Source organism: Clostridium sp. 19966 (assembly GCF_032335695.1).
GTDB lineage: Bacteria > Bacillota > Clostridia > Clostridiales > Clostridiaceae > JACTOJ01.
In genome coordinates this window covers 115,344-173,014 of sequence record NZ_JACTOJ010000007.1, presented here as the reverse complement: position 1 = coordinate 173,014, position 57,671 = coordinate 115,344, and the positions used below count along the sequence as shown (strand labels likewise).

Sequence of the window (57,671 nt, the reverse complement as noted above, 5' to 3'; positions counted from 1 at the left end):
AAGCTACCAAAAGTGGTAACAGCAGCGTAATTATTAAAGATAATCGGCTGTAATATTTAACCTCTAAATCTATGGCGGATATTAGATTGGGAGGAAGCAGGCTAAGGTTAAATAATAAAATAGTGGATATAAAAATAAGAGGTTTATAATATTGAAGTTTAAAAGTTTTTTTGAATGTATAAAGAATAAAAAACATTATTATGCTTAGGTAGAGTAATGCAGAGGCCGCCCAAGCCAGCATAAAAACAGATTCTATTCTTTCGAAAAATCTTTCAAAATTTATCAATCTGGCTAATTGAAAGGTGGGAAGAAAGCTTTCAAGACTAGTGGGATAATGATACACTGAAGTATAAGTTACAACAGATACAAACAAGAGAAATGCACATATTGAAATACCTAAATAACCGATAATTTTAAAATTTTTGTTGGTTTTGATGAAAGGAGGAATTAAAAATAAATACAAAATTGGAGAAAAAATGGATGTGCTAAAAAAACCAGAACCTAATATTTTAGTAGGACCATTGCCAAGCCAAGGAGCAAAATTTGAGGAATCATAGTAAGGCATAACTGCTAATACAATAAATAAAAAGGTGGATACTATCAAAGGTACTGCTAAGGAATGAAATCTTACTAAGGGTTCTATACCTAAGAAAGCTCCAAAAGCCATACCTGCTAAAAAAAACCAAGATACAAAACCTATAGGAGAGTCAGCCAGTGCGATAGTTTTCATGTTTTCTGAGTATTCTCTTAGTATTATGCAGCCTATGGAAAAAAGAAGGAGGATTATTAATGTTCCAACAATAACTCTGCCAACATTACCCATGGCTTCTTCGCTTATATCAATGATATCTTTACCTTCAAATTTAGAAAATAGTTTTTGTATTAATGAAAATAAAATCAACATAATTGTAAAAATATATATCACTATCATCCAAGCAGCGCTGCCTGCAACTTCAATAATTTGGCGAGGAAAATTTAAAAATACTCTTGAACATACTGAATTTATAATAAGACAGGTTCCTCCCCATATGCCGAATGTAATATTTGAATCCATTTCATACACCTCCGTATACTAATTTTCATTTCGTCCATCCTCTGCTTTTGTTTGGCTGCTTTTTACTATCCTTTGTATTGAAGTAATCTGCTCTTTCTTCTTGAGCCCATATTGGAGCCTTGATGAATTCTGATCTATACCCTCCAGATGTCTTAGGAGCATAAGGAGCAAGGAAAGGTACACCAAAGGATTTAGCACTGCACAGATATAGTCCATGAATAAAAATTCCAGTGGCAATTCCTAAAAAACCAGACATAGCAGCTAAGATAATATAGCCAAATCTGAGAATCCTAAATTGAAGCCCTAAGTCAAAATTAGGCATTGCAAAGGAGCCTATGCCTGTTACAGCTACTATTATTATCAGAATTGGACTTACTATATTGGCAGCAACGGCAGCTTGCCCTAATATGATAGCGCCTATGATACCTAGAGTAGGTCCTATTGGACCAGGAATTCTAATGCCAGCTTCTCGGATAAGTTCAAAGGATAATTCCATCAACAATATTTCCAGTACGGATGGAAAAGGAACTTTTTCACGAGAAGCTTCTATAGCTAAGAGCAAGCTGGTAGGGATCATTTCATGGTGGAAATTTGTTATAGCTATATAAAAGCTGGGTAAAAGTAACGCTGAAAACACTCCGATTAGTCTAATAAAGCGGAGCAGATTACCAATAGGAAATCTTGTATAAATATCTTCTGGAGAATGCATTAAGTCATAAAAAGTTATAGGTGCCACTAAGCAATAGGGGCTTCCATTTACTATTATCCCAACTCTGCCCTCTAAGAGCATGGATGCTACTCTGTCTGGCCTTTCAGTGCCAAGCATCTGAGGAGCAGGAAAAAAAGTTTTGTCCTCTATAAATTGCTCTAATTCTCCAGAATCAATAATATAATCTGTGTCTATGCTTGATATCCTCTTTCTTATTTCGTTTATTAGAGAATCATTGACGATATCTTTTATATAGAGGACGGCACAAGGAGTTTTGCTTCTTGCGCCTACCTCTATATTTTCTACTATAAGATTTTCGTTTTTAATTCTTTTTCTAATTAGAGCTGTATTAACCCTTAAGGTTTCATTGAAGCCCTCTTGAGGACCTCTAATTACAAGCTCGTTGTTTGGCTTTTCCACAGATCTGTGCTCATAGCCTTTCACATCAGCACAAAAACATATATCAAGTCCATCTATAAATAATGCGCAGGAACCAGAGCTAACTTCATCCATCAATTTAATAAATTCAGCAGTTTCTTTTATTTGATTGTAAGGAAGCAGTTGATTCTTTACGCAGGCTGCTATATTATTTTCATCAATGTATTTGATATTTAAGCTAGATAGAAGCATCAGAGGTTCAAGCACATTGTCGTTTATTGATTTTTTATCTATCATTCCATCAAAAAATATTATAAAAGCATTAGTTTTTTTATCGCCTATGGTGATGCTGAATTCTCTGGTTATTACATCTGCATTTAGGGGAACTGAGTATCTGCCTTTTAGATAATTCAGATTATCAATTAGGGCAGCATTAACTTTTGGATTATCATTAGTATCAGCATTAGAATTATCTTCACTGCTTGCTTTTTCTTCTTCAGTTTCTCTAAGGATGAATTCTTCCTTTTTTTCTGGTTCGTTAAATAAGAATAAATTAGGAAGCTTTTCGCGTAATTTACCCAAAAATATCACCTCCTGTAAAGCTAGTATTATCAGTGCGCTGTATAATATACTAAGAAAAACATGGAAGGAAAATGTTGAATAATAAAATGATATGATATAATTATGGAAATACAAGTTTTAAAAGACTTTATTATAGATAAACTATAGTAATGGAATAAAGCCTATTTATGAAAGGAGAAAAGCTATGAATCAGGTTATAGAGCTTATTAAAAATCATAGATCCATTAGAAAATATAAGAGTAAAGCAATTGAGGAAGATAAGGTAAAAGCCATTATTGAAGCGGCCCAGAGTGCCTCTACCTCAAATTTAATACAGGCATATACTATAATAAGAATAGATGATGAAAACAGCAGAAAAAAGATTGCAAAATTAGCTGGAGAACAGAAGTATATAGAAGAATGCCCTTTGTTTCTAATGTTCTGCGCAGATGTATCCAGACATAAGCTTGCCTGCGATATGAATGGCAAGGAAATGGTGCAAGGGTATACAGAAAACTTTATAACTGCTACGGTGGACACTGCCTTAGCTGCTCAAAATGCCATGATTGCTGCAGAGTCCCTAGGACTTGGAGGAGTATACATAGGAGGCATAAGAAATAATCCTGAAGAAATAAGTCAAATGATTAATATACCAGAGAACCTGTATCCCCTATTTGGAATGTGTTTAGGATATCCTGATGATAATCCAGATAAAAAGCAGAGGCTTCCCATGGAAGTGATATTTAAAAGAGAGAAATATAATACAGAAGGAGATTTGGAAAGAATAAAAACATATGATGAAAGTATAAGAAAGTACTATTTGGAAAGAACTAATGGTGAAAGGGACGACACTTGGTCAGGAATGATGTCCAATATGATGAGCAGAGTCATAAGGCCTCACATGAAGAGTTTTCTAGAAAAACATGGTTTTTACATGAAATAGCTAAAATCTCCATATTACATATTTTGTATGTAATATGGAGATTTTGTTTTGCACAATTAAAAAAATAAAGTAAAAACAGCCTATATTATTTTTCATTTTACTAGATTAAATGCAGTGTCCGCTGCCTGTATATCCATTTGAAACTGCTTTGCAGGGTCATTAGGTACACAATACCCCTTTGCTATCATGTAGTTAGTTATCTTTTCGTGACAAGAAATAGCTTCATCTAAATGTTTTTTAAATATATTCCTTACTTCAGGTGTAGTAGATACAGAAAGAGCTACTGAATAGTTTTTAATACTAGTCTTTGCTGCAATTAAGAAATCTTCAGCAATAATTTGATCATTCAGCTTATCCATACCAGTTACGCTTTCCAATACTGAATTCATTGTTAACCCTTCTTTCTTCTCTTAAGATATAGCCTAATTACTTGCTTGCAGCGCAAGCAGCCGCTTTTTCTATTAAACCTTTTAATTCGGTAATTTGTCTCTTTTCTGTATTTATATTTTCCTCCAAAATAGCTTTTAAGCCTTGGTCAGAAATTAAAGGTGACATTGTAACAGATTTTGTTAAGCATACATTTTTAAAGCTTATAAGTTCATGCGTTCCAAAAGCTTCCTGGGGAGCGATTTCATTACTCATGCTATTACCTCCTTGTTTTATAAATTTCAAGAGTATTTTCTGCTTAGAGGAAATTAAATATTCCTAGAAATATTCATACTTAATTCAAGTTTTTATGCAAAATGACAATTATATTTCAAAATAAAATAGATATACTTTTTGATCTATCACCCTTATAATGGAAGCATGTTTAAAAGAAAGTGGTGAAATCTTTGAAGGATAAAGAATTTGAATTAAAAGAGAAATTATCGGAGATAAAAAACAATAAATATTTATTACCCAATGGAGAAGAGCATTTTTTATTAGCCTTGGAAATGATGGATAATATAGGTTCTTTAGATTCAGAACTTAGGGATGAACTCATATATGAGGTTTTATTTCATTGGATCATGGAAAAAAAATTAAATTCAGAGGAACTTAAAAAATTGTTGGCTATTAGCATGGACAATGAACATGTTTTTTATAAATTATATGAAGCTGACGAAGATGCGGTTTTTAAAAGAACTTTCTCTGTACTTATAGTAGCACTTATTTTGTACAAACATAGGGAAGAAGAATTTATAGAAAATGATACCTTGTATGATATAAAGAATAAGCTCATAGAATATATGCTTAAGGAAAAGGACTTGAGAGGATATGTTGAAGTAAAAGGCTGGGCTCATTCTGCAGCGCATACTGCAGATGCCTTGGATGAGCTTCTGCAATGCAGCTGCTTTGAAAAAAAGGATGTAATAGCTATATTGGATACAATAAAGTTTAAAGCGGCTATAGGCTATTATGGATATATTGATGAAGAATACGAAAGAATGGCAACACCTTTGGAGAGTGCTATAAATGCAAAGCTTTTGAATAATTCGGAAGTAATAGAATGGCTTAAGGATTTGATAATGGAAGAGGATAATTTAAGTTATATTCAAAAGTATCATTCGAAAGTTAATAAAAAACAATTCTTGAAAAGTCTATATTTCAGGCTTTTAGATAAGGAAGAATACGAAAATATAATTGCGGAAATAAAAAATATACTAGTTAATTTATAATAATTATTGTTTACTATTTAATTTTATAAAATAATATGTTACAATATGGGTGTATAAAAATCAATTTTGAGAATTTTAGGAGGATTTAATGATGAAGATAGAAGTATGGTCAGATTTTGTATGTCCATTTTGCTATATAGGAAAAAGAAGATTAGAAAATGCGTTAGATAAATTCGAACATAAGGATGAAGTTGAAGTGGTTTTTAAGAGCTTTGAACTGGATCCAGAAGCTAAGAAAAAATATGATGAGAGTATTCATGAGATTATAGCGAAAAAATATGGTATATCAGTTGCTGAAGCAAAGGCATCTAATGATCAACTAGTGGCTCAGGCTAAAGCTCTTGGGCTTGATTATAATTTTGAGGATATAAAACCAACAAATACTTTTGATGCTCATAGATTATACCATTATGCAAAGGCTCAGGGTAAACTTAAGGAGTTTTCTGAAAGAACTTTAAAGGCTTATTTTGTAGATTCCTTAAATATATCTGATTATAATGTTTTGGCGGATCTAGCCAGCGAAGTAGGGCTTGACAGAGAGAAGGCTTTAAAGGTGCTAGAGGATAATGAATATAGTGAAGATGTAAGAAAGGATGAGCAAAAGGCTGCTCAGCTAAAAATAAGCGGAGTTCCTTTCTTTGTATTCAATGATAAATATGCAGTTTCTGGTGCACAACCTTCAGATCTATTCTTAGAGGTGCTTGATAAGGTCAAAAAAGAAGAGCTTTCTTCACCTATGATAGAATTTTTATCTAGACAGCAGGAAAATGATGAAGCTTCCGAAGCTGGAAGCTGCGCTGACGGCAAATGCAGCATCTAATTAAATTAAAACTGATTTTTTAAGGGAAAACTATCTGGTTTTCCCTTTTATATAATCTTTTCCCCATTGGCACATGGAATTTAATATGGGTCTCATGGTTTCTCCTAGCTCAGTAAGCCCATATTCAACTCTTGGAGGCACTTCTGCGTACACTTTTCTGTAAATCACACCATCTGTTTCTAATTCTCTAAGCTGCATAGTAAGAGTTTTTTGAGTTATTCCTTCCAGTAATCTTTGAAGCTCATTAAAACGTATCACACCTTTTGAGAGATTCCAAAGTATAGCTAGTTTCCATTTGCCGCTTAATATATTTATGGTAACGTCCATAGGACATGCTACATCCATGTTTGTTGATTTTGACATTTTTTAATTCTCCTCAAAGCTTCATTATATCTTAATAGTATCATTTACTACACTTCATTTCAAATTTGTGCGTACTTCAAAAGCCTTTTTATTAATGTTAGTCTAGGGTTAAAGAATAGATAAGTAAAGAAAGGGTGTTTGAAATGATAATAGATAGTCATGCACATGTAATGCTGCCCACAGAAAAGCAGCTATTAATGATGGAGGAAGCTGGAGTTGACAAAACAATATTGTTCACCACCTCAATTCATCCAGAAAAGGCTGAAGATTTAAAAGCTTTAGAAAAAGAAATATCCATATTAAACAATGTACTAGCAGGAGCACTACCTGTGGAAGAAAGAATTAAGAGCCTGAAAAAAAGTACAAAAGAGCTTAAACAGGCAGTAGCTTCAAATCCATCAAAATTTATAGGTTTTGGTATGGTACCTTTAACCCTGAACTATGAAGATTCCGGTATTTGGATAGAAGAAAATATAGTAAAAAATGATTTTTTAGGCATGGGAGAATTTTCACCAGCCTCAGGACATGTGAAGGATTTGGAGGTTATATTTCAAGCTTCTAAAGAGTTTGGAAACTTACCTATTTGGATTCACACCTTTCATCCCTTAACTCTCCAGGATATAAAAGAGATTGTAGAACTAGCTAAAAAATATTATAAAGTTCCAGTGATATTGGGACATATGGGAGGAATCAATTGGATAGAAACCATAAAGCTAGCTAAGGAAAGCAGCAATATATATTTAGATTTATCGGCAGCTTATACAACCATGGCTCCCAGCATAGCCATAAAGGAAATTCCAAGCCGTGTGCTTTTCAGCTCAGATGCACCTTTTGGAAATCCAAAGCTTGGAATAGAAATGGTAAAAGCAGTCACTAAGGATAGAAGAAGCCTAAAGCGAGTATTAGGAGAAAATGTATTAGAGATATTAGAAAGATAAATGACTCTGTTTTAAATTTGATGGGTTCATTATCACTACTTCTCACTGTGTCGCGTTGACACACTGTTTGTTTTTTGTTAGTATTATATCACTAAAAAAGAAGATTAAATATCAAAATATGGTGCAAAGATATAATAATATCTCCAAGTAAGGATTCATATCACAGGTGAATATATGAAAAAGATTATGAATGAACAATTAATTTATGAAATACTTTCCATTGTGGAAGAAATCCCGGAAGGGAAAGTAGCTACGTATGGGCAAATTGCCAGCCTTATTGGTAGAGACAAAAATGCACGACTTGTGGGGAAGGTTCTTAGCCAAGCAGAATTTTATGGGAGATATCCATGTCATCGTGTGGTAAATCATGCTGGAAGGTTGACACCAGGGTGGCAGGAACAACGATTTCTGCTATTAGAAGAAGGTGTATCCTTTAAAGATGCGAATCATGTTGATATGAAGGAAAATAAGTGGGACTGTTAGGATGAAGATTAAAGATGAATGATGAATAGATTGCTGAAATTTTAGTGAAGTATGGAGTCTTTCACTGTTATAGAAGCACCCTATATATTTAATAGGCAGTAGATCTATATTTAAATCTGACTGCCTATTACTTTAATTAATTTATTCAATTATCACAGCTAGCCTTTTACTGAACCATCTACCATGCCAGCTATAATATTCTTTTGGAATATTAGATATATTATAAGCGCAGGTATTATAATTAGTATTGCACCAGACATTATATTGTTCCACTGCATCTTATATTGTCCCATAAATCCATAAGCAGCCAACTGAAGAGTATTATTAGTTTTGTTTGATCCGATTATAAGTAATGGAAGCAGGAAGTCATTCCATATCCACATTGCGTTAATTACAATTACGGTGGCAGTAGTTGGCTTTAGGAGAGGGAATATTATTTTTATAAAAGCTTGTATTTGAGTACATCCATCAAGACTTGCACATTCATCAAGCTCAGTGGAGATACCTTTCATAAATCCATGATATAAAAATATAGCAAGTGGGCAGCCAAGTCCCCAGTATATTACGGATAGTCCCCATATGCTGTTCATTAAATGAAGTGTTTTACTTACTTTAACTAAAGTAATCATATAAGATTGAAAAGGTATCATCATGGGGAAGATACAAAACATGAATAAAACATAGCTTGTTTTTGTTTTTGTACGAGATAGTTTATAACCTGCAAGCGAGCCAACTATAATGATTCCCAAAGTACCTAAAAACGTAACTATAGCTGTATTTACAAATGCTTTAGGATAATTCATATCTTTGAATACATTAATGAAGTTTTGGAAAGAAAGGCTTTTGGGCAGAGAAATAGCATTTGTCATTATTTCTGAATATGATTTAAATGCACCTAAAACAACTAGGGCTAGCGGCGACAAAACAATTAAAAGAAGTATAAGGGCAATAACGAATAAAATCGCAGAAGAAGTTTTTGTTTTCATTATGCTTCCACCTCTCTTTTCTTAAGAGTAGTAACCTGCCATATGGTTATAAGCAAAACTAAAAGGAACAATACAACTGACTTTGCACTGCCATAACCAAACGAATTGTTGTTAAAAGCTGTGTTATAAATATCAAGGGCAATTGGAGTTGTTGAAGTACCTGGTCCTCCTCCAGTTAAACTGAAAATTAATTCGAACATTTTGAGTGAGTTTGACATTGAATAAAATGTACATACTGCGATAGATGGTATTATCATTGGCAAAACAATGCTGAAAAATTTTCGTATTGTGCCTGCACCATCAATAGTGGCAGCTTCTAAGATTGACTTTGGAACAGATTGAAGCCCTGCAATATATATCAACATGTAGAAGCCAAGTCCCTGCCATACTGATACCAAAATACTTGAAAGCACTGCCATATTATGATCTCCAAGCCAGCTCCATCCAAATAACGAGATTTTTGTTGCATCATAAGCTGATTGAAAAACACGACCAAAAATAAATTTCCATATAAAGCCTATGATTATCAAACTAATTATATTTGGTATATAAAATGAAGCTCTAAAAAAACCTTTTCCTTTAATATTTGATTCTAAAAGAAGAGCTATCAGCAGACCTAAGGCATTTACCAGTAAAACCACACAAATCGTATAAAAAATCGTGTATAAAAATGAGCCTTTAAATATTGAATCATTTGTGAAAAGACGTACATAGTTATCTAATCCAATAAATGTAGAAGTTTTTCCAATACCGTTCCACTTTCTAAAGGAATAATATATACACATAGCGAAAGGGATAGCTGCAAATATGAAAATTAATGTGATTGCTGGTGCTACAAACATGGCAAAATTTAATTTGTCTACTGTTTTTCGTTTAAAAGATAAGCCCATATTTAATCCTCCTTGTATGAAAACTTGCGAGGAGGAAAAGCTTCTTCCTCGCAAGCTTAATTTATTTTTGCTGAGCATTATATGCATCGGCAAATACCTTTGTAATAGCATCTTTTGTCTGCTGTCTTCCAGTACCTGCTGCATAATTTTGTAATGCTACACCTAGTGGTTGTTCAATTCCATCTGGCCCTTCAAATATCCACCATGGTGCGGTGTTTTTAGAAGCTAGGGCAGTTCCAGTGTCCTTAGCAAGCATAGTATCTGGCATTTTTGCTCCAGATTGAGGAGATATTTGCTTTATTTTTTCTGGAATCCATGCTTTACCGTAATCTGAAGTGGTTAACCAATTTAACCAGTCTAGAACAGCCTGCCTATTAGCTGAATCCTTATATACCCTGAAGGTAAGATTTGAATCCACTGCAAGAACGTCTTTTCCATCACTTCTAGGAGTGTTAATAAATCCAAGGTGCATATTGGAATTAACTTTTAAAATTGAGTCCTCTGCCCATGATCCTTGATGTATCATAGCAACTTTTCCGCTTGCAAGGTCAGAGACCTGCATGTCAAAGGTTGTTTCCATGGGCTTGTTGCCACTGTTAGCTTTTATTAAATCTATTAAATTAAGTGCAAAATCAATCTGTGGTAAGTCTCCAAATTTTTGTGAACCACTTTCAACTTTTTTAAATAATTCGGCATAGTTTTCGTTGTTGGCATCACTCATAGCAGGATATACAATTTGAGGCATTACCCACCATTCAGCAAAACCTGAACTGAAGGGTTGAATACCAATGGCTTTTAATTTACTGCACACATCCTTAAAATCATTCAGCGTTTTAGGAAGTGCAGTTATACCTGCTTTAGTAAACAAATCTTTGTTATAAATAAAGGAATGTGACTGCACTAAAAATGGGTAACCAGTTTGGTGTCCATCTAATTTGGTGCTAGTGAGCATAGATGAATCAATGTTTTTTATAAAAGCTTCGTTATCTAAATCGTATTCATAATCTTTATAAACTTTGTTATCATTATAGGCACTGCTCATAAATAAATCTGGGGCATCGCCTGAGTTTAATTTGGTTTTTAAAACTGTCTGATAATCATTTTGCAGAATTTGTAAGTTAATTGTAACATTAGGCTTAACCTTTTTATAGGCTGCTACCATGTCATTGTACTGGTCTGTAAGTTCAGGACTATTCATCATAAAGTTAAGAGTAACGGGTGCATCAGCACTTTTTTTAGAACCGCTGCTTGATCCGTTATTGCAGCCAGTTAATGCAATCGTTAACATTGAGGATGCCAATAGAATAGATAATTTTTTATTCATAATATCGCCTCTTTCTTCTTTTATGAAAGCTATGAAGTGTACGCTTTATATTACCCTTTATTTGTTTGCTTACTCCATGTATTTAATATATAACATTTATTTTTCTAAATAAATTAATCAGTTTTAGGGTAAAAAATTGAACTCCAGTATAAGTTATAAAAAAACTATGCTATAATTTTCGTATAATAAATAGTTGATGGTCCTAGCTAAGCATCATAGTCAGTGTATTTCTTTAGTGGAGGTGTAAATTAAATGAAAATGTTTACAAGAATTAAAGAAAAATACATAAATACTAGTTTATCTAATAAACTTATTATAGCTATATGTATTACTTTCTCTATACTATTTTTATTAATTATAGCATTTAATCAATATAGGACTATAAAGGTAATCACAAATAGCCAGTCTAAGCTTTCTGCTGAAACTCTTTTTTTAAAACAACTAAATTTTGGAACCTACTATAATGAGCTTGAGAATTATTCTCTTATGTTAAGAAGTGACACTAATTTTATGCAGATAATTGGATTAGATGATATTAAGGAATACAATGATAAAATATATATAAAAAATGCATTAACAAACATGTTCTACGCAAGGAGAGATATTTCTGAGCTAAAATTATACCTTGTAAATGAAGGGACGAATTATACAATTTCAAAACAGTATCCTAATATAAAACTAGCAATGAATCCTGATTTTAATAAGGTGAAGGAATTTGCAGAAGCTTCAAAGGAAACTGCCTTTAAATATATCATACCCGCAAAAGATGGTCAGAAGAATCTTTTGAAAATGTATAGAGCCATTATTAATATCCAGGATGAAAAAACTTTGGCTTACGTTGAAATAACAGTGAATAATTCCTATATTAATAAACTTATTCAGGAGGTTAATGCTGATAACCAGAATGTTTTCTGTCTACTGGACAAAAATGATAATATTTATAATATAAGCAATCCGGCTGTGATTAAAAGAGAATCACTGATTAAAGTACTGCATACCCAAATAGATTATAAATATAAACAGCTAGAAGGCAGTTTTATTACTACCTTGGATAATGTGAAATACCTTTTTATATATTCTTATGATAGGGACAAAGGATGGATTTTTCTAAGTATGGTACCTATAAACATATTAAATAAATCAGCAAATGAAACTAGAAATATATCTATATTTATGATTGTAATTGCACTGATTATTTCAATGTTTGCTATTTCAGTGCTTATTACTAAGCTGTTAAGGCCCTTAAGAGTTTTGGCTGAACAAATGGAAAAAGCGGGAGGTGGTGATTTTGGAGCAACTATCACTGTTGATGGCAGCGCTGAAATAAAGCACTTAGAAAGTAAATTTAATTCAATGCTAGCGGAAATAGACGAGTTAATCGAAAAAAGTTACACAGCCGAGATAAAGGAAAAGACTGCACGATTAAAAGCTCTTGAAGCTCAGATTAATCCGCATTTTCTTTATAACACTTTACAAATGATATCTACTCAGGCAATAATAAATAATCAAAAAGATATAAGTAATATGGTATTAGCATTATCATCAATACTTAGATATTCAATTACGGATAATGATATGGTGCCTTTATGTTCTGAGATAAGCTATGTAAATGATTACTTATCCTTGCAAAAAGCTAGATTTGATGAGAGACTTGACTATAAAATAAGTATTGAAAATAAAATAGAAGATCTGCTGTTGCCCAAAATATCAATTATGACCATGGTGGAAAATTCTATAAAACACGGTATGGAGACCACTCTTGATAAAATTCAAATAAATATAGAGGTAAAGATACATCATGGATACCTTGTAATTAAGGTTAGTGATAATGGAAAGGGAATGTCACCAGAAAGACTTGAATATGTTATAAAGCAGATAAAGATTGAAGGTATTAAGAGTGAAAGCATAGGGCTTTCTAATCTAGCAGACAGACTACACATCCTTTATGGAAATTTAGGTATTTTGGAAATAGACAGCATTGAAGGAGAAGGCACAACTGTCAAGATGAGGATACCGGTAAATGAAAATATAAAATAAAATAATATGGGAGAGGTGTGTAAAATTGCATAAGGCGTTGATTATTGATGATGAAAAGCATGTAAGGCAGGCAATTGAACTTTTGGGTGAATGGGAAAGATTCTCACTTCTTAAACCATATTACGCTTCTAATGGGCAGGATGGATTAATTGCTATGAAAGAGATCTCTCCAGAAATAGTATTTGTTGATATGAAAATGCCAGTAATGGATGGAAAGGAATTTTTAAGACGTGCCACAGTTGAATTTTCAAAAACTCAATATATAGTTATCAGCGGATATGATGATTTCGAGCTTGTAAGGGCAGCACTAAAAAACAATGTTATCGATTATCTTCTTAAACCTATAAATGAAGACGATTTAAATGATGCAATATCTAAAGCAGTGGCAAAAATAAATAAAAATGTACCTACAACTACTAGTGAATATTGGCAAAGCACGGAAGCAGGTCAGTCAATGTCCTCGAAATCTATAGCAAAGGCAATAAAGCAGTATATAGATGAAAATTACAGCAAAGAAGTAAATCTCTCAATGTTTTCAGATAAATATCATTTTTCAAAAGAATATCTAACAAAAATTTTTAAAGAACGTTACAACTGCGGTATTTATGAGTATGCCTTAAATTTAAAAATGTCACGGGCAAAGGAACTATTGAATAATCAAGACGTGCCAATAAATGAGATTGCACTTCGCCTTGGTTATAATAACAGTAATTATTTCAGCAAAGCTTTTAAGAATTTTCACAGCATTTCACCATCGGAGTATAGAGAAAAATTGCACTAGGTATCTTAGATTTTTCCCATAATAAAACAGCCTTCTATGATATTTTTATTTTATCATAGAAAGCTGTTTTTTACAGTTTTTTTTTACTTATTATCTCAGCTGCAAATTCCCAATCCTCAGAGTCCATTCTTCTATTAAAGTATGAAATTACTTGTCCAGCTATTGTATCGGGATAATCAATGGCTCTTATGTATCATATTGACTTAACAATAAATCAACATGAGAATGGAACAATACATCGATATTTTTTATTAATTTAAACATATCCTTTCGTTTAAAGTATTTAATTAACATCTCTGTATGAAGCCAGTAGGTATCCATAGCTCTTACAGGATCAGGTATATTATTATCTGTGCGATAACCTTTAGCAAGGAACTTAGTCACCTCACCTGTCCTATCAAAAATAATATTATCTTTTGTACAGACTTTGCAATGCTGTCTGCACATCCATTCTTCAGGATAATCTTCGTTAATTACAAAAAAATCAAACTGATGCAAATTGTTACCGATACGAATGACGCTGCAATAATTTTTAAAATGCTCGTCATTAAAGCTCTCTCCCCAGAAAATTAAAAGTTCATCAGAAGCTTTAGCAAGAACCTTTGGGATATCTGCTGAAAATTGTTCAAAGTGCTTATCCTCCACTAGAAAGACTGAATCGTAATCCGAATAAATATCCTCATTTCCTCTGCTTATTGAACCGTAGTGCCACCCTCCCTTGCAGCGAGGGTCTTCTTTCAATATTTCTACCGCCTTTTGAAACGCAAATTCTAAATCCTTATGCATAAGCAAAGCTCCCTTCAATTATTATATTTTCATAATACTACAACGATTTCACAAAGTATTGTCATTACTTGACTCATTATTGTCAATTGTTATCTTTTCAAAAAGGAGAGCTTTGCTTACAAACTAGGAATCAGATAAATCATTTCCTAGGCTTTTATGGTATTTTCTATATTTTTCAGGAGTAAGCTTATAAACTCTTTTGAAGGCTTCAATAAAGGATTTTACATTTAAAAATCCATTATTCAATGCTATTTCAGTAATAGACGCATCACTATTGATAAGCTCCGTATATGCATGATAAAGCCTGATTTTTGTTAAATAACTATAAAAGGTTTCATTTGTAGCTTTCTTAATGAATCTAGAAAAATAAGTTGGAGCCATGCCCATTTCACCGGCGATGCTTTTAAGTGAAATCTCATCTGCATAGTTATTCTCCATATAAGCAATTGCCTTTTTTGTATTTATAATGTTTTTTTGAGCATAAGAGTTTAAATTGGAATCCTTTCGCTTTTTCTTGCATTCTTTTAAAAGTACACTGCATATTTTTCTTAATATAATCGATATCTCTAGCTCGTAAAATTCACTTTGTCCTTCATATACCTTTGCACATTCAAGGATTAAATTCTTAACTTTTTTCTGTGCTTGTTCACTTTCAGTGAAATCAAAATAATAGTTATCTGCATCTTTGCAATATTTCTTAAGCAAATCATAGGATAATAAAATCGTAATTGCACAAACCCTATTATTATCAGCCGCATCTGTCTCATGCAAATCTTCGCTATTCACGAAAAAAAAATTCATTTTCATGGACATATATAAGTTTTCCATTGATATTTCCTTTTATTGTTCCTTTTAAAGCGAGATCAAACTCTAGATTACTGTGCCAGTGCAGTGGATACCGACAATTATCATCTTGAGATTTTCCAATATATATTTTAGCAGGTATTATAGAATCTGTTTCAATTATTTCATGATAATAATTCATAATTAGTCCTCATTTTTTATTTGCATAAATTTTCCGGCTCTAAAGCTTAATCCTAGAACTAGTCCCAAAATAAAGATAGCTAAAGCGATAATAAGGGTAATCATGGCAACAATACCTCCTAAAATGTGATCATGATTCTGTGATAAAATAATTTTTTAATGACTATAAAGCTATAGTAGCATTTTTTAAAAAGTTAGTAAATATTATCTAATAAACCAAAGCCAGCATTTAAGAAACGCTATTGTTTAAATGCTGGATTATCTCTATATATGAAGCAGAGGAACTATTGAATTTATTACAAGATACACACCCAATACTCTTAAAGGAAGCCTTGGTCCAGTACCATCTTTTTTGAAAATACCTCGAGCCAGCTTTCCTATGAATATATTTATGAGAATACCTGCCATAAGTTCTATTATTAATATTAAAGTATTTGAATCCATGCTATCCTCCTATTAATTTAATTTTTGGTTCTGTTTTCTGTTTAACGTACAAAGTCTTGTGCCAATACCCTTTAAGACATAACCGATTTTTTGTTTAGGCTTAAAGCTGATGCCGCAAAAAATATTATTGCAGCTGCAGCAAATACAATTAATGTGGTGGTTTGCGAAGCTAGAGTTCCGTTACTAAAGAGAATGTCATTAGAAGAATTTATTGCCCAAGCTTCTGGAGTGATTTTAGAAATCAACTGCATATAATTTGGTGCTATATCTAGTGAGAAAAAGGATCCTCCAAGTATTCCAGTACTGGCTATTAATATAGCTGAGGATATAGTGAAATTTTGGTGCTTTTTTATAAGCATTGCAAGCAGAAGGGTTATTCCTGTAAGCAGTAAGATATAGGCTGAGAGAACTGTTAGGAGTGAAATTAAATTGCTTCCAACACTTATTTTTAGAAAATACTCTCCAGCAGCAAGTATGATCAAAAGATTGCACATTGCGAAAATATAACAGGCTATTACTTTTGAAATAAGATATTTGCTATATCTTGTAGGGAGAGATAATATTCTTTCAAAAGTGTTATTTTCTCTTTCCTCCAATATGGTTCTGAAGCCTTGCACTATAGCAAACCATATAAACATAACGAGAAAACCTATAAAACGAGTAGTCAATGAATTGTTTGTGCTTTCGTCCTTTATATAAGAAGAAGATGAGCTGGCTTTTATGTTAGAAATTGTGCTTGAAGAAAAAGAAGCAGCATCTATATTAACACCGGCAAGATATTTTGAATCCTCATATATTTTTTCTAAGCTTGAAACCTGGGAAGCTATAAGCTGGTTTATGGAGATAGAGTCAATGTCCTCATAATTTTGAACTATTTTTGCCTGAGAGGTATCCCCGCTTATCAGAGCTTCTCCGAAATTTTTCCCTATTATAAGGCCTATAGATGCATTCTGCTCATCAATCTGATTTTTTACTTCGCTTTCAGAAGCCTTTATTACGTTTAAACCCTTATGATTGCTTATAAGACTTATAAGCTGCTTTGAAGCGGCACTATTATCTAGGTCAGCTACATAAAGCTTTTGCTGTGAAGAGCTGCCAGAAAAAGAAAACAGGTAAGTCAATATAAGAGGTATCGAAATTGTAGCAAGTATTGTTAATCTATTTCTAAAAAGCAGCTTAAGCTGCTTGCTTATCATTGTTAGAATTTGCATTGCCAAACACCTTCCTTCCATTAAATATATACATTGCTATCATGAGAAAAACTGATCCTATGAGTAGCAGCTGCAAAAGATCCGCATATATAGATGATAAACCTTTATTCTGCCATATAGCTACATAGCAGTTTATAGCTTTACCGTTTGGTATAATCTGCTGAATAGCTTTCAAGCTGTCAGGAAGATCGAACTTGCTTTCAAAGCTTCCGCCTAAGAAGCTAAAACCGTAAAGTATGGGAGTGGCCATAGCTGAAACTGAATTTTGGTCCTTGGCTGCCAAGCCGCATAAAAGTACTATTGAACCTATGCAGAAAGCATAAGCAATGGTTATTGAAATAACATAGAGAGGGTTTCCCCAATGCATACCAAAGGCTATTCGGGTTATTATCATGATTATTATCATTTGCATCATAACTGCGAATACTATACTCCCAAGCTTTCCTAAAGCATACTCCAGGCTTAGAGTAGGAGTGGTTTTTATTCTGAATAAAGTATGCTTAAGCTTTTCGTCCACAATTCCATGAACTAAAGTAAAAGCAGTCAATATGGAAAACATAACTACCATGGCTATAGAGTAATATTCTATAGCAGAAATAGGTGCAGTTTTGTTATTTGTGGAAAGCTTATCTAAGGAAACAGAAGGACTGTAGCTGCTCTTCAGATATATCAATATATCCTTCTGAGTATAATTGTTTTTAGCTAAATACTCTTCTTCAGCCTTTATTGTTTTTACATTCTGCATAAAACCATTTAAAATGCTTTGTACTATTGTTTTAGAGGTAGAGCTGCTGCTTCCTCCTATTAGAGTTATGGAAGAGTCCGTGAAGTTTTTAGGCAGATAAATAAATACAGCCTTTGAATCTTTGTCAATTATTTTCTTACCCTGCTCATAGCTGGATACTTCCTTTAAATCCAATAGATTTTTCACATCTTGAGAGCTTAATACTTTAGCTTTTAATAGGGAGTATATTGCAGAATCATCTTGACTGTAAACAGCCAAGGTGAATTTTGGAATAGTTTTGCTTGAAGTCCCCATAAGACCAAGAATCATTATTATTGCGGTAGGAAATAATATTAGTTTAAGATAAAAGGTTTTGCTTTTTGTAAGCAGTTTAAAGTCTAAAAAAATTAATTTAAGTAGCCTGTTCAAAATAATTCCTCCTTACTCTCTTAAGGATTTTCCAGTCATTTGAAGGAAAATGCTCTCTAAATTTACTTCGTCATATTTAAAACTGTTTATTTTTATGCCAAGGTTCTTTATGCTGTCCACAATGTCCAGCATATTCTTATCAGGTAAAACAAGCATTGATATGCTGTTGTTTTTCACAGATACATTCTTCACTCCCGATATGTTGTCCAGCTTACTTAAGGAGGATTCTTTTGTGCTAGTGAAGCTTACAGTTAAAGTATCACAGGCCTTTAGTTTTTGTTTTAATTCCTCTTTATTTCCAAGGGTAATGAGCCTACCATGGTCCACTATGCCAACTCTTGTACATAGAAATTCAACTTCTTCCATGTAGTGACTAGTATATATTACTGTCATATTTCTTTCTTCATTTAACCTCTTAACAGTCTCTAATATATGATTTCTAGATTGGGGATCTATGCCTACAGTAGGTTCGTCCAATATTAGAAGTTTAGGATTATTCATAAGAGCCACGCCTATATTGACTCTTCTTTTCATTCCGCCTGAGAATTCGCCTACATCTTGATTCTTTTTATCCTTTAGCTCAATTATCTCTAGAATCTCTTCAGTTCTTTTTTGAAGTTCCTTGCCGCTAAGACCATAAAGTCCGCCGAAAAATTCAAGGTTGTCCTTGGCACTTAAGGATTCATAAAGGGCTATATCCTGGGGAACTATTCCCATAAGCTTTTTACATTCTCTTGGGTTTTTCTTAAGAGAAATTCCGTCAATGATTATTTCACCCTGCGTTGGTGCATTAACTGTGCTTATCATTGAAACAGTTGTGGATTTTCCTGCTCCGTTTGGTCCTAGCAGACCAAAGACCTCACCATCTTCAACTTCAAAGGAAATATCATTTACAGCAGTGAAATTTCCATATTTTTTTGTTAAATTGATTAGTTTAAGCATATATCAAAACCTCCAATAAATTTTCTTTCACGTCATGTTTATATTTTATCCAAAGGAGGCAGCTTTTCATATTTACTATAGTACTCAATTTGAGTATGACTTTAGTAATATTTTTATTTGGTTTAAAACATGGTAAAATAGTGATATGTTAACAGTATTGGAGTGAATTAAGTGGATATTTTGACCTCAGCCAAGAATAGATTGTTTACCTTAAAGGTATTAAGTTATTTATGTATAATATCAATGCTGTATGATTTATCTGCGCTTAAGGATAAGAATTCTATATATTTCGGCATAATTTCTATTTTTATTATGGAAGCAAATAATTTTTTTAGGAGCGGCTTTTTTTTATTCCCTCATAGTGGGGAAGGGAGAAGATATGGAAGATCTAAATATGTAGCAAATAGTGAAATCAAATATATAGCTTCTTATTTTATCACTACATTAATATTAGGATATTTAAGCTATGGATTAAGAGATTCAGCTTCATACATTTATAATGTTGTACTTATAATTGAGATAATAGCAAGTAGCAAAGAAATAAATATATTTGCATTTGTTTTAAATTTTTTAGTCTACGCTGCAGCGCATTTTGATAAGCTTTTGCAGAATAATTTGGATAACATCACCAGTTATGCTATATCAGCTTTTATAGTGTTTTTGTTTAGGAATATAGTAGTTGAAAAATCTAATATTGAAAAATTAAACCAGGAGCTTAAGGAAGCAAATTTAAAATTAAAGCAGTATTCCGAAACCATAGAGGAACTTACTATCGCTAAAGAACGAACTAGAATAGCTCAGGAATTGCATGATTCCATGGGGCATTCTTTGATAGCCTTAAAGATGAATATGGAATACTGTGAAAATATAGCGGAATCTAATCCTGCAAAAGCTAAGGAGATAATGATAAAAACTCAAGCTATAATAAAAGAATGTATGAATAATCTGAGAAAGGCAGTAAGTTTACTGAAAGAGGAGAGAAGAATTGATATTCTTAGAGAAGCTATTAATGAGTTGTTTCAAAAGTTTAAAGAAGCAAATACTGTAAGGTTAATTTTAGATATAGAGGAGGAAGCTGAAAAGGTAAATCCAGATATTAAAAATTCCATATATAAAACTGTCAGAGAAGCGGTAACCAATGGTATAAAACATGGTGACGCAGAAATTTTTAATATACAAATACACTTGGAAAAGAGTAAAATTATATTAAAAATAAAAAATAATGGTAAGCCTTGTGACAATATGGTTAAGTCAAATGGAATAAAAGGGATAGAAGAAAGGATACATGCTCTCGGAGGGGAATGCAGCTTCAAAGGAGAGAAGGAGTTTCCTTTTATATTGGAAGCAAAAATACCTGCTTATTAGTTTTGAGGTGATTTTATGATAAAAATAATAATTACAGATGATCAGACAATAGTTAGAGAAGGTTTAAAAATGATTTTGAGCCTTAATGAAGAAATAGATGTAATCGGAGAGGCTTCTAATGGAGAAGAGCTTATGGATTTACTTGAGACTTGCAGCCCTGATGTAATACTTATGGATATCAGAATGCCCGTCATGGATGGAATGGAAGCTACCAGAAGGGTTAAGGTTAAATATCCTAAAATAAAAATTGTGATATTAACAACCTTTAATGAAGATGAATATATATTTGATGTGCTGAAAAATGGGGCAGACGGCTACATATTAAAAGATTCTGACGGCAAAGAGATAGTGAAGGCTATAAAGACAGCCTTTGGAGGAGAGGTGCTGTTAAATCCAGGGGTAACAGCTAAGCTTATAAAAGCCATTAATTTTTCAGAGGAAGCATCAAAAGTCAATGAAAATAGAGGAGAAGAACTGCTAAAACAGCTTACCCAAAGAGAGAAAGAGGTCACAGAATATATAATGAAGGGCTTAAGCAATAAGGCTATAGCAAAAGAGATGTTTGTAACAGAAGGCACTGTGAAGAATTATGTATCTAGGATATTGGAGAAACTTGAATTAAGAAGCAGAGCAGAGCTGATATTATACTTGCAGAGATAATGATTATTGCTTACTAATTGATATGCATGTTATAAAGTGGAATAAAAGTAACGAATGAGAGATTTATTGGATTATATGTAACCTGTCAATAATTTGTCTTGGTAGTATATTGCAAAGTGTAGATTACTTATATAACAAGAAGATAAGCCATTGATTTAGTAAATAACAGGAGGTATTTTTATGAAAGTAAGTATTAAAGAAAAAGATGCTATTGAAAAGGTTGAAGTATTGTTTACCCAGATACATATGAATTAGATTATTGCGAATGATAAGATAAAATAATGTATCTGAGGAGATAGTTTTATGGGAATACCATCATACGCGTTATTAGGAGCAAAGTAGAAGCTTACTCTAACAAATTACAATATTGGAGTAAGCTTTTATATTTAAAAATGAACATTATGCTTGCATTGTAACATCTCAGGTATTTATAGGAACTCTTCATAGTGGATAATTTTCTATAATAGTGAACTTATAAGAATTTTAAAATATATATAATTTATTTTATGAAGTTAGCTCCTATATTAAAAGCTTTTTCACAGGAAATAGGGAAATCTTCCTCTCTTACTTTCGCTTTTAGCTTTTCATCAAACAGTGAGTTTTCATATTTTGAATAGTCATCAAACTGATAGGTGTCATTAACAATTAAATCGTCATAGGAACCAAAAATTCTCTCTATAGGTCCTTCTATGGATTTAATCATTTGATTATAGGCTGAGTTTTTCAATTGTTCCTCAGTTACATTCATTGTATAAATAAAGGCTACAGGAAGTTTTCTGGTAAAGAGACTTGAATGGTTAGCATCGTAGATAAGGTATTGAAACATGAACCTTTCAAGAAAGGATCTCATGGCACCAGTTACTGCACCAAAATATATTGGAGAACCAAGAACTAAAGCATCAGCCTTTTCTATTTTCTCAAGTATAGGTTTTAAGTCATCTCTCAACACGCATTTACCATAGCTTTTTCCATTTTTTAATTTGCAGGCAAAACAGCTTTTGCAGCCTGTATAATCCTGGTCATACAGATGAATAATCTCTGTATCAGCGCCTTTTGAGGCAGCACCTTCAAGAGCCTTATTAAGAAGAATGCCAGTATTATTATTTTTTCTAGGACTTCCATTAATAGCTATTACTTTCATATAAAATCCTCCGCTTTCATAATGATTTGACTTTACAGATAGAATTATATAACATTAGATTAATTAAGGTAAGTATGCACTTATTAGTTATATACTGAACTAAAGGTAAGTAATGGAGTGAGAATATGGAGAAGTTTGAAAGTAAATATGGAACCTGTTCAATGTATTACACTATGTCCGTAATTGAAGGTAAGTGGAAATGGATAATATTATGGCAGATATATAAAGCTGAGACAATAAGGTATAATAAGCTTAAGGATACGTTAGAGCCTATAGCCCACAAGACTTTAAGCAAACAGCTTAAGGAATTAGAAGGCAGTAACTTAATCAATCGAAAGCAATATAATCAAATACCACCTAAGGTTGAATATTCACTTACAGAGGAAGGAAAATCGTTAATACCAATATTAGAGCTTATGTCACAGTGGGGAAAAGATCATATGAAAAATAGTAAATAATACATCTTACATAGATGCCTTATAGTGTTAACGATGACATAAAAAATTATGGCTGTTGACAGCTATTAAATTAATAATTTATAATATAGTTAGAAATCTAACAAAAGTCGGGAGTGCTTGTATGAGAGAAGAAGAACACATTGGAAGATTAATAAGTATTTTTTCCCATAGGATACATAGAAGGATAAGTAATGGAGCAGCCGAATATGGACTTACGGGAGTTCAGGGGAGAATTCTTGGATTTTTAGGTCACAACTCTGATAAAAGAGATATCTTTCAAAAGGATATAGAAGGAGAACTGAATATAAGACGTTCTTCAGTAACCAGCGTACTTCAACTTATGGAGAAGAACGGCTATATTCAGAGGATAAGTGTTTCAAAGGATGCTAGATTAAAGAAGATAATACTTACGGATAAGGGAAGAGAAATTGATGAAATGGTATACAAGCGCATTGTTGAGTTTGAAGAATTTTTAAGAGCTCAGTTAACCGACGACGAGGCGAAAATTTTTATCGAATTAATAAACAGATTATCTGAAAAAATTGCAGATTAAATGCAATTTTTTTTAAAGGTATAGTTAGAAATCTAACAAAAGGAGTGATTTTATGATAAGTAAATTATCCCAATATATCGGAGAGTTTAAGAAAGCCTCAATAGTGACTCCGATACTTGTGGCACTGGAAGTTGTCATGGAAACAATTCTTCCGCTATTAATGGCTTGGATTATTGATAATGGAGTCAGCAAAGGAAATATAAATTATGTTTGCATTATTGGCGCAGTGATGCTGGTAGCAGCATTTCTGTCTCTTACCTTTGGCGCTTTAGGCGGTAAATATGCGGCAACAGCATCTGCTGGGTTTGCCAGAAATTTGAGAAAGGGAATGTATTATAACATACAGAATTATTCTTTTTCTAATATAGACAAGTATTCTACCGCAGGACTTGTAACTAGACTTACTACGGATGTAACCAATGTTCAAAATGCATTTCAGATGATAATAAGAATGTTTGTAAGAGCTCCATTCATGCTCATTTCAGCTATGGCTATGTGCTTTTATATAAATTCAAGACTAGCCTTGATATTTTTGGGTGCTATATTTTTCCTTGGAATATTATTATATTTCATTATGACTAGTGCACACCCTTATTTTGTGAAGGTGTTCAGGAAATACGATGATTTAAATGCCAGCGTGCAGGAAAATCTTACTGGAATAAGAGCAGTAAAAGCATATGTTAGAGAAGACTATGAAACTAAGAAATTCTTTAAAGCTTCCAAGAATATATATGATTACTTCTTAAAAGCAGAGAAGATATTAGTATTTAATTCCCCTTTAATGCAATTTACCATGTACACCTGCATTCTTCTTTTATCCTGGCTTGGAGCTAAGATGATAGTGGCAAAATCTATGACTACTGGCGAGCTAATGAGTTTGTTCACCTATTCAACTAATATACTAATGAGTCTCATGATAATGTCCATGCTTTTTGTGATGGTAATCATGTCTAGGTCCTCTGCTGAAAGAATAGTAGAAGTTCTTGAAGAAAAAAGTGATATAGCAAATGAAGACAAACCTATTTATGAGGTAAAGGATGGCTCCATAGCTTTTAATAATGTAGGTTTCAGCTATAGCGGTGATAAGGATAAGATGGTGTTAGAAAATATAAATATAAAAATTAACTCAGGTGAAACCATAGGAATCCTTGGAGGAACCGGTAGTGCAAAATCCAGCTTAGTACAGTTAATTCCAAGACTTTATGATGTCACTGAAGGCAATGTAGAAGTTGGAGGAGTGGATGTAAGAAAATATGATATTGAAACCTTGAGAGATGAGGTTTCAATGGTACTTCAAAAAAATGTTCTGTTTTCAGGAACCATAAAAGAAAATCTTAGATGGGGAAATAAAAACGCTACAGACGAAGAAATCATAGCAGCCTGCAAACAAGCACAGGCAGAAGAATTTATAGATAACCTTCCTAATAAATATGATACCTTCATCGAGCAGGGAGGAACTAACGTATCTGGAGGGCAAAAGCAGAGATTATGTATTGCAAGGGCTCTTTTAAAGAAACCTAAAATACTTATTCTAGATGATTCTACCAGCGCAGTCGATACTAAAACAGACGCACTTATAAGAAAAGCTTTTATAGAAAATATACCTGATACTACAAAAATCATTATCGCCCAGCGTGTATCCTCAGTTCAGGAGGCAGATAGAATTATTGTTTTAAATGACGGAAAAATAGATGGAATAGGAAAGCATGAAGAATTATTAGCTTCTAATGAAATATATAAGGAAGTATATGAATCTCAAGTGAAGGGAGATGAGAAGGATGAGTCAAAATAATTCAGCTAAGAGTGAAATGGGAAAAAGACCTGCTGGAAATAAAAATGCTTTAAAAACCCTTAAAAGATTGATAGCTTATGTATTTGGAGAATATAAATTTTTATTTGCTATCGTATTTGCTGCCATAATTATAAGCTCTGTTGCAGCAGTTTTAGGAACTTTGTTTTTAAGAAATTTAATAGACGACTATATTACTCCCCTTTTAAATAAAGCTAATCCGGATTTTGCACCACTATTTAAAATGCTTGTAGCAATGGCAGTGATTTATTATATAGGTGTTGTATCTACTTATTTATATAGCAGAATAATGATTCTTATTTCTCAAGGCTCTCTTAAAAAAGTAAGAGATAGCATGTTTTCACATATGGAAGCTTTGCCTATAAAGTTTTTTGATACCCATGCTCATGGAGATTTGATGAGTTTATACACTAATGATACAGATACTTTAAGGCAGATGATCAGCCAAGGTATACCGCAGATTATATCAGCCATTGTTACTGTAGTCAGCGTATTTGTGTCCATGATATATCTAAGCCTGCCTCTATCAGTTATTGAAGTTCTGATAGTTATTTTAATGCTAAATGTGACTAAAACTATAGGCGGAAAAAGCGGAAAATATTTTGGCCTGCAGCAGAAGTCTTTGGGAGCAGTAAATGGATATATAGAAGAAATGATGGAAGGGCAAAAGGTGGTTAAGGTATTTTGCCACGAGGAAGAAGCTAAAGCAAATTTTGATAAATTAAATGATGAGCTTTGTAACAGTGCTGAAAAAGCAAATACTTACGCAAATGTATTGATGCCAATAATGGGCAATATAGGCTATATAAATTATGTGGCAGTGGCTATTGTTGGATCTATCCTTGCCATTTATGGCGTTAATGGCTTTACCCTTGGAGGAATAGCAGCCTTCTTGCAGCTTACTAGAAGCTTTAGTCAGACTATAGGGCAAATGGCACAGCAATTTAACTTTATTATTATGGGTGTAGCCGGGGCTGAACGTATATTTAAGCTTATGGACGAAGTCAAAGAAATGGATGAGGGATATGTAACCCTAGTTAATGCAAAGGAAAATGAAAAAGGTGAGGTTACAGAGACTAAGGAACGAACTGGGATATGGGCATGGAAACATCCTCATGAAGATGGAACTACTACCTATACAAGGCTTCTTGGAGAAGTAGTGTTTGATGACGTAGATTTTGGTTATAATGATGAAAAAATTATACTTCACAATATAAAGCTTTTTGCAAAACCAGGACAGAAAGTAGCTTTCGTTGGAGCTACAGGAGCAGGAAAAACTACCATCACCAATCTAATAAATAGATTTTACGATATTCAGGATGGAAAAATAAGGTATGATGGGATCAATGTGAACAAGATTAAAAAAGGTGACTTAAGAAGTTCTTTAGGCATAGTGCTTCAGGATGCGCATCTGTTTACAGGTACCATTGCGGATAATATTAGATATGGAAAATTAGAAGCTTCCGAGGAAGAAGTAATTGCAGCCGCAAAGCTTGCCAATGCTCATCAATTTATAAAGCACCTGCCTAAGGGCTATGATACAATCATTACTGGAGATGGAGGAAGCCTATCTCAAGGACAAAGACAGCTTCTTACCATAGCTAGAGCCGCAATTGCAGATCCTCCAGTTTTGATACTTGACGAAGCGACTTCAAGCATTGACACAAGAACTGAAGCAATTGTTCAGGAAGGTATGGATAAGCTTATGAAGGGAAGAACTGTATTTGTAATAGCCCACAGATTATCCACTGTTAAGAATTCCGATGTGATTATGGTGCTAGATCAAGGCAGGATTATTGAAAGAGGAAGCCATGAGGAACTTATTAACCAAAGAGGCAAGTACTATCAATTATATACAGGAGCTTTTGAATTATCTTAGGAAATATATAAACTTTGAATAATAGGTGCATTAAGGTGCACTTATTATTTTTTTATGTAAAAAATATTGATATCAGTTCTAAAATTTAAATTACTAGAATACTATTAGCTAGAGAAAATATATTTAAAAAGTTCATGGTAGGTATGAGGTTATATTAGTACTATAATAAGCTGCTCCTTTATTAATTTATTAGAAGGTGGTATTAAATGCACGTTATAGAACTGAAGGATATAAACAAATCATACGGAACTGAAAAAAATAAACTGAAGGTATTAGATAATGTATTTCTTGACATAGATGAAGGCGATATGGTGGCTATAATGGGACCTTCTGGTTCAGGAAAGTCTACTCTTCTAAATATTTTAGGATGTCTTGATGCGCTGGATAGCGGAAACTATTATTTACAGGGAGAGGACATAAGCAAAAAAAACAGCAATCAATTAGCAGAAATAAGAAACGGAGTAATGGGCTTTGTATTTCAAAACTTTTCCTTACTTCAAGATTATACGGTTTTAGAGAATGTTGTTATGCCCAATATGTATAAAAATAGAAAAGGATCATATAAAGAAATGAAGAAAAATGCTAAATTACTTATAGATAGAATAGGACTTACAGATAAAATAAATAGCTTTCCCAGCGAGTTATCAGGAGGACAGCAGCAGAGGATAGCTATAGCTAGAGCACTAATGAATGATCCTAAAATAATTTTGGCGGATGAGCCTACAGGAGCTCTTGACCAAGCTACTGGAAGAGAAATAATGGATGTTTTTAAAGAAATAAAAAGCAGAGGTAAAACAGTGATTATAGTTACTCACGATAAAAATATTGCAGCCCAGTGCAATAGAACTGTACAAGTTTTAGACGGTAAAATAGTTTCTTAGAAATAATTGACAAAAAATTAAATAGTATTAAAATAATAAGTGTACTTACTGTAGGTACACTTATTATTTTAAAAGGGTGATTAGAGTGCATATAAAAGAGTCTTTTGGAGACATTATTAATTCCGCAGCTAGAAATATGAAAAAGCAGTTGGAGGACAAGATCAAACAATATGATATTACTACATCACAATGGTCTGTATTAAAGATATTATCTGAAGAGAATAATCTAACTCAGGCAGATATAGCTGAAAAACTATCGGCGGACAGAGCCACTACTGGAGCTGTAGTGGACAAACTTATAACTAAAAATTTGATACATAGAAATCAATGTGAAGGAGATAGGAGAGCTTATAGTATTTGTATAACTGATCATGGATTGAAGTTAGCAGAAAAAATAACAGTTGAGGCTGAAAAATGCAACAATGAAGCATTGTACGGCTTTAAGGAAGAGGAAATAGTTCAGTTTATAGATTATTTGAGGAGAGTAAATAAGAATGTAGATAAGGAGAAAAAATTATGAACTGGAAATTAGAAATATATAGAGCTTTTTTTCTTGCCTTTGGTATATTTGAAGTTATTGCGAATACAAGGTATTTGTTTGTGAGAGATGGTATAAAACTTGCTAGGAAACAGCATCAGGAATTACCTAGAACAGCTACTAGTAACCAATATAAAGCAAAGGTTATATGTATGCTTATCTCTGGTATATGTTTCTTTTTAACTGGTTTATATTCCTATATACAGCATGGTGTAAATAATACTTATTATTCTATTATGCTGATATGTTTTGCAATATACGCTGTTATTGAAGGCGTATACTATAGGTATTGGAAAACTTTCGGATTTTCTACTATAAGCGTATTGTTTTTATTGATTTTCTTAATTTAATCGCTGAATATTATTAATATCACGTCAATATAAAGAAAAAGATATTAGCTTAGATCGTTTATTAAATGTATAAGAAGGAATATGCTGGCAGCATAGCGAATAGTAATCAATAAAAATATATTTTAGGTTGGTGAATTTATATGGGAAAAATACTATTATTTATTTATGATGAAATGGCTGACTTTGAAATAACTCTTGTAACTCATCTCCTTGGCGCAGATATGGGAAAAGAAGTTATTCCAATTGCATATGAAAAAGAATGTTTATCTAGTAAATCAGGCATTATTTATAAACCTAAGGCAACTGTAAAGGAAGCCCTACAGGAGGAAGTTGAAGGTTTGGTAATTCCAGGAGGCTGGAATGGAGAAATTAGGCCAGAGCTTATGGAATTAATACAAAAGCTGAATTCGGAGAAAAAATTGCTTGCTGCTATATGCGCTGGGCCGAGATTCTTTGCTAAAGCCGGAGTTTTAAAGGATGCAAAATATACAACCTCCCTTGCTGAATGGACAGAAGTACAAACCAAACAATTTGGAGAAAGCGATCCTTTTCCAAGAGAAAATTTTATCATGGAGAGGGTTGTAACTGATAGAAATATCATAACCGCTCAAGGCACCGCATTTGTGGATTTTGCTGTTGCAGTGGGGGAATGGTTTAACGGCTTTAAGGATGAGGCTGAAAAGGATGAACTATTAAAAGTCATTAGAGGTGTATAAAGCTTTAAAACAGTAAGTGTACTTCAAATTGGGAGTACACTTATTATTTTAAAATAAGGTAATTATAAGGGATATTGCAGAAGGGGTGATACTATGATGACCAAGGATGCTTATAATATTGGGGAAGTGGTAAAAGAGTTAAAAATAAACAAAGAGACTATAAGATATTATGAAAGAATAGGCTTGCTTTCAAGCACACGAAGAGATAGCAATGGCTATAGAATATATTCTACGGAGGATATAGAGAAGATAAGATTTATAATCATAGGTAAGCATTTCGGATTTTCACTTAAAGAAATAAAAATGCTTTTATTAAAAGCTTATGATGATATACACTGTACCAATATCGAAGAAACTAAAACTATAATTACGAGCAAGATAAATGAAATTAACGATAAAATCAGTGAATTGGAAGAAACAAAAAATTTACTGCGAAAAGTTAATGATATTATAGCATCAAGAGGTTCAGAGTGTTGTGAAGAGGTAGGGAAGTTTATGGAAAGCAACTCTTGACCTTGTACTATGGTACATAGTTTATAATTTTATAAAAACTAGAAAATATAGGAGGTTTTAATATGATTATAGACAAGGATACCATAATGTATTTTTCAGGTACAGGAAACAGCCTTCAGGTATGCAAGGATATAGTGAAGGAGTTAAATAATTTTGAATTATTTAAAATTGCTGAGCTTCCAAAGGATAAAATAGAGGTGAAAGCTAAAAGCTTAGGCATAGTATTTCCAGTATACTATGATCGCATTCCGCTATTAGTGGAGGAATTTGTTAAGCGATTGGATATTAGCAGCGATACTTATGTATTTGGAGTAGTAACTTATGGTGGCTTTCCAGGCAGAGTAATAATAAGGCTTGAGAACATATTACAAGACAATGGTTTCAAGCTTAATGCAGGATTTTTAGTGCATATGCCTCCAAATTATATATTGGCATACAATGCATCATCAATAAAAAGACAGAATAAAATTTTCCAAAAGGAAAAATTGAAGATTAATGAAATAGTAGCTGTGATTAAGTATAAAAAAGAGCAGCCTTGTAAAGTTAGCAAATTAAAATTTGATGTATTGATAGATAAGGTTTTTACTAAAACTACAGATAAAATAATGAAAAATCTGCATGTGAAGGACAAAGGCTTTTGGGTTAAGGATAACTGCAATGGCTGTAGAATATGCGAAAAAATCTGCCCCGCTAATAATATTGAATTTAAAGATAACAAGCCTACTTGGAAGCATAATTGCGAAGTATGCGTGGCTTGCATTCAAAATTGCCCCAGAGAAGCTATTCAGTGGGGAAATAAAACCACTAAAAGAAAGAGATATAGAAATCCTGACATAAGCATAAATGAATTGATTGGTAGTAAGTGAGGGCACAGCTTTGATGTATTTAAGGACAATGCTGAAACCAGAAAAATAATAGAAGAAACTATAGGTTATATGGAAAGCTCCTTGATGTGATATACCTTAGAAACATGTCAATTATGCTATAATGATTTATAAAAATGTATACGGAGGGATTAGCATATGTTTAAAATACAATCAATGGATATAGAAAAATATGAAGAAGTGTACGCTATGTGGTCAAGCATTCCAGGTATAAGGCTTAGCAGTGCAGATTCAAAAAGCGCAATCTCAAGCTACCTTAAAAGGAATCCTAATTTGTCTTTTATATGTGCGGATGATGACAAGATAGTTGGAACAATACTTTGCGGCCATGATGGGAGAAGAGGCTTTATACATCATACCTGCGTTCTGCCAGAATATCAGGGACAAGGTATAGGTAAAGCTTTAGTAGAAAAGGCTTTGGAAGCACTTAAGAAGGAAGAAATAGAAAAATGCCATCTCTTTGTAGTTGCGGATAACGAAGCTGGAAATAAATTTTGGAGCAAGATGGGTTGGGATAAAAGGGAGGATATATTTAATTTTTCAAAGGAAATAAAATAGTACGCGGAAATTATGATAACCAGCATCCAGCAAGCAGAAAATCGTGAAAAATATTTTAAATAAGCCATACATATGTCATATTATACTCATTATAATTTAGGTATATAAAATCTGGAGGTGTAATATGACAAATAAGGCGGATAGATTGTTAAAAAATATTGAAAGTTATTATGATAAGGATAACTATAATAAAATTCTTAACAAAGTAGGTGAACTTGAAGAGAAGCCTACTATTAAAAAACAGGCACAATATATTAATTCCTTGCTTGAATGTATCTCAGAGAATTATGGAGGAGAAGAAGCTAGGAAAGTCATGAGACCCTGTGTCTATCACTGCATTTCAAACAATATTATTAATATAGCTAAGGAAATATATAAAAAATCAAGTGATGTTGAAGAGTTTTTAAAACTTTTAAATGACAATGGTATCGGTGGAGGATATCTTCATATTGAGAATAATAAAATAATAGCCATATATGATAGGTGTTACTGCGGTATACCCAAAGCACTAAAGACACTATCGCCCATATACTGCGAATGTTCAGGGGGCTGGTTTCAAAAACTTTTTTCTTCAGTATTTGAAAAGGCTGTAACAGTGAAGCGGATAGATACAATATTAAATGGTGCAGATAAATGTACTTTTGAGATAGAATAATGACATATATAAGCTATAGATAACTGAAAATTATCTATAGCTTTTTTTATTACAATATTTACAAAAAGATTATTTAGCAGTAATATATAATTAGCAATACTAAATATAGACGGAGGTGAACTGCTTGCCAGATTTAGATAACCAATTAAAGAAAGGAACATTATCTATTATAGTCCTTAAATTAATTGAAAAAAGAGACATGTATGGATACGAGATAATACAGCTTATGGATGAAGAAAGTGAAGGATATTATAAGCTGAAAGAAGGAACTCTCTATCCCGTACTTTACAGATTGGAAGACAGCGGATGGATTGAAAGCTATAGAGTCATGCCTCAGGAGGAAAGAAAAATCCCAAGAAAATATTATAAAATTACAAGCAAAGGAGTGGAAGCACTTAAAGAACAGGTGAACTTGTGGAAGCATTTCTATTTAATAACCAATAAAGTTTTAGAGGATTAGAGGAGATGATAAAAGTGGATAAGAATTTTAAAGACTATATTGATATAATAATTAATAACATGGGTATAACTGGCAAAGAGGAAAGAAAGATAAGAGAAGATTTATATTCATCACTTTTAGAAAAGCAGAATATAACTGGAGAAAATGATCCCTATAAGCTTTTAGGTGACCCCTATGAAATTGCAGAAGATTTTATAGAAAACCTAGGTATCAGCCACAGCAATTCACATTCGTATAGAAGGAGCTATGGCTTTGAATATGTATCTAAAACTAAGGTTTTTGGATTGCCGCTTGTACACGTAAACAGTAATCCATTTGGCATTGCAAAAGGAATATTTTCTTTTGGAGTGGTATCTGTAGGAGTTTTTAGTTTTGGAGCCTTATCCTTAGGGGTTATAAGTTTTGGAGGCATAGCTTTAGGAATTATAGCTTTTGGAGGAGTGGCTGTTTCAGCGCTTTTATCCATGGGGGGAGCAGCTGTATCCTACTTTGCTAGCTTAGGAGGAGCGTCAATAGCCAAATGTATAGCTATTGGAGGGTATGCAAAAGCTGATATAGCTATAGGAGGAGTAGCTGATGGAATTGTAGCGATTTTTAATCAGCATGGAACTGGACAATATATGTTTAAAATGCCTGCTAATGCTGATGAAGTCGCAGCTGCCATAAGAAAGGTTAAACCTAATATGGCGCAATGGATAATAAATTTAATTAAAGGATTATTATAATAGTATTTAGGAGGAATTATCTATGAATTACTATGTTGTTGATGCATTTGCAGAAGATCCTTTTAAAGGAAACCCAGCAGGAGTATGCGTGTTGGAAAAGTGGCTTCCAGATTCGTTAATGCAAGAGATTGCAGCTGAAAACAATCTATCAGAGACGGCTTTTGTAGTGAAAAACATAGATAAATATGAATTGAGGTGGTTTACTCCAAAGGCAGAGATAGATTTATGCGGACACGCTACTTTGGGAACTGCATATGTCATATCAAATTACGTAGACTTAGGAATAAAAGATATGGTTTTTGAAACTGCCAGCGGGCCTCTAAAGGTTACACGCAATGATGCTTTATATGAAATGGACTTTCCTTCAAGAGAACCTAAAAAAATTAAGATTAATAATGAAATTATAGAAGCCATAGGAATGAAGCCTGTTGAGGCATATATATCCAGAGATTTATTTTTATTATTAGATACGGAGCAGAAAGTAAGAGATTTAACTCCTGATTTTTCTAGGCTAACGGAATTAAGTGAAGGTATGGGTGCAATAGTTACAGCAAAAGGAGAGGATATAGATTTTGTATCTAGATGTTTCTATCCTAAATTAGGTGTAAATGAAGATCCTGTTACGGGCTCTGCTCACAGCAATTTGATACCTTTTTGGGCGAAAAGATTAAATAAACGTAAAATGACAGCAAAGCAACTCTCAAAGCGTGGTGGAACATTATATTGTGAAGCAGCTGGAGAAAGAGTGAAGATAGCTGGTAGAGCAATATTATACATGCATGGTAATATTAATATAAAAGAAGATGAAAAATGAAAAAATATACCTTGTTCATTTTTATTCGGAGCAGTAAAGGACGATAACATAAAAAATAAAAATTTACGGAAAAATTTTTAAAGTTTGCTTTATTATATTGGAAAAGTGGTGATTAATATGCCTAAACCTACTTTTAGAAAAATAATAGCAGCAGCATCTATAATTGCTATCTTCATAATTTTGTTATTTTATTTCAATACTAAAAGAGCAACTGAAATACCTGATATAAAAACGTATAACATAGATAAAATTGAAATTATTGACATGTCAAACAGAAGTAAAACCACTATTGTAGCAGATAAAGATAAAATATCAGAATTTATGAAACAGCTTGATAAATATATAGTGGCAAAAAATAGATTTTTAGAAAAGAGCGGTTATAATTATGTGTTTAAGCTTGAGATGGAAATATATAATGGAGACAGCATAAACATTAATGGCAAAGAATATTACATTGTGAAAAATGGTATGTCTAATGAGGAAATTCAAGCCTTTCTAAAAAAATAGACTAGCCTTAAAAAATTGAATAAATTAATTATTAGGCTCTGTTTTAAATAAGTGTTGAATTTTACACTTATTTAAAACTTCCTTTACGAAAACCGCCTTTATCAACATTCTTTTAAAACATATCCAATTATTAAGATTCAGGGGGAGGATTTATGAGTGATTTATCTTTGACTATGGTTATTTCATCAATTATTGTTATAGTCGTTACAGTATTTTTGGCTAAAAATGTATTTGTTATTCTTTTTCAAGGAAGGCTTATTGTTAAAACAGAAGAAATACAGTTTGCAGCTATATTTTGGACAATAATTTTAATTATAAATGTATATCTTTTGTACAAGAATATTGTTAGTTATCATCAATATAAATACGAGGAAGTTTTTATTACAAATATTCTGGGCAATATAGGTATTATTGAGCTGATGATTATATCAATATTACGAACGATATGGAGCTACGAGATAAGAGAAAGAGGTATCTCCAATTATGGAAGCTTTTATAAATGGACTAAAGTTAAAAGCTATGAATGGGTTTCCAAATACGAGATACAATTTAAAGTTAAAACAATTTTTAATCCTAATAGGATCGTGAAATTTAGAATATTTGAAGATGAAATAAAGGCAAAAGTTGATGAAATTTTAAAAAGAAATATTTTATAATTATTATAATAAAAGCTATGCTGGCTGATACAGCATAGCTTTTAACTATTTATTCTGAAGTTCTATAAAAGAGAAGCTTTCTACATCAAAAAGTCCCTTTTCTGTAAGCCTAAGCTCTGGAATTACTGGCAGCGCCATGAAAGATAGTGTTATAAAAGGATCTATGTCCTTGTTAACTCCTAGCTTTCTTGCAGTAAGAACCATTTCTTTCATTATGTCTTTTACCTCATGGACTGGAAGATTGCTCATCAAACCGCACACAGGAAGAGGCAGGCTCCCTATGATTTTACCTTCAGAGGAAATCACATAACCTCCCTCTAGCTCTTTTATATATTTTACTGCATTTATAATGTCCTCATCATTATCTCCAGCTGCTATGATATTGTGAGAATCATGGGCCACACTAGTAGCAATGGCTCCATTTTTTATACCAAAACCCTTTAGCACACCTATTCCAACAAAATTATTCTTTCCATGCCTTTCCACCACGCAGAGCTTACTATAGTTTTCATCAGAAATGAACTCTTTAGCTTTTCCAGGAAGGCTTTCATATAAATGCTTGGTGGTTATCTGATGGGCAATCATTCCTATAACATGATTCTTTTCTTGCCTTTCAAGTTTTAGCTGAGATTTTTTTAAATCCTCACATTTTATGGTGTTTAAAAGAGAGGGGGTTTTTATTTCATAGCTAAAGCTTGAGAGATAATCTTCATTTATGAATTTACCATTTTTTATAACGAAATTAGGAAGGACTTCTTTTAAATCTTCCAGCACAACTATGTCAGCAGTGTAACCAGCAGCTATTGCTCCCAGCTTTTTAAGACCATAGACCTTAGCAGAATTATAAGAGGCCATTTTATAAGCAGTAATAGGAGGTACGCCTAGGCTGATGGCTTTCCTTATACAATAATTGATATGTCCTTCTGTTTCGATATCCTCTAAATGCTTATCGTCAGTGCAGAACATACATTGTTCAAAGGAAATGCCATTATCTAAAAAACCTTTAACAATGGTTTCCAGGTTTCTTGCGCCGCTGCCTTCTCTTATAAAAATATGCATGCCTGCTCTTAATTTATCTAAAGCTTCCTCAAAGCTGTAGCACTCATGGTCATTATCAACACCAGCAAGATGATAAGCTTGAACTTCTTTACCAGAAATTCCAGGAGCGTGACCATCTATAACCTTATTTTTAAATAAAGCTATTTTATCTAAAGCCTTTGAAGCACCATTAAGAACATCCTGGAAACACATCATCTCCCCAAGTCCAAGAATTCTAGGATTATTTATATATTTAGACATGTGACAAGCTAAAAATTCTCCGGCTCCATTGGTATCATATTCAGTGGAGGGTACCGAGGAGGGAACCATGATATATGCAGACAAAGGAATATTTTCAGTGGCATCCAAGATAAAATCTAAACCCTCTTCACCTTTTACATTTACCAGCTCATGAGGATCTGCAATTACAGTAGTAGTGCCGGCAGAAAACAGCATTTTAGAGAGCTCAAGTGGCATGACCATGGTGCTTTCAATATGCATATGAGCATCTATGAAGCCAGGTACAATATATTTGCTTGAGCAGTCAATCTCTTTAACGCCGCTGTAATTTCCAACTCCCACAATTTCGTTATCAACAATAGCTACATCAGCTTTTACTAGCTCTTCGCTAAAAACATTAAGTACATTTCCATTCTTTAAAACCAAATCAGCTTTTTCTATTCCTCTAGCCACTAATAATTTATGCTGCATACCTTTCATTTAAATCAATCCTTCCTATAAAATATATCCTAAAAAAACCAACCACCTTTAGGATTAAAAGCGCACCAATGCCTTGGCACACTTATAATCAACTATTATCGGTAGTTGGTAGAGACGCTCAACCTTATTATGAGCTTATATAAGCATTAATAATTAATATTATTTTATGAAGTAGAATATCACAAGTGGAGGTAGGTGTCAATAAGAAATAATTTCAAGTATTTTGCCTACTCCCTGCTTAATTTCTTTCACATTAGCGCAGCCTGTGCTTATCTTCAATATATCATTGGTAAAATAGTCTAATAAATAATCTTCTCTTAAGTCTTTTATGATGATATCTGATTTATAACATTCTCTAATCAAATAGTTAAGGTCAAAGTGATCTAAAAATTCTATGCAGCCATAGAAGCCGGTAGCAGGGATATGCCACTTAATATTTGGGCAGCTTAGACTTTCAGACACTTCTTTTAAAGCCTTCATCCTTTCACTGTAAAGCTTTCTTATGCGCTTCTTATTGTTATTAAACATTCCGCTCTTTAAATATATTTCTAAGGCTCCTTGGGAAATCACAGCAGTGCTTAGATCTATGGCCCTTTTATAAGTATCGAAGGTGTTTCGCAAAATTTTAGGCAGCACAACAGCGGCTATTCTTAGACCTGGGAGCAGTATTTTGGAAAAACTTTTTATATAGCACACTCTAGAGTCCGTGTCGGTGTAATATAAAGGATATACATTGCTTTTAAGCTCAAGATCTCCAAGATAATCATCTTCTACAATATAAACATCATATTTGGCTGCTAATTTTAAGATTTTCTTTTTATCCTCCAAGTCATAGCTTACTCCAAGAGGGTTGCTGAATCTTGGAATAGAATAAAAGCATTTTATATTATCCTGAGCAAATTTTCTTTCCAGCTCATTAAAATCGATACCATTGAATTTTCTCTCTATTCCCAATACAGGAGTTTTGGTTACCTCTAGGGCTTTTAACACTCCTTTATAGGTAGGCTGCTCCACTAGAACATTTTTCTTTCCGTTTGGAAATGGCATGCTGCAAAGTATATTTATAGCCTGCTGTGAGCCAGAGGCTATAAATATGTCCTCTGGTGAACAAAAAATCTGGTAGTCTTCAAAATGAGTTTTCAAAATTTCAATAAGTCCTGGAAGCCCTTGAGCAGGGGAATAATTAAACAGGGAAGCTTTATATATTTCTATAGCCTGTCTTAGGCAGTGCTGAAATTCTTCATAGGGCAGCACACTTTCATCTGGTGAACCAGAGGATAGATCAATTAGCTTATCTTTTTCATTTTTATGCATATCTGTCTTGTCCACTAAATAATATCCGCTTTGAGGGATGGAGTATACCACATGCTGAAGCTGAAGCTTCTCGTAGGCATGAACTACGGTCTGTTTGCTGCAGCAAAACCTTTCTGAAAGTTTTCTTATGGTAGGCAGCTTTTGGTTATATTTTATATTTCCGCATTTTATCTCACTCAAAATGAAATCTGTTATATCACTGTATTTACTCATAATTATCTCCAATTGTACTAGGACAACTTGATTTTTTATTTATTGAATTGGTTGCTTTTGTTAATTACACTGTAATTATATCACAGAGCTAATTTGAATCAAAAGGAAGTGTTATTTTGCTTAAGCATGTTGGAACTAATACTATTGAAACAGACAGATTGATACTTAGAAGATTTCATCATTTGGATAATGAGACTATGCGTGGAAACTGGGTCAGCGACGAAAAGCTTCAAGCCATGTATTCTGAACCAGTATATAACACTGAGACAGAAGTTAATGAGCTTCTCAGCACTTATATAAATTCCTATGAAAAGCTTGACTATTACAGGTGGGCTGTTGTGTTAAAAGAAAATGGAGAATGCATTGGACAAATTGCCTTTTTCTTAGTGGATAATAAAAATAATTTTTGCGAGATAGAATATTGTATAGGAAGTAAATTTCAAAATAGAGGTTTGGCTACAGAAGCTGCAAAGGCAGTTATTGATTTTGCCTTTAAGGAAGTTCAATTTCATAAAGTACAGATTTGCCATAGGGACAACAATATAGCCTCAAAAGCAGTAATAAAAAAATGCGGTTTCAAATATGAAGGTACTCTCAGAGATTATTTCTATGCTGCTGGAAGTTATGTGGACAGATTATATTATTCTATATTGAAGGATGAATGGGAGAAGCAAAAGAATCTGGCAGCTAATAAATTTTATTTTGTAAATGGCAGTGTAGAGCTGCTAGAATTTGTAGAACCTCTGTGGTATAAGCTAAATAAGCATCATGAAGAAAAATCAAATTACTTTAAGGAAAGATACAGAAATTTCAAATTTGAAAATAGAAAAAATAAGCTTTTGCTGGGTGATATGCTTATCAATATAGATTTAATCAAAAAAGAAAAAGCATATGTGGGTTACTGCATAAGTTCTATAAATAAAGAGCATATTGGAGAGATAGAGTCTATATATATCGAAGAAGAATACAGAAAATATGGACTTGGGGACAGCCTTATGAAGAGGGCTTTGAAATGGCTGGAGGAAAAGGGTGCAAAGAGCAAGATGATAGGTGTGGCAGAAGGAAATGATGAAGTGCTTGAGTTTTATAAGAAATATGGTTTTTATAAAAGAACCACAATATTGCAACAGAAATAAGAGGTGGATGGTATGTTTATAATAATTTTAAAATATAAAAAAGCTTTGAAAGAGGTTGAAAAGCATCTAGAAGCTCACGTAAAATTTTTGGATAAATATTATGCATTAAATAAATTCATCTGTTCAGGAAGGCAGCAGCCAAGAGTGGGCGGAGTAGTTATATGCAATGCAAAGGATAAGGAAGAGGCTAAGCTTATAATGCAGGAAGATCCCTTTTATAAGAACGACGTTGCTGAGTATGAAGTGATAGAGTTCGTACCCACTAAGTATAAGGAAGGCTTTGAAAAATTTATAGAGTAGGAGATATGATATGATAAGACGAATGGAATGTAGAGACAGTGATGCCATAAGAGAAATAGATAAGCTATGCTTTAGAGAGAATAATGCGAGAAGAAAGGAAGGCATAGAAGGATATATAGAAGTGGGTCAGAATTCAAGCCTAGTATATGAGCTTGATGGAAAAGTGGTAGGTTATAATTTTCTGCATATATGGGGAGCACTTGGATGGCTTGGACCCATTGGAGTACATCCTGAATATCAGGGAAAAGGTGTCGGCAAGGAGCTAGTGGAGCAAACAATAAAAGTTTTGAAAGAAGAATATAAGGTTTCTACTGTGGCACTTAATACAATGCCAGAAATACCTTATAACGTAGGCTTTTATATGGATTTGGGCTTTACTCCCCTTAAATTATCTTTAAATATGATAAAGAAAATTGATTTTTCTAATACCAGTAATCTTGAAAATGCTTATGCTGCTGAGCGTTTGGACATAACTCAGGAAGAGAATTATGTAGAAATAGAAGAAGCTCTGAAGAATATTTCAAAAGAGGCTTTTCAGGATTTTGATTTGACCTCAGAATTATATCTTATTAAAAATAAAGCTTTTGGAACTGTATTTACCTTAAAAGCTCACGATAAGATTCGTGGAATAGTAATATGCTATACAAAATCCTTGAGAGAAGAAAATACTAAAAAGCTTCAAATAAAATTGGCGGTAATGGATAGCTTTCTAGATTATAAAATAGCTTTGGATTCAATAATGAAGGCGCTTACTGAGTATTGCGGTGAAATCGGCTTTAACAGCATAGCTATAGACGCTAATACCTATAATGAGGATATCTGTAATTATCTAATGTCAAAGCATGCTTTCAAAATAGAGAGAACTCAGATATTTATGACCATGGGAAAAGAAAATCCTTTTGAAAATAAAAATATTCTTCTGCTTACAAGGCTAGCTGGTTAACTATGGAATATTCCATGGAATAAATGTATAATTAAGTAAAGTTTGTTTTTAGTTTGAGAGGTGAAATATATGAAAACACTTAGGCTAATTATGTGCCATTAGCAAAGATTGCTTATATGGCATAGGAAGTTAATACAAGTAATCTTTGCACTGACTTATTATAATAAATATGATAAGGAGCAAGGATATGGCTTATATTAAGGCGGAAGAAATATTACCTAAGGAATTACTAGAGTCTATTCAGAGGTATGTGGATGGAGAATGCCTATATATCCCTAGAAGAAATGACGCTAGAAAATCCTGGGGAGAAAAAAGCGGTACGAGGATTTCAATCGATAAAAGGAACAGAGAAATATTTAATAAATATAAAAATGGATTAACTATAATCCAATTAGCTAATATGTATTTTTTATCAGAGAAAACCATACAAAAAATTATCTATAAGAGAAGAATCATTGTAAAATAAAAGAGACTTAAGGGTCTCTTTTTCTATTATATTTTAATTAGTAAATAAATTGGGGAAACTTTTTGGTGCCATTAAGTAGTATCATAAAGCTACAAAAATAAGGAAGGTGATATTATGAACATATCAGAAAATCATGCCCCAGATATAGAGGAGATGGGTGATTTTTTTAATAAGAGGGCAGACACCTATGAATCGCATATGATGAATGAAGTGGATGGCTATGAAGAATATTATGCGGAAACTGCTAGGTACATACCTAAGGATAAAGCTATAAGACTTTTAGATATTGGCTGTGGTACAGGCCTTGAATTGGAAGAGATCTTTAAGCTAAATCCATTTGTTAAGGTTACTGGCATAGATTTGGCGGATAAAATGCTGGAAAGGCTAAGAGAAAAATACAGCCATAAAAAAGATCAGATATCTCTTATAAATGACTCTTATTTTCATGTTGATTATGGAAGAGAAAGCTATGATGCAGCACTTTCTGTAATGACATTGCATCATTTTACTCATGAAGAAAAGCTAAAAATATATAAAAAACTTTATGACAGCCTAGTAGAGCATGGAATGTATATTGAGACAGATTATACTGCTGAAAATCAAGAACAGGAAGATTATTTTTATGGGGAGCTTAAGCGTATAAAGAAAGAGAACAACATAAAAGAGGGCTTTTATCACTACGACACCCCATGCACTGTAGAAAATATCATCATGCTGCTGAAGCAGGCAGGCTTTAAGGATGTACAGTTAAATTGGAGAAAAAGAGCTACTTCCATTATTACGGCAGTAAAGTGATTAAAAACACAGCCTAATTATTTTTAGAAGGTAGTGAGTTGAACCATTTATATTTACATTGCTTCCATTTTTCATATGAATACTAGTTATGTTTGATGCATTATTTTTTAATAAGTCATCAAAACTTTTAGGTGAATGCTGAACCATTAAAAATGAAATTACAGAGAACAATAAAATATGTTATCATTAGAATAGGATAGGCTTCAAGCATATCCTATTTTAATATGTGCATGAATTTATTTTTAGGAGATAAAGCATGGGAAAAATATTTGTGGTAGAAGATGATGTGAAACTGAGAAACTTGATAAAGGATTCCCTTGAAAGATATGGCTACGCCATCCTTGCAGCAGAGGACTTTTTAAGCCTTGAGGAGGAGTTTAAGAAGGAGCTCCCTGAGCTGGTTTTGCTGGATATAAATCTGCCCTATAATGATGGCTTTTATTACTGCAGAGCTTTCAGAAGGATTTCAAAGGCTCCAATAATAATGATATCTGCAAGAAATGGTGACATGGAGCAGGTGATGAGCATGGAGCTTGGAGCAGATGATTATATCATAAAGCCTTTTAATATAGATATACTTATAGCTAAGGTAAAATCTGTTTTTAGAAGGGTTTACGGAGAATATTCTAATGCGGAGGAAAAGGATTTAGAGGTTCTTGGAATGCGCCTTAAAGAGAAAAGCTTTAAGATTGAATACAAAGGTATGCAGCTGGAGCTAAGCAAGAACGAATTTAAGCTTGTTAAGAAGTTTTTAGAGAAAAAGGATATGGTAGTAAGCAGAGAAGAATTGCTCTCAGAGCTTTGGGATGAATTCAATTTTGTGGATGACAATACCTTAACGGTAAATGTAACAAGAATTAAGAATAGATTAAGTGAGCTAGGAATAAGAGGAGCCATAAAGACCAAAAGAGGTATTGGATATATATTTGATACAAGTGCACTGGAGGCGGGAAGAGATGAATAAGAAAATATTTAAAAATTTTCTTCTGGATCATTTATCCTTCACTGCCTCTTATTTTATAAGCAATATACTGATAGGCGTGTTCTATTATCTATCTGCAGGAAAAGACATAGAAATAGCATATCCAGCTTGCATATCTATATTTGTGTATGTAGTTTTTATACTTTATAAATGGATAACCTATAGAAATTTTAATGTAAATGCTAGCAAGCTTGTAGAAAATGTAGATTATGATATTAAGAGCTACAGCTCTGAAAGCAAGGAATTGGTAAGAATTATTGGTGCAATTCACAGAGGCTATTTGGAAAAGCTTAATGGTTTAAGCAGCGAGCAAAGCAATCAAAAACGCTTTTTATCACAGTGGATTCATAATATGAAAACTCCTGTAGCAGTGATGGATCTTATACTTCAGAAAAATAAAAAAGGAGAAATTGAAAATACCAAAGCTCTTGAGGATATAGGAGAGGAAAGCTTAGAGCTTGAAAATAAGCTGAATCAGGTTTTAAATATGCTTAGGCTTGAAGAATTCAGTCAGGATTATAATCCGGAAACTGTGGATTTGGTGACTTCTGTAAGAAAAATTATAAATGATAGGAAAAGCCAATTTATATATAATAAAATCTATCCTAAAATACAGGAAAAAGGAAAACTCCTTGTACTTACAGACGAAAAATGGAATGAAGCTATGCTGGAGCAGATTTTATCCAATGCTATAAAATATTCTGCTGGCAGGGATAAATATAAAAATGTATATTTTATATTTAATAGTGAAGAGGACAAGGTTAGCCTCACCATAAAAGATGAGGGAATAGGAATACCAAAACATGATTTGGAAAGAGTATTTAAACCTTTTTTTACGGGAGACAATGGAAGAGTTCAGCAAGGGGCTACAGGCATAGGACTATATTTTTGCAGTGAAGTGGCTAAAAAGCTGGGACATACTATACATATAAAATCAGAGCTAGGGGTAGGGACTGAAGTAACCATTGAATACCTTTCAAAACTGTAAGGTTTAATTAGCAAGATAAATGGCTTATAGTTAAGAGCTGCCCTAAAATAATATCAGGATATAAATTTAGGGAGGTAAATAAAAATGAGTGTTTTAACAGCTAAAAATATAACCAAGATATATGGAGGAAAAGATGAAGAAAGCTCCACAGCTGCGTTGAATGGAGTGAGCCTTTCCATAGAAGCAGGAGAATTTGTGGGTATAATGGGGCCTTCTGGCAGCGGAAAAACCACTCTTGTAAATATATTGAGCGGCATCAGTAAGCCCACTTCGGGAAGTGTTTTTATAGATGAAAAAGATATAACTAAGCTGGATAAATATGAAATGGCCCTTTTTAGAAGGCAAAAGCTTGGCTTTGTATTTCAGGAGTTTAATCTTTTAGATAGCCTCACTTTAAGGGAAAATGTTATGCTTCCTATGATATTAGATAAGAGAGAAGCTGAGCATATGAAAGCAAGGGCTAAAGAGATAATGACTTTATTTGATATCGAAGCTATAGGGGATAAATATCCTTATAATGTGTCTGGTGGTCAGCAGCAGAGAGCCGCAGTAAGCAGAGCTCTGGTAAATGAGCCTGTGATAGTTTTTGCAGATGAACCTACAGGAAATCTGGATTCTAAATCCTCCAATGCAGTAATGAATTGCTTTAAGAAAATGAATGAGGATAAAAACAGCACTATATTAATGGTAACTCACGATGCCTTTGCCGCCAGCTTTTGTAAAAAGATTATATTTATAAAAGACGGAAGAATCAATATGGAAATTGTAAATAAGGGAGACAGAAAAGAATTCTTTAACAGCATATTAGATTGCCTTGCCGTTATTGGAGGTGAGAGAGTTGACCTTTAGAGACGTAGCCATAAAGAATTTTAAATTAAACCTTCAAAAGTTTTTCTCCTACTTTTTGTGCAGCAGCTTTTCCATAATGATATTTTTTATATATTCCTCACTGCTTTTCAACGAAAATTTGAAGAAGCAGTCAGATCATTTTGCTATAAGCATGTTGTTTTATATAACCTTAACTGCTTTAGCCGCCTTTTCTGTATTTTTTATAAATTATGCTCATTCTGCCTTTATGAAAGCAAGAAAAAAAGAATTTGGAATTTATCTTACTTTAGGTATGAACTCTGATGATTTAAAGAATATAGTTAACCTGGAAAATATAATCATAGTAGCCGCATCTCTTCTAGCAGGTCTAATAACAGGTGTGCTTTTTTCAAGATTATTTCAAATGATTGTGTTAAAGCTCTTAGATATACAGAATGTGGCATTTTCTCTAAGCTATAAATGTTTTTTATTAACCCTAGGTGTATTCTCTATTATTTTTTTAATGGTTATAATCATTAGTAATTTGCAGACAAGAAATATGGATATATCAGAGTTGTTGAAGGAAGGCAGGAAGGGAAAATTCACAAAGGGCGGGAAATTAAAGGCTTCTGGGGGAATTTTCATGCTGCTGCTGTCTGTTATTTTTCTTGGAGTAATAACACAGCATGAAAAGCTTAGAAGTAATGGTGTTATAGTAATAGCTTATGTATTTTGGTGTTTTCTTGGTACCTATATAACCATAAGTAATATTGGCACTGCATATATAGATTTTATAAAAGGAAAAAGCTATTATTATTCCAATATATTATCTATCACGGAGATAAGTCATAAATTTACTCAGAATAAGAAAATCATATTTGTTTTAAGCATATTGAGCGCTATGACCATTACTCTGGTAGCTTCTCCTGTTTCTTTGTACAGTTTATCTTCAAGCATAGCTGAAATGAACAGTAACAGCAATATAGAATTTGTGCAGCTTGGCAATATAAATAAGCTATCTCAGCAGAGCTTTAAAGAGCTCATCAGTAAGTCTAATTCAAGCATTGAAAGCATTAAAAATACAGAATTTATAGCTCTGCAGCTTAAAGAGGCTTCTGTCAGTGAAAAGTATTTGAATGAAAGACCTGTAGTTTCAGAAAAGACCTATAATTCTGTAACAGGAAGTCAGGTTAACCTTAAAAAAGGGGAAGCATTAAATGTACTGCTTGACTGGCTTCCTGGATATCATGGAATAGAGCCTTTAAGCAATATAAAACTTTCTGACGGAAATAATGATACCTTCGATTTTAAAGTTACGGAGTCTATACACTCTAAGTGGGTGGCTTCCATAGATAGTTACAGCACTAGCTCAGGTCTGGTAATCAGTGATGAAGACTACGAAAATATAAAGAAGCTAGCAGCCCAGGACGATATTGGATTTTTCAGGTCTGTAAAATTTGATAACTGGAAAAATACCAAGCCCCTGGTAGATAACCTAAAGTCAGAGCTTGACAAAATAAATAGCAGCTTAACTTCAAAGGATAAAAAAGCAGCTTTAAATTTGAAAGTAAATTCTACCATAGAAAGGTACGATGAATTAAAACGAGGTTACTCCTTTTTCATATTTGTAACTACTATCATGGGAGCTCTGTTTTTTATAGCAGGAGGCAGCGTCCTATTCTTTAAAAAATATACAGAACTTGAAGAAGACAGAGAAAGATTTTTTAAGCTTTATAAAATAGGTATAAGCGAAAAAGAAGCAGAAGCAGTGGTGGCTAAAGAACTGAGGATTATGTTCTTTTCCCCCCTTATTGTAGGAAGTCTTTTAGGCTACAGCTTCATATATCTTTTAACCTTCATGTTTGATGGAGGAGATATAATTAAAAAATTCATGACTAATGCTACCTTTGTACTAATTATATATTTTGTATTTCAAGCTGTGTTTTACTATATTACTAAAAGAAAATACAGCGCGGAGGTCATAAGAAAATTAAAGCTATAAGTTTATCAATTTGAATTTAAGCTGTTTAAGATCATTCCTGTGATTACTAAAGCTATTCCCAGAAAAGCTATTAGAGTAGGGAGTCTGTCGTGGAAAACTAGAATTGCTCCTAGGAGAGTAAATATAACTTCACCAGATTGAGTAGATTCCACAACGGCTAATTTGTGAATATCATGTTTAACTAAATCCGTAGCCTTAAAAAACAGTATGGTGGCTATGATACCTGAGAACAGGGCAACTATAGCCGATTGGAGAATTTGATTTGAGCTTGGAAGTCCAGCTGAATAAATTCCACAAAGAGCTATAAATATCCAAAAGGGCATACTGCATAGTGTCATACCAAATACTCTTTGAAAGGTGTTCAGGTCTTCACTGCATATTTCCATCATTTTTCTGTTGCCAAGGGGGTAGGAAAAAGCTGCAATAATAACTGGAATAATTCCTATTATTACTTTGTCAGCGGCTACCTGCTTGGCCTGTTCAAATTGTATAAGAAATATTCCTATTAAAATAATTAAGGACATGAATAAGGATTTTTTAGGAAGCTTATTTCTTACTTTAAGCTTACCTTTTGGAGTATCTATAGTCTTAAAAAATAATGGTGATAAAAGAGCACCGCAGATTATGGTTATCTGCCAGGTACCAGCTACTAGCCAGGATGGACCATAGCTGGAGGCAAAGCTAAGAGGAGAGTAGAATAGCCCAAAACCCACCGTGCTCCAAAGAATCCATTTTCCAGGCTTCTTTTTTATATCTTCAATTACTGAGAAAGTTTGTCCTTTGATAAGCATCATAATAAGCAAAAGTACCAGCATAAAAATATATCTTAACGAAGAACTCCAAAGCCAGCTGCCTCCAGCTAAATTCATTTGCTGATTCAATAGAAAAGTGAAAGCGAAAAAGAAGGATGCGGATATCCCAAGTAAAAGTGCTTTTCCCATAGTGTTTTGCTCCTTATCAATTAATGCTGTATAGTATATTATATATTAATCTGTTATATTGTACAATATTAAGTTTACAACAGAACCTAAATGTAATAGCATATATAGTATAAGGTACCAAGAAGAAGGTGGTTAGCTATGAAGGACTTAAGCATTATTATAGGAAATAGATTGAAGGAAATCAGAAGCGGCAGGCAGCTTAGCTTAGATGAGACTGCTAAACTAACTGGGGTAAGCAAGGGAATGCTTAATCAGATTGAAAGAGGACAATCCAATCCTACAGTATCTACTCTTTGGAAGATTGCTACGGGACTGAAGGTTTCCTTTTCCTTATTCATGGATGAGCAGCAGGAAGAGCTGAAGGTAATAACCCAAAACGACATAGAGCCTATAATAGAAGAAGAGAACAAAATGAAGCTGTATCCCATATTTCCTTTCGATGCTAATAGAGGCTTTGAGATATTAACTATAGAATTGGAAATAGGCTGCAAACATATTTCAACACCTCACAATGAGGGGGTGGAGGAATACATAATTGTTACAGAAGGAGAAATGGAAGTTTCTATAGGCAATAAAAAATACGGGCTAAAAAAGGGCAATTCCATTAAGTTTATGGCCAACATTCCACATGAATATAGAAATGCTGGAAACGAGAGAGCAGTGTTTCAAAACATAATATTTTATACTAAATGAAAAAAAGTCTATGCCTTAAGAAGGGGGCATAGACTTTTTGAGTTATTTGCTTACTGGTACTTCGGGCTCATCATAAGAGATAGATTTTTCACCACCTATTACATTAAGCTTCAATGCTTTGGAGGTTGTATTTATTTTTGTATATACAGTACTTGTATTCAAGTCTTTTTCAGAATGATTTTGGTAAGTGTCATTAGTTCCACCAGGAAATTGAAACTGTAAATTATTATATATTCTTTTTTTGTTAGTGTAAGTAATAGTATATTCAGCGGAATTATTATTTTTTTTCATAGAGGATATTCTGAAATTTTCACCGTTGTAGTCATATTCTTTTGATAAATCATTTATATCAATATCATATGATTTTGGTTCCATGTAAGTTAATTGTAGCCCTGTAAGCTTTATACCTATATTTCGGCAATTGTTATAGTACAAGGATTTAAATTCTTGTGTTCCATACATGGAGGAGTTATCATTTGATGAGGAATCGTCGTAGGATACAGATTTTCCAGGTGTTCTGATACTCATACTCGATATTTTAGGGCTATTATCAGAGGAATTTATAGCAGAAAGATATTCATTATTACAGCTAATGCTTATTTTAGGATGGACTATACTTAAATTATCTTGATTCTTAGGTATAAAGCTATAGTCAAGTAAAGTTTTTAAAACACCAAGTTTAATAGAATTTATTTTTAGAGTTCCAATATCCAGCTCATATTCTTTATTAACTGGTATTGTTCTGATTTCTTGCATAGGGACTTGAAGCTTTATATTCCAATCAACTTTAACTAAATTTTTTGGATTAAGAATAGAAGCCACTTTGTCCAATATACCTTTGTCCTCACTATTGTCAAAAATAATATTTTCGATTCCTATAGTTATAGGATTATTTTTCATATAGGTAAGTGAATCTTCGTTAGGAGTTATACTAAATGCTTTATCATTTTCTTTTGAATTTGAATTAGGTATACTATATCCCCATTTATCATTGAACTTTTCCCCATAATGATTAGAGAGACTAATAGTATTTATAGAATATCTAGGATCTGAAACATCATAAATAACTTCCATGCCAGTTTCATCAGCCACAATTTCTTTAAATTTAAATTCCACGTTTTTGTATTTAAAGCTTTGATTGATTTCTGTTATATTTTTATGCGCGCGGGCTAAATCTATTTCCTGCTTGTAAGGAATACCGCTATATTGATCGATTGCAAAAGTGGTAACGGGAATTCCAACGATTATTGCCAGAATAGCTGCAGCAGCTTTATAGGCATATCCTTTCTTTTTTCTGTTTTTAACATGTTTTCTAAGTTTGATTTCTACATTATCCATTAAATTGTCAGGTATATTAGCATTCATTTTTTATACCTCCATCTTTGCTTAAAAAAATTAAGCTTCTATATAATTGGGTTTTTACCGTGCTTAAGGGAATATTCATTATAGCCGCTATTTCCAACAGGGAGTAATCCTTAAGATACCTTAGGACAACTATATCTCTTTCATCGTTTTTCAGATGTTTAATTTTATCAAAAGCCTTTATTGAAGCTTCCGATATGTAATCTTCTGCATCATAGGAGTTTTTAGCATAGGAAAAAGCAATATTATAAATTAGAGCATCCTTTTCACTTAAAAGCTGCATAAATGATGAAATATCGCCTTTCTTGCTTTTATCAACAAGCTTTTGTAATTCAGTCATAACAAACCCTTCTTTCGGAGCTTAAGCATTATTTATAGAAATCTAGATTCCTTTTGGAATTTACATAGAGTAGATATTTTCAAAGTATAAAAAGTTTCAATATTTTTCGAGGAATATGCTATAATTGTATTGTTAATTTATGTATTAGAAGTTATAAAATATATTATATCAAAAGGTGGGGAATATAATGAGTATTTTAGCAATTTTGGGGACTGTACACAGCGAAGATATGAGAAAAGAATCAAATTATCCTTTAGAAAAAATGGCAGAGATAATAGAAAGGTTTCAACCTGATGCTATTTTTGGCGAAGTAAGACCGGAAAATTGGGCTGAGTACTGTAAAGATAAAAGTTATGATGGATATCTTGGACCAAATGAATACAGGAGATTCATAATACCTTATTGCGAGAAACGAGGAATAAAATTCGTCCCTGTAGATTGGTTTGAAGACGATATGGTAGGAATGGATTATTATGAAGGGAAATCAGAAGAAGAGAAGCTGAAACTCGATAAAAAAGATGAGGAATTTATGAAGCTTTATATGGATGCAGGGAAGAAGAGCGCCATACCTTTTAATTCTTTTGAGGCAAATGAAGTGGCAAAAAGGTGGCATGATTTTGCAGATGAAGTAAATCATAAAGTAAATAATGTGTACTGGATATGCAGAAATGAGCTTATGATCATGAGAATTAAGAATGCGTTAAAAGAATTGGAAGGCAAGAAAGTATTGTGTACTGTTGGAGCAGAGCATACATATTTTTATTATGACGGGTTAAAAGCTTTGAAAGATTGGGAATTGGTGTATCCAATAAAGGCATGAGTTGAAATTTGTCTATTCTGGTGTATATTTAGAATAAGAACTATTGCAATGGAGGAAGTATGAAGGGAATCAGATATTCACTAAGCGCTAATAAAGGCAATATTGAAATGAAGGAATGTGTTAATGCAGTTCACTGCTATAAAACTCATTTTCATAATGAATTTTCCATAGGGATTATCGAAAAGGGGACATCAAAATCAAAAATACATAATAGGGAATATATATTTGCTGAAGGTGATTTTTTAATAATCCCCCCTAATGTTCCTCATAAATGTACACCCATAGATTATAATGATTGGAATTTTAAGATGCTCTATTTGGATAAAGAATGGTTTCAGAAAGAATTTAATATAAAGAGCACAAATTTTATTTGCAGAAGATTGGATAAGCATATATACGAGAAAATACTTCGCTTTTTTACTCAAGATAAATACAATATTTTAGATATGGAGAAGGAGTCAGAACTTATAACTGTTATAGCCTCTTTAGTAGAAGCGGAAGTTGTAAATTCAGGCTTTTATTACAATAAACTTGCCAGGGTAGAAGAACACTTGAGGGAGAATTATTTAAGCTCCGTAACTCTTGGTGAATTAGCAGAAGCTTGCAATATGAGCAAATATTATTTAATAAAAAAGTTTGAAGAAAATTACGGATTGCCGCCGCATAAATATATCATTAATTTGCGTGTGAACAATGCAAAGAAGCTTCTGAGAAAAAGGAAAACTTTTGCCCAGGTAGCCTTGGAGAGTGGATTCTATGATCAGAGCCATTTTATTAAAGCCTTTAAAGCCTATACTGGAGTTACTCCTTTAGAATACATATGTAATACTTGAAAAAGGGGAAGGGTCCCCCAAACTAATTATCTTAAGGATGGAAGAGAGCCTGCTATGCTGTTAACTGTTTTTTTATCTCCGTATATACAGAGACCAAGATAATTCAAATCACTATAAGCAGCATTGGAAAGCTTTGACTTATACTCGTCATATATATTACATTTTTGAGCTACTTCGTTAAAGTCAATTATTACAATTTTATCATTATGCTTTTCTGTTATTACATTGTGAATTTTTTGGATTCCTTCTCTGCTGGAAGAGAGTATGGGAAGAGGTATATTAATTATGCCTTTATGAATAAATCCATCCATATCAGAAACATCGGGACCTATTATATCATCTATACAGTTGCTTAAACTGCAGCCTAATATGGCAGCGGTGTTGGCAATGAGACCTAAAGGCAGCTCTTTGTCGATTACAATGACACATTTTATGTTTTCATTATTCAAATTGAAAACCTCCTTTTAACACATTATTTTTAGGCTTTGTTTTAAAATGCTAATATTATCTTTTGGTTTTAGAGCAATTAAAGTCTATATAAATAGTCTCTTAAAACATAGCTTATTTTTAAAATATAAGGTATATGAAAAATTATATATAGTAAAAAATTGCGATAATTTTTAGTTGGAGGAAAATATTTATGAAGCTAAGAGATGAATTTACATGTCCGTTAGAATTAACTCATGATATGCTTAAGGGCAAATGGAAGCCAATAATATTGTGGAGACTTAGGCTTGGCAAAACTTCACTTTCAAGTTTAAAAAGAGATATTAATGGAATAAGCGAAAAAATGCTGCTTCAGCAGTTAAAGGAACTTATGAATTTTGGTTTTGTAGATAAAATATCCTATGAGGGATATCCTCTTAAAGTAGAATACTTTTTAACTGAAACAAGAGGAAAAAAGATAATGGAGGCACTTACTATAATGCAAAGCTTGGGAGTAGAATATATGATAGACAATGGTCAAGAATGTGTCTTGAAAGAAAGAGGAATAATATAATTAATACCCACTAAAAAGTAGGTAATTTACTATAAAAGCAGCAAAATATATAATATGCTTAAACTTATTATAGGAGGATTGAGAGAGATGAAGATAACAAGCTCTGGAATTATAAATGGTGTAATAGAAGACAAGTATGGAAAAAGAGGAAATAAATTTAATTCTGCAGATATTCCTACATATTCATTGCCAATTAAAATTGAAAATCAACCTGAAGGCACTGTATCCTTCGCCATACTCTTAGAAGATAGGGATGCTGTCCCCGTATGCGGATTTTCATGGATTCATTGGACCGCCGCTAATATATTAGAATCTGAATTAGAGGAAAATGCAAGTGTTACCAAAAAGAATTTTGTACAAGGAGTAAATAGCTGGTACAGTCCACTTGGAGAAACTTCTAAAGAATTATCTATGGGCTATGGTGGAATGGCACCTCCAGATGCACCTCATGTTTATGAGCTTCACGTATATGCCTTAGATACTAAATTGAACCTAGAAGAAGGGTTTTACATGAATGAAATGTTTAGAGCTATGGAAAGTCATATTTTAGATCAAGCTACTATAAAAGGGACTTATAGTAATTAGGCTATGTCTTAAGAGTATATCAACATTTTAAAATATAGCCATAAGGGTATTTTCTTATTGATATTAATTCATGAGAAAATACCCTTTATTTTATGCTTCAAATTCCAAAATCTAGTATATAAATTAATTTGGAGGCTCAAGTTTAATTAATAGTTATTTTTAGGATTTTAAATTAATACTCTGAAGGTTAGTATATAAGTGATATTTAATTTCGGAGGTGGAGACAATGAATATAGAATTTAGGAAACCAATAGAAAGTGACTCTAATGATATAGCTACATGGAAATATGAAGGAATATACTCTTTTTATGATAATGATAAAACAGAAACTAAGAAGCAATGGGCAAGAAATATGCATAATGAACAAAATACATTTACTATATACAATGAAAAAGGTGAGTTAATTGGTAATTGTAGTTTCAATTATGATGAGGAAGAAAATCAATTCATGCTTGGAGTACAAATGAGACCTGAATTGACGGGAAAGGGCATGGGCACAGAAATAGTAGAAGCTATAATCGCTTTTGGAAGGAAAGAATATAAGTTTAATAAGATAGCTTTGTTTGTTGCAAAATTTAATAGGAGAGCAATAACAATATATGAAAGATTGGTAAAGTATTTTTGCTTCAGTTCCGGTTTAAAGGAAGCATAATTATAAAACTTATTAATTGCCTTATAGAGCCAAAACTTGGATGAGAAGGCATTGTTGATGATGCCTTCGTCATGCTCAAGCCTTTATGATGGCTTTTTATTAGTAAATTATTTAAATTTTTTAGGAAACTGTCTAATTATGCCATCAGTAAGTATATCCGAGAACATTATCATGTGATCCTCGCCTTTGTCAAAGGCAGTAATATCTGAAATCCAATCTTTATTTAATCTAGCTACAACTTGAGCTGTAATATACTCTAGATGCCTATGCAGCATATCCTTTAGAACCTTATCTGAATAGTTTGGGTTGGCACTACTTAGAAAATCAGCTATCTGATCCGCATTTTCATACCATAATTTATTATATTTCTCAAAGTCAGCTTTATTGTCATTTTTAGCGGCATCGGTAACTTTCCCCGCAAGTTCTATATGTTCTCTTAACATAGCTGCAAGTTTATTTCCGGTTTCTTCTCCATAGTAAGGTTTTATTGAATTACCAATATCATCTTGGTTTTTAAGAAGCCTTTCCAATACTGGGCCTTTATCCTCAAGTGAAGCTAAATCACTTACAATAACACTTCTGGTCCATAAAACATGATCTATCCAAAGTTTTCTCTCTTCCCATATTAAATCACAGGCAGTTTTGTTATAAGTTATATCCTTAGGTGCTTTACCATCCAGAGTTTGAGCACTAACTGGTGTTAAGACTAAGGATAATGTAAATAGTGAGAACAATATATTTTTTAGGATTTTCTTCATTGCATATACTCCTTTAGTAATCATATTTAGATTTTAGTTTGTTCAAAACTCTATACATATATGCATTTTTTAGACAAATATTTTTAAGCAGTGATGATACCCTATATATAATGATGCAGATTATAGGATTCTCAGCTTGTTTAGCCGGATTTTTAAAGAGAGAATAAGAGTAACCACAATTCTTATTTCTTACGTCTTAACTGTTCTTTGCTATTATCTTTCTTAAAATTTCATATTACGAATTGCAGTATAATGATTTTTACATAGATAAATTTGTATATATGTAGTAAAATATTTATATAGAAATTAATAAGGGAGATGATGTTATGGTTATAAAGGATATCATGAAGACTAAAAATTACACAGTGAAAGTAAACGATACCATAGATGGGGTTTTAGCATTAATGAACAAGCTTCATATCAATGGACTTCCAGTAATTGATGAGTTAAATAATCTAGTGGGCATGGTTGTTAAAGCTGATATATATAGATTTATGACTAGTCCAGGACATTATGACAGCTGCCCGGTAGACTGGGTAATGTCAAAATCAGTAATAACTGTATCTCCTGAGGAAGATATTTTGGCAGCGGCTAAGAAGCTTAGAGAAAAGAACATAATTTCTATGCCGGTAGTTGAAGAAGGCAAGGTTATAGGGATCATAAGCATAGAAGACTTATTAGATTATTTTAGTACTCGAGATTAATTATATACATTCAGTAAAAAGCCCTGTTTGGTTTAAACAGGGCTTTTTATGACATTTGCAAATGAATAAAAGTTTCTTTGATAGTTTTTCAGCTGTTATAGGGCTTTAATGCAAACCTGGCTATGCTGGCGGTAAGAAGGATTACACCTAATATGCATAGGGCGGCTACATCGTTTAAGAGATAGCTAAAGCTTACCCCTTTGGTAATTATTCCTCTCAATATATTAAGAAAGTAGGTAAGTGGAAGTACATTTCCTATAAGCTGTATGAGCTTTGGCATGGCCTCTCTAGGAAAAACAAAGCCTGAAAGAAGAATGCTTGGAAGAAGCACAAGTATTGTAAGCTGCATTGCTTGAAGCTGAGTTTTGGATACAGTGGATATCAGTATGCCTATGGATAAAGCACATATTACGAAGCCAACTCCTAAAAATATGAGAAGCAGCAGATTTCCGTGGATTGGAACATTAAACCACTTTATGCCTAAGGCTAAGGACAGCAGAAAATCAAAGAAGCCTATGAAGATATAGGGAATGAGTTTTCCTAAAATTATTTCTGCTGATGTTAAGGGGGATACAGTAAGCTGTTCTATAGTTCCTCTTTCTCGTTCTCTAACTAGTGCAAAGGCTGTTAATAAAATGGTTATATTTTGCATTATAAGTCCTATCAAACCTGGAATAGTGAAACTTTGATTACTTAAGTCAGGATTGTATAGTACTTTTGTATTAACCTGAACTCCAGAGGCAAGGGCAGTCTTATTGAGCTTTTCATTCAATTGCTGCATCTTGTTAGCTCCATATTGCTGACCGGATATGACTCCGCTGCTAAAGGCAGTTCTTGCAGTAGTTGGATCTGAGCCATCTATTAGAAGCTGCACAGTTGACAGAGATTTATTTAAGAGCTTTGTACTGAAATCTGGAGGTATTATCAAAGCTGCATGGATTTTTCCTTTATCTATATTATCCTTAACTACTGTTATACTATTTTCCTTAGATACAATTTTAAAATACCCTGTGTTCTTAAAACTTTGAATTAATTCTCTGCTTTCTGTAGAGTTACTTTGATCTACCACCTGCATGGATATATTATCTAATTCTGTGTTTACTGCATATCCAAATAGGAGAATCATGATAATAGGCATCATTATGGCTATGCCAAAGCTGGCTCTATCACGTTTAAGCTGTATAAATTCTTTTTTTACTATGGATAAAAATCTTTGAAGATTCATACCTACATCTCCTTCCTAACCATCTTTTTTAGTTCCTCAAAGGAGTTCTGAATTTTTTCATTAGTGGTTTCTTCAACATATTTTATAAACACGTCCTCCAAATTATTGACATTTTCCTTTTCAATAAGTTCTTTGGGACTTCCAATAGCTATCAGCTTGCTATTGAATATGAAAGACAGCATATCGCAGCTTTCCGCCTCATCCATATAATGAGTAGTTACAAGAATGGTTATGCCTTCCTGAGAAAGGGTATAAATCATTTCCCAGAAAATTCTTCGCGAAACTGGATCCACTCCTGCAGTGGGTTCATCTAGTACTAATATTTCAGGAGTATGAATCAGTGCACAGCCTAGGGCAAGTCTTTGCTTCCAGCCTCCAGAAAGGTGTCCCGTGATATTATTTTCTCGTCCATTTAAGCCGGCCATTGCTATTATATATTTTTTTCTCTCTTCTCTCTGATTTTTGTTAAGTCCGTAAATTCCAGCA

66 protein-coding genes and 1 riboswitch (2 of these 67 cut by a window edge) are annotated in these 57,671 nt (G+C 33.0%); of the genes, 42 read left to right on the top strand and 24 right to left on the bottom strand.

Features of this window, described 5'->3' with window-relative positions; genetic code table 11:
- A protein-coding gene (locus IAI10_RS09560; RefSeq protein WP_315673083.1) for an endospore germination permease crosses the window boundary here: on the bottom strand, positions 1-1,054 show its 5' portion. The gene continues 59 nt to the left of window position 1, outside the view; 1,054 of the gene's 1,113 nt are visible here — the first part of the coding sequence; its start codon is at positions 1,052-1,054; its stop codon lies beyond the left edge, outside the window.
- Between the two features lie 25 nt (positions 1,055-1,079).
- Positions 1,080-2,723, bottom strand: a complete 1,644-nt coding sequence (locus IAI10_RS09555; RefSeq protein WP_396334360.1) for a spore germination protein — start codon at positions 2,721-2,723, stop codon at positions 1,080-1,082.
- A gap of 184 nt (positions 2,724-2,907) precedes the next feature.
- Here IAI10_RS09555 and nfsA point away from each other — a divergent pair, with 184 nt between their 5' ends.
- Positions 2,908-3,645 carry an oxygen-insensitive NADPH nitroreductase gene (nfsA, locus tag IAI10_RS09550; RefSeq protein WP_315673081.1) on the top strand — a complete coding sequence of 246 codons (738 nt, stop codon included), beginning with the start codon at positions 2,908-2,910 and terminating at the stop codon, positions 3,643-3,645.
- A gap of 92 nt (positions 3,646-3,737) precedes the next feature.
- Here the strand turns inward: nfsA and IAI10_RS09545 are convergent, their stop codons facing one another.
- Positions 3,738-4,034 (bottom strand): spore coat protein, encoded by a 297-nt coding sequence (locus tag IAI10_RS09545; RefSeq protein ID WP_315673080.1) that lies wholly within the window; start codon positions 4,032-4,034, stop codon positions 3,738-3,740.
- 37 nt (positions 4,035-4,071) lie between these two features.
- On the bottom strand, positions 4,072-4,287 hold the full coding sequence (locus IAI10_RS09540) for a spore coat protein (protein ID WP_315673079.1): 216 nt from the start codon (positions 4,285-4,287) through the stop codon (positions 4,072-4,074).
- Positions 4,288-4,478: 191 nt separating this feature from the next.
- Here IAI10_RS09540 and IAI10_RS09535 point away from each other — a divergent pair, with 191 nt between their 5' ends.
- Both IAI10_RS09535 and IAI10_RS09530 read left to right on the top strand, forming a co-directional pair.
- On the top strand, positions 4,479-5,303 hold the full coding sequence (locus IAI10_RS09535) for a DUF2785 domain-containing protein (protein WP_315673078.1): 825 nt from the start codon (positions 4,479-4,481) through the stop codon (positions 5,301-5,303).
- A 91-nt stretch (positions 5,304-5,394) separates the two neighbouring features.
- A complete protein-coding gene (locus tag IAI10_RS09530) occupies positions 5,395-6,123 on the top strand; it encodes a DsbA family oxidoreductase (protein WP_315673137.1) in 729 nt (242 codons plus the stop codon).
- 30 nt (positions 6,124-6,153) lie between these two features.
- Here the strand turns inward: IAI10_RS09530 and IAI10_RS09525 are convergent, their stop codons facing one another.
- Positions 6,154-6,486 carry a helix-turn-helix domain-containing protein gene (locus IAI10_RS09525; protein ID WP_315673077.1) on the bottom strand — a complete coding sequence of 111 codons (333 nt, stop codon included), beginning with the start codon at positions 6,484-6,486 and terminating at the stop codon, positions 6,154-6,156.
- Between the two features lie 143 nt (positions 6,487-6,629).
- On the opposite strand from IAI10_RS09525, the gene IAI10_RS09520 reads away from it, so the two are divergent.
- Together IAI10_RS09520 and IAI10_RS09515 are read left to right on the top strand one after the other, a co-directional pair.
- Entirely contained in the window at positions 6,630-7,424 is a 795-nt protein-coding gene (locus tag IAI10_RS09520) for an amidohydrolase family protein (RefSeq protein WP_315673076.1), read from the top strand.
- A 174-nt stretch (positions 7,425-7,598) separates the two neighbouring features.
- Positions 7,599-7,907, top strand: coding sequence for a methylated-DNA--[protein]-cysteine S-methyltransferase (locus tag IAI10_RS09515; RefSeq protein WP_315673075.1), 309 nt, complete (start codon positions 7,599-7,601; stop codon positions 7,905-7,907).
- A gap of 158 nt (positions 7,908-8,065) precedes the next feature.
- Here the strand turns inward: IAI10_RS09515 and IAI10_RS09510 are convergent, their stop codons facing one another.
- From IAI10_RS09510 to IAI10_RS09500, 3 genes are all read right to left on the bottom strand, one after another.
- Positions 8,066-8,893, bottom strand: a complete 828-nt coding sequence (locus tag IAI10_RS09510) for a carbohydrate ABC transporter permease (protein ID WP_315673074.1) — start codon at positions 8,891-8,893, stop codon at positions 8,066-8,068.
- A complete protein-coding gene (locus IAI10_RS09505; protein WP_315673073.1) occupies positions 8,893-9,783 on the bottom strand; it encodes a sugar ABC transporter permease in 891 nt (296 codons plus the stop codon). The genes IAI10_RS09510 and IAI10_RS09505 overlap by 1 nt, the downstream gene beginning before the upstream one ends.
- A 61-nt stretch (positions 9,784-9,844) precedes the next feature.
- The gene (locus tag IAI10_RS09500) at positions 9,845-11,107 is read right to left on the bottom strand and encodes an extracellular solute-binding protein (protein WP_315673072.1); all 1,263 of its coding nucleotides are present in this window, start codon (positions 11,105-11,107) and stop codon (positions 9,845-9,847) included.
- Between the two features lie 252 nt (positions 11,108-11,359).
- On the opposite strand from IAI10_RS09500, the gene IAI10_RS09495 reads away from it, so the two are divergent.
- Positions 11,360-13,144, top strand: coding sequence for a histidine kinase (locus IAI10_RS09495; protein ID WP_315673071.1), 1,785 nt, complete (start codon positions 11,360-11,362; stop codon positions 13,142-13,144).
- A 25-nt stretch (positions 13,145-13,169) separates the two neighbouring features.
- Positions 13,170-13,925, top strand: a complete 756-nt coding sequence (locus IAI10_RS09490; RefSeq protein ID WP_315673070.1) for a helix-turn-helix domain-containing protein — start codon at positions 13,170-13,172, stop codon at positions 13,923-13,925.
- A gap of 186 nt (positions 13,926-14,111) precedes the next feature.
- Here the strand turns inward: IAI10_RS09490 and IAI10_RS09485 are convergent, their stop codons facing one another.
- From IAI10_RS09485 to IAI10_RS09460, 6 genes are all read right to left on the bottom strand, one after another.
- Positions 14,112-14,711 (bottom strand): adenylyltransferase, encoded by a 600-nt coding sequence (locus IAI10_RS09485; RefSeq protein WP_315673069.1) that lies wholly within the window; start codon positions 14,709-14,711, stop codon positions 14,112-14,114.
- A gap of 123 nt (positions 14,712-14,834) precedes the next feature.
- Positions 14,835-15,539: an AraC family transcriptional regulator gene (locus IAI10_RS09480; protein WP_315673068.1), complete on the bottom strand. Its 705-nt coding sequence runs from the start codon at positions 15,537-15,539 to the stop codon at positions 14,835-14,837.
- Between the two features lie 420 nt (positions 15,540-15,959).
- On the bottom strand, positions 15,960-16,139 hold the full coding sequence (locus IAI10_RS09475) for a hypothetical protein (RefSeq protein ID WP_315673067.1): 180 nt from the start codon (positions 16,137-16,139) through the stop codon (positions 15,960-15,962).
- Between the two features lie 71 nt (positions 16,140-16,210).
- Positions 16,211-17,350: an ABC transporter permease gene (locus tag IAI10_RS09470; protein WP_315673136.1), complete on the bottom strand. Its 1,140-nt coding sequence runs from the start codon at positions 17,348-17,350 to the stop codon at positions 16,211-16,213.
- Complete coding sequence (locus IAI10_RS09465; protein WP_315673066.1) at positions 17,316-18,503, bottom strand: ABC transporter permease; 1,188 nt, start codon at positions 18,501-18,503, stop codon at positions 17,316-17,318. The genes IAI10_RS09470 and IAI10_RS09465 overlap by 35 nt, the downstream gene beginning before the upstream one ends.
- A 12-nt stretch (positions 18,504-18,515) precedes the next feature.
- A complete protein-coding gene (locus IAI10_RS09460) occupies positions 18,516-19,445 on the bottom strand; it encodes an ABC transporter ATP-binding protein (protein WP_315673065.1) in 930 nt (309 codons plus the stop codon).
- A 171-nt stretch (positions 19,446-19,616) separates the two neighbouring features.
- Here IAI10_RS09460 and IAI10_RS09455 point away from each other — a divergent pair, with 171 nt between their 5' ends.
- Positions 19,617-20,810, top strand: coding sequence for a sensor histidine kinase (locus IAI10_RS09455; RefSeq protein WP_315673064.1), 1,194 nt, complete (start codon positions 19,617-19,619; stop codon positions 20,808-20,810).
- A gap of 15 nt (positions 20,811-20,825) precedes the next feature.
- The gene (locus IAI10_RS09450) at positions 20,826-21,470 is read left to right on the top strand and encodes a response regulator transcription factor (RefSeq protein WP_315673063.1); all 645 of its coding nucleotides are present in this window, start codon (positions 20,826-20,828) and stop codon (positions 21,468-21,470) included.
- A 499-nt stretch (positions 21,471-21,969) separates the two neighbouring features.
- Here the strand turns inward: IAI10_RS09450 and IAI10_RS09445 are convergent, their stop codons facing one another.
- Entirely contained in the window at positions 21,970-22,611 is a 642-nt protein-coding gene (locus IAI10_RS09445; RefSeq protein WP_315673062.1) for a flavodoxin family protein, read from the bottom strand.
- A gap of 125 nt (positions 22,612-22,736) precedes the next feature.
- Here IAI10_RS09445 and IAI10_RS09440 point away from each other — a divergent pair, with 125 nt between their 5' ends.
- The 17 genes from IAI10_RS09440 to IAI10_RS09360 all read left to right on the top strand — a co-directional run bounded on the left by IAI10_RS09440 (position 22,737) and on the right by IAI10_RS09360 (position 35,568).
- Entirely contained in the window at positions 22,737-23,069 is a 333-nt protein-coding gene (locus IAI10_RS09440) for a helix-turn-helix domain-containing protein (RefSeq protein ID WP_315673061.1), read from the top strand.
- Between the two features lie 121 nt (positions 23,070-23,190).
- The gene (locus IAI10_RS09435) at positions 23,191-23,622 is read left to right on the top strand and encodes a MarR family transcriptional regulator (RefSeq protein ID WP_315673060.1); all 432 of its coding nucleotides are present in this window, start codon (positions 23,191-23,193) and stop codon (positions 23,620-23,622) included.
- Between the two features lie 52 nt (positions 23,623-23,674).
- Complete coding sequence (locus tag IAI10_RS09430; RefSeq protein ID WP_315673059.1) at positions 23,675-25,414, top strand: ABC transporter ATP-binding protein; 1,740 nt, start codon at positions 23,675-23,677, stop codon at positions 25,412-25,414.
- On the top strand, positions 25,401-27,311 hold the full coding sequence (locus IAI10_RS09425) for an ABC transporter ATP-binding protein (RefSeq protein WP_315673058.1): 1,911 nt from the start codon (positions 25,401-25,403) through the stop codon (positions 27,309-27,311). Before IAI10_RS09430 ends, IAI10_RS09425 begins: the two co-directional genes overlap by 14 nt.
- A gap of 206 nt (positions 27,312-27,517) precedes the next feature.
- Complete coding sequence (locus tag IAI10_RS09420) at positions 27,518-28,192, top strand: ABC transporter ATP-binding protein (RefSeq protein ID WP_315673057.1); 675 nt, start codon at positions 27,518-27,520, stop codon at positions 28,190-28,192.
- Positions 28,193-28,277: 85 nt separating this feature from the next.
- Positions 28,278-28,712 carry a MarR family transcriptional regulator gene (locus IAI10_RS09415; protein ID WP_315673056.1) on the top strand — a complete coding sequence of 145 codons (435 nt, stop codon included), beginning with the start codon at positions 28,278-28,280 and terminating at the stop codon, positions 28,710-28,712.
- On the top strand, positions 28,709-29,080 hold the full coding sequence (locus tag IAI10_RS09410; protein WP_315673055.1) for a hypothetical protein: 372 nt from the start codon (positions 28,709-28,711) through the stop codon (positions 29,078-29,080). The genes IAI10_RS09415 and IAI10_RS09410 overlap by 4 nt, the downstream gene beginning before the upstream one ends.
- A gap of 140 nt (positions 29,081-29,220) precedes the next feature.
- Complete coding sequence (locus IAI10_RS09405) at positions 29,221-29,796, top strand: DJ-1/PfpI family protein (protein ID WP_315673054.1); 576 nt, start codon at positions 29,221-29,223, stop codon at positions 29,794-29,796.
- A gap of 93 nt (positions 29,797-29,889) precedes the next feature.
- Complete coding sequence (locus tag IAI10_RS09400; RefSeq protein ID WP_315673053.1) at positions 29,890-30,309, top strand: MerR family transcriptional regulator; 420 nt, start codon at positions 29,890-29,892, stop codon at positions 30,307-30,309.
- Positions 30,310-30,371: 62 nt separating this feature from the next.
- Positions 30,372-31,175 carry an EFR1 family ferrodoxin gene (locus IAI10_RS09395; protein WP_315673052.1) on the top strand — a complete coding sequence of 268 codons (804 nt, stop codon included), beginning with the start codon at positions 30,372-30,374 and terminating at the stop codon, positions 31,173-31,175.
- A 156-nt stretch (positions 31,176-31,331) separates the two neighbouring features.
- Positions 31,332-31,751 (top strand): GNAT family N-acetyltransferase, encoded by a 420-nt coding sequence (locus tag IAI10_RS09390; RefSeq protein WP_315673051.1) that lies wholly within the window; start codon positions 31,332-31,334, stop codon positions 31,749-31,751.
- A 124-nt stretch (positions 31,752-31,875) separates the two neighbouring features.
- Positions 31,876-32,406 (top strand): DUF6144 family protein, encoded by a 531-nt coding sequence (locus IAI10_RS09385; RefSeq protein ID WP_315673050.1) that lies wholly within the window; start codon positions 31,876-31,878, stop codon positions 32,404-32,406.
- A 124-nt stretch (positions 32,407-32,530) separates the two neighbouring features.
- Entirely contained in the window at positions 32,531-32,866 is a 336-nt protein-coding gene (locus IAI10_RS09380; RefSeq protein WP_315673049.1) for a PadR family transcriptional regulator, read from the top strand.
- A 14-nt stretch (positions 32,867-32,880) separates the two neighbouring features.
- Positions 32,881-33,591, top strand: a complete 711-nt coding sequence (locus tag IAI10_RS09375) for a hypothetical protein (protein WP_315673048.1) — start codon at positions 32,881-32,883, stop codon at positions 33,589-33,591.
- Positions 33,592-33,613: 22 nt separating this feature from the next.
- Positions 33,614-34,405 carry a PhzF family phenazine biosynthesis protein gene (locus tag IAI10_RS09370; RefSeq protein WP_315673047.1) on the top strand — a complete coding sequence of 264 codons (792 nt, stop codon included), beginning with the start codon at positions 33,614-33,616 and terminating at the stop codon, positions 34,403-34,405.
- Positions 34,406-34,522: 117 nt separating this feature from the next.
- Entirely contained in the window at positions 34,523-34,912 is a 390-nt protein-coding gene (locus IAI10_RS09365; protein WP_315673046.1) for a hypothetical protein, read from the top strand.
- Positions 34,913-35,064: 152 nt separating this feature from the next.
- A complete protein-coding gene (locus IAI10_RS09360; protein ID WP_315673045.1) occupies positions 35,065-35,568 on the top strand; it encodes a hypothetical protein in 504 nt (167 codons plus the stop codon).
- 45 nt (positions 35,569-35,613) lie between these two features.
- On the opposite strand, the gene ade is transcribed toward IAI10_RS09360, so the two are convergent.
- Positions 35,614-37,326 carry an adenine deaminase gene (gene ade / locus IAI10_RS09355; protein WP_315673044.1) on the bottom strand — a complete coding sequence of 571 codons (1,713 nt, stop codon included), beginning with the start codon at positions 37,324-37,326 and terminating at the stop codon, positions 35,614-35,616.
- Between the two features lie 65 nt (positions 37,327-37,391).
- Positions 37,392-37,489, bottom strand: a riboswitch (purine riboswitch).
- 35 nt (positions 37,490-37,524) lie between these two features.
- Positions 37,525-38,853 (bottom strand): PLP-dependent aminotransferase family protein, encoded by a 1,329-nt coding sequence (locus tag IAI10_RS09350; RefSeq protein WP_315673043.1) that lies wholly within the window; start codon positions 38,851-38,853, stop codon positions 37,525-37,527.
- A 116-nt stretch (positions 38,854-38,969) separates the two neighbouring features.
- Here IAI10_RS09350 and IAI10_RS09345 point away from each other — a divergent pair, with 116 nt between their 5' ends.
- From IAI10_RS09345 to IAI10_RS09305, 9 genes are all read left to right on the top strand, one after another.
- The gene (locus IAI10_RS09345; protein ID WP_315673042.1) at positions 38,970-39,989 is read left to right on the top strand and encodes a GNAT family N-acetyltransferase; all 1,020 of its coding nucleotides are present in this window, start codon (positions 38,970-38,972) and stop codon (positions 39,987-39,989) included.
- A gap of 12 nt (positions 39,990-40,001) precedes the next feature.
- The gene (locus IAI10_RS09340; RefSeq protein WP_315673041.1) at positions 40,002-40,289 is read left to right on the top strand and encodes a YciI family protein; all 288 of its coding nucleotides are present in this window, start codon (positions 40,002-40,004) and stop codon (positions 40,287-40,289) included.
- A 10-nt stretch (positions 40,290-40,299) separates the two neighbouring features.
- Positions 40,300-41,232, top strand: a complete 933-nt coding sequence (locus IAI10_RS09335) for an N-acetyltransferase (RefSeq protein WP_315673040.1) — start codon at positions 40,300-40,302, stop codon at positions 41,230-41,232.
- A gap of 187 nt (positions 41,233-41,419) precedes the next feature.
- Positions 41,420-41,698: a CD3324 family protein gene (locus IAI10_RS09330; protein ID WP_315673039.1), complete on the top strand. Its 279-nt coding sequence runs from the start codon at positions 41,420-41,422 to the stop codon at positions 41,696-41,698.
- 114 nt (positions 41,699-41,812) lie between these two features.
- Entirely contained in the window at positions 41,813-42,493 is a 681-nt protein-coding gene (locus tag IAI10_RS09325; protein ID WP_315673038.1) for a methyltransferase domain-containing protein, read from the top strand.
- Between the two features lie 256 nt (positions 42,494-42,749).
- On the top strand, positions 42,750-43,457 hold the full coding sequence (locus IAI10_RS09320; RefSeq protein WP_315673037.1) for a response regulator transcription factor: 708 nt from the start codon (positions 42,750-42,752) through the stop codon (positions 43,455-43,457).
- Positions 43,450-44,463 carry a HAMP domain-containing sensor histidine kinase gene (locus tag IAI10_RS09315; protein ID WP_315673036.1) on the top strand — a complete coding sequence of 338 codons (1,014 nt, stop codon included), beginning with the start codon at positions 43,450-43,452 and terminating at the stop codon, positions 44,461-44,463. The genes IAI10_RS09320 and IAI10_RS09315 overlap by 8 nt, the downstream gene beginning before the upstream one ends.
- A gap of 84 nt (positions 44,464-44,547) precedes the next feature.
- Positions 44,548-45,312 carry an ABC transporter ATP-binding protein gene (locus tag IAI10_RS09310; protein WP_315673035.1) on the top strand — a complete coding sequence of 255 codons (765 nt, stop codon included), beginning with the start codon at positions 44,548-44,550 and terminating at the stop codon, positions 45,310-45,312.
- A complete protein-coding gene (locus IAI10_RS09305) occupies positions 45,302-47,272 on the top strand; it encodes an ABC transporter permease (protein ID WP_315673034.1) in 1,971 nt (656 codons plus the stop codon). Before IAI10_RS09310 ends, IAI10_RS09305 begins: the two co-directional genes overlap by 11 nt.
- 5 nt (positions 47,273-47,277) lie before the next feature.
- On the opposite strand, the gene IAI10_RS09300 is transcribed toward IAI10_RS09305, so the two are convergent.
- Positions 47,278-48,213, bottom strand: a complete 936-nt coding sequence (locus IAI10_RS09300; RefSeq protein WP_315673033.1) for a multidrug resistance efflux transporter family protein — start codon at positions 48,211-48,213, stop codon at positions 47,278-47,280.
- 138 nt (positions 48,214-48,351) lie between these two features.
- Between IAI10_RS09300 and IAI10_RS09295 the strand changes: the two genes are divergently transcribed.
- The gene (locus tag IAI10_RS09295) at positions 48,352-48,906 is read left to right on the top strand and encodes a cupin domain-containing protein (RefSeq protein ID WP_315673032.1); all 555 of its coding nucleotides are present in this window, start codon (positions 48,352-48,354) and stop codon (positions 48,904-48,906) included.
- A gap of 42 nt (positions 48,907-48,948) precedes the next feature.
- Here IAI10_RS09295 and IAI10_RS09290 read toward each other — a convergent pair whose 3' ends face one another.
- Both IAI10_RS09290 and IAI10_RS09285 read right to left on the bottom strand, forming a co-directional pair.
- A complete protein-coding gene (locus tag IAI10_RS09290) occupies positions 48,949-50,271 on the bottom strand; it encodes a DUF4179 domain-containing protein (protein ID WP_315673031.1) in 1,323 nt (440 codons plus the stop codon).
- Positions 50,261-50,608: a sigma factor-like helix-turn-helix DNA-binding protein gene (locus IAI10_RS09285; protein ID WP_315673030.1), complete on the bottom strand. Its 348-nt coding sequence runs from the start codon at positions 50,606-50,608 to the stop codon at positions 50,261-50,263. Before IAI10_RS09285 ends, IAI10_RS09290 begins: the two co-directional genes overlap by 11 nt.
- 187 nt (positions 50,609-50,795) lie before the next feature.
- Between IAI10_RS09285 and IAI10_RS09280 the strand changes: the two genes are divergently transcribed.
- Together IAI10_RS09280 and IAI10_RS09275 are read left to right on the top strand one after the other, a co-directional pair.
- Positions 50,796-51,428 (top strand): hypothetical protein, encoded by a 633-nt coding sequence (locus IAI10_RS09280; protein WP_315673029.1) that lies wholly within the window; start codon positions 50,796-50,798, stop codon positions 51,426-51,428.
- Between the two features lie 59 nt (positions 51,429-51,487).
- The gene (locus IAI10_RS09275) at positions 51,488-52,261 is read left to right on the top strand and encodes an AraC family transcriptional regulator (RefSeq protein WP_315673028.1); all 774 of its coding nucleotides are present in this window, start codon (positions 51,488-51,490) and stop codon (positions 52,259-52,261) included.
- A gap of 26 nt (positions 52,262-52,287) precedes the next feature.
- On the opposite strand, the gene IAI10_RS09270 is transcribed toward IAI10_RS09275, so the two are convergent.
- Complete coding sequence (locus tag IAI10_RS09270; protein WP_315673027.1) at positions 52,288-52,710, bottom strand: DUF2000 domain-containing protein; 423 nt, start codon at positions 52,708-52,710, stop codon at positions 52,288-52,290.
- A 191-nt stretch (positions 52,711-52,901) separates the two neighbouring features.
- Between IAI10_RS09270 and IAI10_RS09265 the strand changes: the two genes are divergently transcribed.
- From IAI10_RS09265 to IAI10_RS09255, 3 genes are all read left to right on the top strand, one after another.
- Positions 52,902-53,261, top strand: a complete 360-nt coding sequence (locus IAI10_RS09265) for a helix-turn-helix domain-containing protein (protein ID WP_315673026.1) — start codon at positions 52,902-52,904, stop codon at positions 53,259-53,261.
- Positions 53,262-53,348: 87 nt separating this feature from the next.
- Positions 53,349-53,846 (top strand): YbhB/YbcL family Raf kinase inhibitor-like protein, encoded by a 498-nt coding sequence (locus tag IAI10_RS09260; RefSeq protein ID WP_315673025.1) that lies wholly within the window; start codon positions 53,349-53,351, stop codon positions 53,844-53,846.
- Positions 53,847-54,072: 226 nt separating this feature from the next.
- Positions 54,073-54,498: a GNAT family N-acetyltransferase gene (locus IAI10_RS09255; RefSeq protein WP_315673024.1), complete on the top strand. Its 426-nt coding sequence runs from the start codon at positions 54,073-54,075 to the stop codon at positions 54,496-54,498.
- Between the two features lie 107 nt (positions 54,499-54,605).
- On the opposite strand, the gene IAI10_RS09250 is transcribed toward IAI10_RS09255, so the two are convergent.
- Complete coding sequence (locus IAI10_RS09250) at positions 54,606-55,256, bottom strand: glycosyltransferase (protein WP_315673023.1); 651 nt, start codon at positions 55,254-55,256, stop codon at positions 54,606-54,608.
- Positions 55,257-55,582: 326 nt separating this feature from the next.
- Between IAI10_RS09250 and IAI10_RS09245 the strand changes: the two genes are divergently transcribed.
- The gene (locus IAI10_RS09245; RefSeq protein ID WP_315673022.1) at positions 55,583-55,960 is read left to right on the top strand and encodes a CBS domain-containing protein; all 378 of its coding nucleotides are present in this window, start codon (positions 55,583-55,585) and stop codon (positions 55,958-55,960) included.
- An 88-nt stretch (positions 55,961-56,048) separates the two neighbouring features.
- Here IAI10_RS09245 and IAI10_RS09240 read toward each other — a convergent pair whose 3' ends face one another.
- Both IAI10_RS09240 and IAI10_RS09235 read right to left on the bottom strand, forming a co-directional pair.
- On the bottom strand, positions 56,049-57,185 hold the full coding sequence (locus tag IAI10_RS09240) for an ABC transporter permease (RefSeq protein WP_315673021.1): 1,137 nt from the start codon (positions 57,183-57,185) through the stop codon (positions 56,049-56,051).
- Between the two features lie 2 nt (positions 57,186-57,187).
- A protein-coding gene (locus IAI10_RS09235) for an ABC transporter ATP-binding protein (protein WP_315673020.1) crosses the window boundary here: on the bottom strand, positions 57,188-57,671 show its 3' portion. 311 nt of this gene lie beyond the right edge of the window; the window shows 484 of its 795 coding nt (coding positions 312-795); its start codon lies off the right edge, out of view — the gene reads right to left on this strand; the stop codon is at positions 57,188-57,190.

Coding starts and splice junctions, on each gene's coding strand:
- IAI10_RS09410 (WP_315673055.1), top strand. CDS start 28,709: ATGAACTGGAAATTAGAAATATATAGAGCTTTTTTTCTTGCCTTTGGT.
- IAI10_RS09390 (WP_315673051.1), top strand. CDS start 31,332: ATGTTTAAAATACAATCAATGGATATAGAAAAATATGAAGAAGTGTAC.
- IAI10_RS09315 (WP_315673036.1), top strand. CDS start 43,450: ATGAATAAGAAAATATTTAAAAATTTTCTTCTGGATCATTTATCCTTC.
- IAI10_RS09495 (WP_315673071.1), top strand. CDS start 11,360: ATGAAAATGTTTACAAGAATTAAAGAAAAATACATAAATACTAGTTTA.
- IAI10_RS09400 (WP_315673053.1), top strand. CDS start 29,890: ATGATGACCAAGGATGCTTATAATATTGGGGAAGTGGTAAAAGAGTTA.
- IAI10_RS09310 (WP_315673035.1), top strand. CDS start 44,548: ATGAGTGTTTTAACAGCTAAAAATATAACCAAGATATATGGAGGAAAA.
- IAI10_RS09330 (WP_315673039.1), top strand. CDS start 41,420: ATGGCTTATATTAAGGCGGAAGAAATATTACCTAAGGAATTACTAGAG.
- nfsA (WP_315673081.1), top strand. CDS start 2,908: ATGAATCAGGTTATAGAGCTTATTAAAAATCATAGATCCATTAGAAAA.
- IAI10_RS09425 (WP_315673058.1), top strand. CDS start 25,401: ATGAGTCAAAATAATTCAGCTAAGAGTGAAATGGGAAAAAGACCTGCT.
- IAI10_RS09395 (WP_315673052.1), top strand. CDS start 30,372: ATGATTATAGACAAGGATACCATAATGTATTTTTCAGGTACAGGAAAC.
- IAI10_RS09470 (WP_315673136.1), bottom strand. CDS start 17,350: ATGCAAATTCTAACAATGATAAGCAAGCAGCTTAAGCTGCTTTTTAGA.
- IAI10_RS09420 (WP_315673057.1), top strand. CDS start 27,518: ATGCACGTTATAGAACTGAAGGATATAAACAAATCATACGGAACTGAA.
- IAI10_RS09385 (WP_315673050.1), top strand. CDS start 31,876: ATGACAAATAAGGCGGATAGATTGTTAAAAAATATTGAAAGTTATTAT.
- IAI10_RS09275 (WP_315673028.1), top strand. CDS start 51,488: ATGAAGGGAATCAGATATTCACTAAGCGCTAATAAAGGCAATATTGAA.
- IAI10_RS09515 (WP_315673075.1), top strand. CDS start 7,599: ATGAAAAAGATTATGAATGAACAATTAATTTATGAAATACTTTCCATT.
- IAI10_RS09340 (WP_315673041.1), top strand. CDS start 40,002: ATGTTTATAATAATTTTAAAATATAAAAAAGCTTTGAAAGAGGTTGAA.
- IAI10_RS09450 (WP_315673063.1), top strand. CDS start 20,826: ATGATAAAAATAATAATTACAGATGATCAGACAATAGTTAGAGAAGGT.
- ade (WP_315673044.1), bottom strand. CDS start 37,326: ATGAAAGGTATGCAGCATAAATTATTAGTGGCTAGAGGAATAGAAAAA.
- IAI10_RS09435 (WP_315673060.1), top strand. CDS start 23,191: ATGAGAGAAGAAGAACACATTGGAAGATTAATAAGTATTTTTTCCCAT.
- IAI10_RS09445 (WP_315673062.1), bottom strand. CDS start 22,611: ATGAAAGTAATAGCTATTAATGGAAGTCCTAGAAAAAATAATAATACT.
- IAI10_RS09505 (WP_315673073.1), bottom strand. CDS start 9,783: ATGGGCTTATCTTTTAAACGAAAAACAGTAGACAAATTAAATTTTGCC.
- IAI10_RS09440 (WP_315673061.1), top strand. CDS start 22,737: ATGGAGAAGTTTGAAAGTAAATATGGAACCTGTTCAATGTATTACACT.
- IAI10_RS09280 (WP_315673029.1), top strand. CDS start 50,796: ATGAGTATTTTAGCAATTTTGGGGACTGTACACAGCGAAGATATGAGA.
- IAI10_RS09475 (WP_315673067.1), bottom strand. CDS start 16,139: ATGGATTCAAATACTTTAATATTAATAATAGAACTTATGGCAGGTATT.
- IAI10_RS09255 (WP_315673024.1), top strand. CDS start 54,073: ATGAATATAGAATTTAGGAAACCAATAGAAAGTGACTCTAATGATATA.
- IAI10_RS09405 (WP_315673054.1), top strand. CDS start 29,221: ATGGGAAAAATACTATTATTTATTTATGATGAAATGGCTGACTTTGAA.
- IAI10_RS09530 (WP_315673137.1), top strand. CDS start 5,395: ATGAAGATAGAAGTATGGTCAGATTTTGTATGTCCATTTTGCTATATA.
- IAI10_RS09360 (WP_315673045.1), top strand. CDS start 35,065: ATGAGTGATTTATCTTTGACTATGGTTATTTCATCAATTATTGTTATA.
- IAI10_RS09245 (WP_315673022.1), top strand. CDS start 55,583: ATGGTTATAAAGGATATCATGAAGACTAAAAATTACACAGTGAAAGTA.
- IAI10_RS09480 (WP_315673068.1), bottom strand. CDS start 15,539: ATGGAAAACTTATATATGTCCATGAAAATGAATTTTTTTTTCGTGAAT.
- IAI10_RS09500 (WP_315673072.1), bottom strand. CDS start 11,107: ATGAATAAAAAATTATCTATTCTATTGGCATCCTCAATGTTAACGATT.
- IAI10_RS09350 (WP_315673043.1), bottom strand. CDS start 38,853: ATGAGTAAATACAGTGATATAACAGATTTCATTTTGAGTGAGATAAAA.
- IAI10_RS09365 (WP_315673046.1), top strand. CDS start 34,523: ATGCCTAAACCTACTTTTAGAAAAATAATAGCAGCAGCATCTATAATT.
- IAI10_RS09460 (WP_315673065.1), bottom strand. CDS start 19,445: ATGCTTAAACTAATCAATTTAACAAAAAAATATGGAAATTTCACTGCT.
- IAI10_RS09300 (WP_315673033.1), bottom strand. CDS start 48,213: ATGGGAAAAGCACTTTTACTTGGGATATCCGCATCCTTCTTTTTCGCT.
- IAI10_RS09525 (WP_315673077.1), bottom strand. CDS start 6,486: ATGTCAAAATCAACAAACATGGATGTAGCATGTCCTATGGACGTTACC.
- IAI10_RS09285 (WP_315673030.1), bottom strand. CDS start 50,608: ATGACTGAATTACAAAAGCTTGTTGATAAAAGCAAGAAAGGCGATATT.
- IAI10_RS09540 (WP_315673079.1), bottom strand. CDS start 4,287: ATGAGTAATGAAATCGCTCCCCAGGAAGCTTTTGGAACGCATGAACTT.
- IAI10_RS09250 (WP_315673023.1), bottom strand. CDS start 55,256: ATGAAGAAAATCCTAAAAAATATATTGTTCTCACTATTTACATTATCC.
- IAI10_RS09265 (WP_315673026.1), top strand. CDS start 52,902: ATGAAGCTAAGAGATGAATTTACATGTCCGTTAGAATTAACTCATGAT.
- IAI10_RS09545 (WP_315673080.1), bottom strand. CDS start 4,034: ATGAATTCAGTATTGGAAAGCGTAACTGGTATGGATAAGCTGAATGAT.
- IAI10_RS09510 (WP_315673074.1), bottom strand. CDS start 8,893: ATGAAAACAAAAACTTCTTCTGCGATTTTATTCGTTATTGCCCTTATA.
- IAI10_RS09520 (WP_315673076.1), top strand. CDS start 6,630: ATGATAATAGATAGTCATGCACATGTAATGCTGCCCACAGAAAAGCAG.
- IAI10_RS09370 (WP_315673047.1), top strand. CDS start 33,614: ATGAATTACTATGTTGTTGATGCATTTGCAGAAGATCCTTTTAAAGGA.
- IAI10_RS09320 (WP_315673037.1), top strand. CDS start 42,750: ATGGGAAAAATATTTGTGGTAGAAGATGATGTGAAACTGAGAAACTTG.
- IAI10_RS09290 (WP_315673031.1), bottom strand. CDS start 50,271: ATGAATGCTAATATACCTGACAATTTAATGGATAATGTAGAAATCAAA.
- IAI10_RS09295 (WP_315673032.1), top strand. CDS start 48,352: ATGAAGGACTTAAGCATTATTATAGGAAATAGATTGAAGGAAATCAGA.
- IAI10_RS09325 (WP_315673038.1), top strand. CDS start 41,813: ATGAACATATCAGAAAATCATGCCCCAGATATAGAGGAGATGGGTGAT.
- IAI10_RS09430 (WP_315673059.1), top strand. CDS start 23,675: ATGATAAGTAAATTATCCCAATATATCGGAGAGTTTAAGAAAGCCTCA.
- IAI10_RS09240 (WP_315673021.1), bottom strand. CDS start 57,185: ATGAATCTTCAAAGATTTTTATCCATAGTAAAAAAAGAATTTATACAG.
- IAI10_RS09335 (WP_315673040.1), top strand. CDS start 40,300: ATGATAAGACGAATGGAATGTAGAGACAGTGATGCCATAAGAGAAATA.
- IAI10_RS09260 (WP_315673025.1), top strand. CDS start 53,349: ATGAAGATAACAAGCTCTGGAATTATAAATGGTGTAATAGAAGACAAG.
- IAI10_RS09485 (WP_315673069.1), bottom strand. CDS start 14,711: ATGCATAAGGATTTAGAATTTGCGTTTCAAAAGGCGGTAGAAATATTG.